Below are 57,671 nucleotides of genomic sequence, written 5' to 3'. Positions count from 1 at the left end.
GCAACGTTGGACACGTGAATTGGCATGGTCTTATCGACGATACCACCAGTTACGCCAGTCATCGGGTTTGGCTTAGTCGCTTTTTTAGCGATGTTAATGCCGTCAACCACGATATGTTCAGCATCGATACGCTGCTGTACCACACCACGTTTGCCCTTGTCTTTCCCGGTCAGAACGATGACTTCGTCGTTTTTACGAATCTTATCCATTACGACTCCTTACAGGACTTCCGGTGCCAGGGACACGATTTTCATGAACTTCTCAGTGCGCAGTTCGCGCGTGACAGGTCCAAAAATACGGGTACCGATCGGTTCCAGCTTGGCGTTCAACAGAACGGCGGCATTGCCGTCGAACTTCACCAGGGAACCGTCTTGGCGGCGAACACCTTTAGCGGTGCGCACAACCACGGCGTTATAAATTTCACCTTTTTTGACACGGCCACGTGGCGCAGCAACCTTAACGGTTACCTTGATCACATCGCCAATGCCAGCATAACGGCGCTTGGAGCCGCCCAATACCTTGATGCACATTACTTCTTTGGCACCGGTATTGTCAGCCACTTCGAGCCGGCTTTCAGTTTGAATCATAGTATTCTCTTTCCCAACTTAAGCCGAAGAATCCACACAATGTAGACCCACGGTCAGTCTTGGTCCCGCCAGAGCCGCCCTGCTGGGCTTCACTGTTTGGGTGCATGACCTTCATACATCAACTGACCGCGAATGCTACTGTCTGTGGCCAGACACTTTGCGGCGTTACATGAACGAAGCCCGCAAGTATTACATACAATTTGCGGGCCTGCAAGTACTAATTAAAAGCCACCGCCGAAACGGTGGTTTTTATTTAAACGGTTGGTGCGGCTTGAACCACACGTGTCACCGTCCATGCCTTCGTTTTGGAGATCGGGCGACCTTCCTGGATCTCGACCGTGTCACCGGCCTTGACTTGGTTGGTCTCGTCATGCGCGTGATACTTGTTCGAACGCATGATGATCTTGCCATACAAAGGATGTTTTACGTGGCGCTCGATCAGAACGGTAACGGTCTTGTCCATCTTGTCCGAAACCACTTTACCGATCAGCGTGCGCTTGAGCGACTGTTTCACTGGTTCGTTCATTTGGCTTCCTTCAGATTCATTACCGTCTTCACACGCGCGATATCGCGGCGTACCTTCTTGAGCTGCGAAGTGTTGCTCAGCTGTTGCGTAGCGATTTGCATACGCAGGCCGAACTGTGCCTTCAACAGGTCATTCAGCTCTTTTTGCAGAGCCGGCTGGTCCTTGCCGCGGAGTTCAGATGCTTTCATATACAACTCCAATTATTGGCCGACTTGACGTACGACAAACGTCGTAGCCAGTGGCAGTTTAGCGGCGGCAAGACGGAAAGCTTCCCGTGCCAGCGCTTCATCAACGCCATCCATTTCGTACAGTACTTTGCCTGGCTGAATTTCAGCGACGTAGTACTCTGGATTACCTTTACCGTTACCCATACGGACTTCAGCCGGTTTGTTCGAAATCGGTTTGTCCGGGAAAATACGGATCCAGATACGGCCACCGCGCTTGATGTGACGCGTCATTGCACGACGCGCCGCTTCAATTTGACGCGCAGTGATACGACCGCGCGCAACTGCCTTCAGACCGAATTCGCCAAACGACACGGCGGTGCCGCGGCTGTGCGAAATACCGGTGTTACGGCCTTTCTGCTCTTTACGATACTTTCTGCGTGCTGGTTGCAGCATGATTATTCTCCTGCTTTCTCAGCTGGTGCTGCTGCGGCGGCCGGTTTAGCGGCGGTACGCACACGTGCACCTGGTGCTGTGGATGGTTTCGCACCGGCACCGGCTGGACGTGGACGGCCAGCTGGCTTGCCATCGTCACGGCGTGGGCCGCGGCTTTTCTTCTCGTCAGCTGGGGTATCGATGACTGGTGCATCGCCGTTAGGCGCGCGGTCACCTTTGTATACCCACACCTTGACACCGATGATGCCGTAGGTGGTCGACGCTTCGCTGGTACCGTAGTCGATATCGGCGCGCAGGGTATGCAGAGGCACGCGGCCTTCGCGGTACCACTCTTTACGCGCGATTTCGATACCGTTCAGACGGCCGGACGACATGATCTTGATACCGAGAGCACCCAGGCGCATTGCATTTTGCATTGCACGCTTCATGGCGCGGCGGAACATGATCCGTTTTTCCAGCTGCTGAGCGATCGAATCGGCGATCAGTTGCGAGTCGATTTCTGGCTTGCGAATTTCTTCGATGTTCACGTGAACAGGTACGCCCATGATCTTGGTCAAAGCGGACTTCAGTACTTCGATGTCTTCGCCTTTTTTACCAATGACCACGCCTGGGCGCGAGCTGTAGATCGTGAAGCGCGCGTTCTTGGCTGGGCGCTCGATAACGATGCGGCCAACGGAAGCGTTCTTCAGTTTCTTTTTCAGGTAAGCACGTGCTTTCAAGTCTTCGTTCAGCATGGCAGCGAAATTACCGTTGCCTGCATACCAGCGCGAAGCCCAGTTACGGGTGACCGCCAGACGGAAACCGGTTGGATGAATTTTCTGACCCATCGTGGCTCCTTAGTTACCGACAGTCACGTAAACGTGACAGGATTGTTTCGAAATACGGTCGCCACGGCCTTTTGCACGCGCGGTGAAGCGCTTCAAGACCGGACCTTTTTCGACGTAGATCGTTTTCACGAACAATTCGTCGATGTCGGCGCCATCATTGTGCTCGGCATTCGCAATAGCGGATTCCAGAACGCGCTTGATGATCGCAGCACCTTTTTTCGGGCTGAATTGCAAGATGTTGAGTGCAGCGTCAACTTTCTTGCCACGGATCAGGTCAGCAACCAGGCGGCCCTTTTGGTCCGACAGGCGCACACCTTTGAGGATAGCTTTAGTTTCCATTATTTCTTAGCCTTTTTGTCAGCTGCATGGCCCTTGAACGTACGGGTCAGTGCGAATTCGCCGAGCTTGTGACCAACCATGTTTTCGGAAACATAAACCGGCACGTGCAGCTTGCCGTTATGTACCGCGATCGTCAGGCCGATGAAGTCAGGCATGATTGTCGAACGACGCGACCAGGTTTTGATTGGCTTTTTGTCTTTGGCAGCTTGCGCAGCTTCAACTTTTTTCACCAGGTGGGCGTCACAGAACGGCCCTTTTTTCAATGAACGTGTCATGTGCTACCCCTTATTTCTTGCCGCGGCGCGAGACGATCATGGAAGTAGTACGCTTGTTGCTGCGTGTCTTCTTACCTTTAGTCTGTTGGCCCCAAGGCGAAACTGGATGACGACCAGCTGCTGTTTTACCTTCACCACCACCGTGCGGGTGATCGACCGGGTTCATGACCACACCGCGAACGGTAGGACGAACACCGCGCCAGCGCATCGCACCAGCTTTACCGATTTTACGCAGGCTGTGCTCGGCATTGCCGACTTCACCAACCGTTGCACGGCACTCGATGTGCACGCGACGTACTTCACCCGAGCGCAGACGCACTTGAGCGTAGGTACCTTCACGTGCCATCAGCACAACGCCAGCGCCGGCGGTACGTGCCATTTGAGCACCTTTACCTGGCAGCATTTCGACGCAATGCATCACGGTACCGACTGGGATGTTACGGATTGGCAAGCAGTTACCCGATTTGATCGGTGCTTCCGAACCGTTCATCACGCTGTCGCCAACGGCCATGCCCTTGGTTGCGATGATGTAGTGACGCTCGCCGTCGGCGTAGCACAGCAGAGCGATATTCGCGGTGCGGTTTGGATCGTATTCGATACGTTCCACTTTCGCTGGAATACCATCTTTGGTGCGCTTGAAGTCGATCAGGCGATAGTGTTGCTTATGACCACCACCGATATGACGGGTGGTGATATGACCGTTGTTGTTACGACCAGCGGTCTTGGATTTCTTTTCAACCAGGGCAGCGAATGGACGACCTTTGTACAGGTCGGCATTCACCACCTTTACCATGCCGCGACGGCCTGGCGAGGTTGGTTTCATCTTAACGAGTGCCATTATGCAGCCTCCTCGGAGAAGTTGATTTCCTGGCCAGGCTTCAGGCACACGAAAGCACGCTTGGTATGGTTACGACGACCGTTGAACTTGCCGGTGCGCTTTTGCTTACCTTCGCGGTTTGCAGTTTGCACGGACAGAACTTCAACCTTGAACAGCAGTTCGACCGCTGCCTTGATTTCAGGCTTGGTTGCATCCGGCAGTACGCGGAATACAATTTGCTCGTTCTTTTCCGCGACCATGGTGGCCTTTTCGGAAATCACGGGCGCCAACAGCACCTTCATCAAGCGTTCTTCGCTATGTTTCAAAATCGCGCTCATGCCAGCATCTCCTCAATCTTGGCCAATGCAGCTTTGGTGACCAGGATCTTCTTGTAGAACACCAGGGACATCGGGTCTGCGTGACGTGGCTCAACGACGAGTACGTTAGGCAGGTTGCGCGATGCCAGTTCCAGGTTTTCGTTCAGAACGTCGGTGATGATCAGAACCGAATCAAAGCCCAGGCCGTTCAATTTTTGCGACAGCAGCTTGGTTTTTGGCGCGTCGATCGTCAGATCGTCGATGACGATCAGGCGCTCTTCGCGAGCCAGCTGCGACAGGATCGAGCAGATACCTGCGCGATACATTTTTTTGTTCACTTTGTGGGTGAAGTTTTCGTCAGGCGAGTTCGGGAAAATCCGACCACCGCCGCGCCACAGTGGCGACGACGACATACCAGCACGAGCGCGGCCGGTACCTTTTTGGCGCCATGGCTTTTTCGTCGTGTGGTGAACTTCTTCACGGTCTTTTTGCTTGCGGTTACCACTACGTGCATTCGCTTGATAAGCGATGACGACTTGGTGGATCAGCGCTTCGTTGTAGTCACGGCCGAAAATCGTATCGGCTGCAGCAACGTTCGAGGCGGCTTGACCTTGCGCATTCAGAAGCTTGAGTTCCATCGTTTAAGCTCCCTTCTTGGCTTTGGTTTTGATGGCTGGCGAGACAACTACCTGGCCATTTTTCGCACCTGGAATCGCGCCTTTGACCAGCAACAGCTGACGGTCGGCATCGATACGGGCGATCACGAGGTTCTGGATCGTACGGTTAACGTCACCCAGATGACCGGTCATGCGCTTACCAGGGAAAACGCGACCTGGATCTTGTGCCATACCGATGGAACCTGGAACGTTATGCGAACGCGAGTTACCGTGCGTTTGACGGCCGGAAGCGAAGTGGTAACGTTTGATAACGCCTGCATAGCCTTTACCGATGGTAACGCCTTGCACGTCGATCTTTTGACCGACTTCGAACAGGGAAGCAGCGACAACATCGCCAGCTTTCAGTTCGGCGGCTTTAGCAGCGTCAACGCGGAACTCTTTCAACAGAGTACCGGCTTCAACACCAGCTTTAGCATGATGACCAGCAACAGCTTTGGTCACGCGGGAAGCGCGACGTTGACCGAATGCGACCTGAACAGCGGAATAGCCATCTGTTTCAGGGGTTTTGATTTGCGCAACACGGTTGTTCGATACGTCCAGCACGGTGACAGGAATCGAATCCCCTTCGTCCGTGAAAATGCGCATCATACCAACCTTGCGACCGAGAAGGCCTAGGCTCATTTTTTCTCCATTCCCACCTGCGATTGGGCGGGGCTTGTTTAACTACAAAGTAACGTAGGACTCAAAAAGACGAATCCATACCGAAGCCGGCTAGTATATAGCACAAAAACCCTTGACGCAACAAGTTAACACGAGGTATGTCAAAGTGTTGCGCAGCACCACAGCGACAGTTGCTGGCGGTGCTGCAAAGGTCGACTAATTTAGCATGAATCGCCTATTCATGCGGCTCTGCAGCGGGCACCACTACGCCCTTGCCCACTTGATACCAGTCAACTTTGCGCGTGGCAACCATGATGGCCGCCAGCACGAGGAACAACAGGATGCTGCCCATCACCAACGCATTGCTTTCCGAGCTTAGCAGTCCATACAGGGCGCCATACAGCATGGTCAGCGCCACGCCGAAGCCAATGCCACGCCACACGTTGCGCAGTACGTGCGCCAGGTAAAAGCTGGTCAGCACAATACAGGCAACGCTGGCGGCCAGGTAGGCGAACAGAAAAGCGATATGCTCGGCCAATCCCACCAGCAGCAGAAAGAAGATCACCAGCGACAGCCCTACCAGCAAATACTGCACCGGGTGGATCGGCAGGTTCTTCAAAATTTCAAAGATGAAGAAAGCGGCAAAGGTCAACGCCACGAACAACAAGCCATATTTGGTGGCCCGATCCGATTGCGAATACACATTCACCGGCTCGATGAAACCCACGCTGAAACGGTCCACCTGGCCCAGCGGCGCGCTGTCGGGCACCTTGAACTCACCCTCGATCGTGCTCAACTGCGTTTGCGCATTGGTGGCCAGCGACGAGATACTCCACTCGACCTGAAAGCCCTCTGCGTTGATTTGGCGGTGTTTCGGTGACGGCAGGAAGCGCCCGCCAAATTGTGGATGGGGCCAGTTCGACTTGATGCTGACCTGGCTGTTTTTTGCCACTGGCACGAAATGCTGGCGTTCGATGCCATCAAGGCCCAGATCAAAACTGAAGCGCACCTGCTGCTGCGCCGCCAGCGGCATCGCGCCCAGAGGCGCATGCAGGCCGCTGCGGAAGGCGAACAGGTCCGTTCCCTGGTCGAATTCAATCTTCTGCCCGCCCCAGTCGATTTTCGGGATATTGCGGATACCGCGCACGTCCTCGATCGACAGCGCGACAAAAGGCTCGCCCAGAGTGACGCGCGAATCCGGCGACTTGCGCGGCAGTTGGCTGCTGGCCGGCACCGTGAAGTCCCCCTTGAACGCGTGCTGGCCACTGTACACCAGCACCTGGTGGATGCCGCGGTAGCGGCGGTCTGTCTCGATGCTGCCATTGATCTGCAGTTCGTTTGGATACACGAGCAGGCGGCGCTGCACCGTGCGGCGCAGCAACTCCGTGCGTACTGGTAATTTCACCTCCTGCGTCTTGTCGTCGTTCTTGGCGATTTCCACGCGCTCGTCGTACTGCTCGGTGTAGGGAATCACCAGGATGGGGCCGATGATGGTTTGTTCGCGCACGGAATCGGCGGCAATGCTGTTGACGGCTTCCTGACGGAATTCCATCCGCTCCTTGATCGTTTCCTGGATCATCAGCAACGGCAGGCCGATCAGCAACATCAGGCCGAAGACGATCAACGCCTTGACGAATAAAGTTTTTTGCATGGCGCATCCTTGAAGTAAGGCGGCCAGTGTAAAAAAACCATGTGCGCTGACGATGCGCTCCGTGTGAAGTCAGCAAATAATTGTGTCAGGCCAGCGGCAGGCGCAGGCGGGCACAGGCGCCGCCATCCGGGTGGTTGACGACCTCGACCGTGCCGCCATGCAGGGAGGCCACCTCGCGCACGAAGGGCAGGCCCAGGCCTGTGCTCTTGCCAGCCGCGGGACGGGGCAACGAATAGAAACGTTCGAAGACGCGCTCCTGCGCATACGCGGGAATGCCTTCGCCACGGTCGCGCACGCGGATCTCCACCTGCGCACCATGCCGTAGCGCCTGCAGGTCAATGCAGCTGCCCGTTGGCGCGAAGCCGGCAGCGTTATCGAGCAGGTTGCCCAGCGCCTGGCGCAGCAGCAAGGCGTCGCCGGCCACGTACACCTCCTCCACCCGCATCTGCAGATGCAGGCCGCGCGCGGCCAAAGCAGCGGCCGCATCCTGCGCTGCTTGCGCCAGCAGGGGCGCCAGCGCGATGCGCTCGGGCGCGTCCAGGCGCTGCTGCTTTTCCACGCGCACGAGGGCCAGCAGTTTGTCGATCAGCTGCCGCTGGCGCGCGTTCTGCTCGAGAATGCTGGCGAGGAATTGCCGTCGCTCGGCCGGCGCCATGTCTTCCTGCAGCAGCTCGGCCGAGGCCTGGATGGCGGCGATCGGGCTTTTCAATTCATGCGCCAGCGTATGCATCAGCTGCTCCACGTACTCCTTGCCTTCCAGGCGCGTGCGCATCGCTTCCAGCGCACGCCCCAAGGTGCCAAATTCGTTCCGGCCCAAGGCTGGCAGCACCGCCTTGTGCCCCGCCTCCACGTCGCCGATATAGTGCATCAGCTTGCCCAGCGCATGGTGCAGCCACCAGGCGAAGGCCAGACCGATCAGCAGGGACAACAGCAACAACACGGCGCCACGCTGCAGGATCTTGCGCTGGCTGCGCTCGACAAAGGCCTGCACACTGGCGTTCGGCTTGGCCACCGTCAGCACGCCAATGACCTCATTGCCGTCGCGAATAGGCGCGGCCACGTGCATCACCGTCGACATCTCGTCTGCAGGGCGGCTGCGCGTGCTGCGCGCACCATACTTTCCCTGCAAGGTGAGGTAGACATCGTTCCAGCGCGAATAATCACGGCCCACGTCGCGGCCGCTGGAATCGAACAGCACCACACCGCGCCGGTCCGTGATATAGATGCGGTAGTCGAGAGTGCGTTTGCGCACGCCATTGATGTTGACGTCCACGCCATGGCGCGCGTAATCCTGCATGCGCTCGGCCACGGGCGACTGTGCCAGCGTGCCCGCCTTCACGTCAGGCGCCACCAGGCTGGCCAGCAGCTGCGAAGTATCGACCAGCGTATCTTCCAGGGTCGAGCGCACGCCCGGCTTGACCTGCTCCATGAAAACATTCAGCAGAAACCAAGCGGCCAGGCCGACGATCAGGAAGTAGCCAAGCAGGATGCGCAGGCCGATTTTCATGCGCGGGCCAGGCTGTAGCCGAGGCCACGGTGGGTCTGGATGGGGTCGAGCCGCGCATCGATGGCGCGCAACTTGGCACGCAACGATTTGACGTGCGCATCGACCGTGCGCTCGAGCGTATCGGGCGCCCCGCTCCACACGCGCTGCATCAGCTGCGCGCGCGACAGCACATGACCCGGATGCTCGATCAAGGTCTTCAGCAACAGGTACTCATAGCGGGTCAAGTCCAGCGCATGGCCTTGAAACAGTACTTTCGCTTCCAGCGCACGCAGTTCGAAGCGCACCGGCGCAGTCGCGGCGGCAGGCGGAGCTATGGCCATGACAGCCTCGCGCGAAATCGACATACTGCCGGCACGGCGCAGGATGACACGGATGCGCGCGACCAGTTCGCGCGGCGAAAACGGCTTGGTGACGTAATCGTCCGCACCAATTTCCAGACCGACGATGCGGTCAATCTCGTCACTGCGGGCAGTCAGGAAGATCACCGGCACATCGGAAAACTGGCGCAGGCGGCGGCACACTTCCAGTCCGCTCATGTCGGGCAAGCCCACGTCGAGCACCACGAGCGCGGGCATTTCGGCGGCCTCGCGGAGAGGTGCGCGCAGTGCGGCCAGCGTCTGCTCACCGAGCATCAGGTGGCGCGGCGTGAAGCCGTCCGTGCGCAGAGCATAGGCGATGCTGTCGGCAATCGCCTGTTCATCTTCCACGATCAGGATAGTCTTGGACATGGCGGCGGCACCCGTTGATGGAGAGACCCGGAGTATCCCTGAAGCGGGCAAGCGGCGTCAATCGCGCGCGCAAAGGGGCTCCGGCAAAGGCGATCCAAGGGCGGTGCCGCGCCGGCTATGGCTGGGCGACGTGGATGCTGGCCTTGATGTGTTTGAGGCGGGCCACGATAGTGAACGTCATTACCACCAGCAGCGACCACGAGCTCCATTTGCTGACATGCACCACCGACCAGGCGCCAAGCTGGTTCGGATAGCGCCACACGCCCCAGAAAGTACTGATATTTTCAGCCAGCCAGATAAAGAAGCCGACCAGCACGAAACCGAGCAGCAATGGCATGCTCCGGTCGCGGTCGAGCGGACGGAATACCACGGTGGTACGCGCGTACAAACCCAGCGCGCAGGCGGCCAGATACCAGCGAAAATCGCCGATATAGTGATGAGTGAAGAAGTTGGCGTAAATTAGCAGCGCGATCAGCACCGCCATCCAGTATGGCGGATGGTGGCGAATCCGCATATCGAGCAGGCGCCAGGTCTGGATGATGTAGCTGCCGACGGCCGCGTACATGAAGCCCGAAAACAGGGGGACACCGAACACCTTGCTGTAGGCGAAGTCGGGATAGCTCCACGACTGGATCGCCCCCGATACCTTGAACACCTCCAGTGCAAAACCGACCACATGAAACAAGCAGATGGCTTTCAACTCATCCCACGATTCCAGTCCGCGCCAGACCATCGTCCCCTGGATCGCCAGCGCCGCCAGCAGCAGCACGTCATAGCGCGGCAGGCCGAACAGGCCCGCGCGCGGCACCAGGAACACGGCAGCAAAAAACAGCCCCACGAACAGGCAGGACCTCGCCTCCTTGATGCCGAAATACAGGAATTCGGTCAGGAAGCGCGGCCAGCCGCGCAAGCGCTGACCTGGAGTCGCATTTAACAGGTGGGTATCGAGGGCATTAAGCATGCGACAACTTTATCGTCCAGCCTCAGCACTGTAAAGCGATATCCCCCTATGCATCGATGGCAGGGCAAAAAAAAACCAGGCACGAGGCCTGGTTTTTGACACGCCCGGCATCGGCACCGGGCGGTGGGGTATCAGCTGACGACGATCAGAGGAAGGTGTAGCTGGCCGTTACGCCGATACGGCGCATCTGGAACGATTCAGCGTAGCCTCTGCGCCACTGCACCGGTGCAGCCTTGTCGAACAGATTGTCAATGAACAGGCTCAGACGCGTGTTCTTGATGCCGCCGTACGACAGGTTGTAGTCGACCGTGGTGTTGCTGCCTACGCGCGAGCAAACACCCATGTTCTCAGCCGAAACCTTGTTGGTAACGCAGTAGGTTGGCGAAGTCTGGTTGTCGTTGCTAAAGCCGCTGGCGTAGTTCAGGGTCATGCCGTGGTCGAACGAGCCGGCCTTCAGGCTGGCGCGCAGCTTGGTCTTCAGACGCGAACCCAGGTCATAGTTACCGGCCAGGTTGGTGTCATAGGCATTGTCGGTCACGCTGAATTCCTGGTATTTCCACAGGTAGCTACCTTCCAGTTTCAAACGAACCTGGCCGATACCGGTGTTGAAACGGCCACCCGCGTCGAAGTCGAAGCCCGAAGCACGGGTCTTGCCACTGTTGACGTATGGGTTGTACAGCAAGCCGATCGCGCCAACGCCGCCGAAGTTGGTGGTATTGCCCGGTGCGTATTTTTTCACCAGTGCCAGGAATTGCGCATCGGAAGCCGAGTTATCGACACGCACCAGCTGTCCGGCTGGCAGGCCAGCTTCGCCGCGCAGGATGTCGGCCACCGAACGGGTACCGATTTCGTCCTTGCGTTCGATATGGTAGTAGTCCAGTGCCACGGTCCAGTTCTTGACCGGTTCGAAAACGAAACCAGCGGTGATCGAACGCGAGGTTTCCGGTTTCAGGTCCTTGTTCGCCGACACGAAGCTAGGCACGCCGCCTTTGCAATCACTGTTCTGGAAGGTGTTGCCCTGAGCCTTGTCAACGCTGGTGGCTGCCGGATTGTTCTGCACCAGATTGTTCAGAGCACTGGCAGTTGCGCAGCGGCGCGGGTCGCTGACATCGGTAGCAAACGAACTGCGGCCCAGGCCGTTACCGGTTTCGACGATGTTAGGCGCGCGGAAGCCGCCAGCGGCCGTAGCGCGCAACAACAGGGTGTCGGTGGCGTTGACGCGCAAGCCCAGCTTTGGCGAGAAGTGCACGTCGCTGTTGGTGGACTTGTCGGCACGTACCGCTGCGCTCAGTTCCACACGCTTGACTACCGGAATGGTCGCTTCGGCGAACAGGGCGTAGTGATCCATGGTGTCTTTGACTTGCAGGCCGGCGATGCCGACCAAGTCACCACGCAGCACGTTGTCCGAACTGGCCATTTCATACTTTTCGCGGCGGATGTCGGTACCGAATGCCACGTTCAAAGGACCGGCAGGCAGTTGCGCCACTTCACCGGACACGGTCGCGTCGACGAAAGTGATTTTCGATTCACCCTTGGTGGTACGCACCGGGAACATCGACTCCAGCAGCGCGGCATCGTTTTGCTGGCCGAACTTGTAGGTGCCGTTGACGATGGCATTGGTGTAGCCGGCCGCGCTCACGGCACGGGTGGCCTTGGTTGCCTTCGAGTTCATGTAGCCGACTGCGGATTTCCAGTCGAAATTGCCGATGTCGCCATTCAGACTCAGCATGACACGCGTCTGATCGGACTCGGTGCGGTTGAAGTTGAAGCCATTACCGGTGTCCATCATGCGGGCACGGTATTCCACCGGCGTCGCATACGGATTCATTGCATGGCCAACCGGCAATTTTGGATAGAAGTATGGACCGACCATCTTGCCGTTGATCGCATCGTACCAAGTGCTCGACGAGGTGGTGGCGCTACCGTTGCTGACGTTGAACGGGGTGACGATGTAGTCGTTGCTGGCACCGGCATTGGTGATCTCGAAGTTGGCGTCGATATCCTTGCCGATGCGGAAATGCGTGTTGCTGGCCAGCGCATAGCGCTTGGCATTGGTGGTCAGGCCACTATACGGCAGGATATCCATCTTGCACAGCTTATCCTTGGCATCGATCTTGTCAGCCGGGCAGCCGGGCGCGGCGACGATGTTCGTGCTGTTCAGGAAGTAGTTACCGGTTGGCGAGAATGCGCTCAGGGCATCCCAGGTCGAACGGCCCGGGGTCTGGCGGTGCCAATCCGGATAGTGACCGCGCAGGTCGTCGACGGTGTAGCCGTCGTTCTTGTACGCTTCATACGTCAGGTAGGTGTTGAAACCGTCCTTGTCGATATCGCCATAACCGACGATACCGGAAACGTTGCGGCTGCGCTGGTCTTTGAAGCCTTCGGTTTCCTTGTAGTTGCCGGTGATCTTGGCGCCTTCGAAGTTCTTCAGCAAGATGATGTTGATCACGCCAGCGATGGCGTCGGAACCATAGATTGCCGAGGCGCCGTCTTTCAGGATCTCGATGCGCTCGATGGCGGCAGCCGGGATCGCGTCCAGGTTGGTGAAGTTTTGCTGCGCGCCGTCGGCCAGGCCGTATTGTGCAATGCGGCGGCCGTTGACCAGCACCAGGGTCGCGACCTTGCCCAGGCCACGCATGCCCACGCCCGAAGAACCCGTGGCAAAGCTGCCCGAGCTGTTGTTCGACGAGTCGATCGAGGTGCTGATGGCAGCGGAGGAATTCAGGATGCCCAGCGCCGTGGTCTGGCCGGTGCGCTCGATGTCGTCGCGGGTCAGAACCTGCAGCGAACCGGCTGTTTCAGCTTCGGTACGCTTGATGCTACTGCCGGTGACTTCAACGCGTTGCAGTTTTTCTACGGGTTCGGCAGCTTGTTGTGCCGTGGCATATTGAGAGAAAGCCAGTGTCAATGCAATTGCAAGGGTACTTTTCTTCAGACGTGGTGAGTGGTTAATTGCCGTACTTTTCAAGACTACTCCTCAGATATTGTTTTCATTTTATAAATCGATACGTTCTATTGACCGCTTTTGTAAAACGATCACACATTCTCACGTATTTTACAAATCTCTCACATTTATCCCGCGTGAGAAAGAGAAAAATTAACAATTGTTGTTTTATGCCCACTTTATATCCCGGCCTGTTGTTTTCTGGAATCAATTTGACACACATCCAGAGGAATTGACGAGCTTGCCGGGCGTAAAACAGAATAGAAAATGAGGCTGAAGAGAGCAAAAAGACAAGGTAGTAACGGCAAAACACTTGCACCAATAACAATGGGGCTGGATGTGTTCGCGGTTGCAAACAAATCCAGCCCCATCATCCGGCGGCGGGATACCCGCCTGCCTGGAGCAACTATCAAAACTTGCTGCTGCAGTTTTGACAATTGCCCTTAAAAACTCTTATTGCAGTTTAATTTCGACATCAACACCAGCTGGCAGGTCCAGCTTCATCAGCGCGTCAACGGTTTTGTCCGTTGGGTCAACGATGTCCATCAGGCGTTGGTGCGTACGGATCTCGAACTGATCGCGCGAAGTTTTGTTGACGTGCGGGGAACGCAGCACATCGAAACGCTGAATACGGGTAGGCAGTGGTACTGGGCCTTTGACGACAGCGCCGGTGCGCTTCGCGGTTTCAACGATTTCCAGAGCGGACTGGTCGATCAGTTTGTAATCGAAAGCCTTCAGGCGGATACGGATTTTTTGGTTTGGTGTCGACATGGTATTTCCTTAAAAGAACGAACCGCGCGGTCTGCACGGCAATGAGGTAACACGGGAATTTCTGACGCAACAACCGTCAGGGTCGACATGATAGCACCAAAATGCTTGCCAACCCCGGCAGTTGAATAAAAAGAAGGGCGCCGGGCGACGACGCGTCTTCTTTTATGCAGGCTTAAGAATTAAGCCAGGATTTTTGCAACAACACCAGCGCCGACGGTACGACCGCCTTCACGGATAGCGAAGCGCAGACCTTCTTCCATCGCGATCGGGTTGATCAGCTTGACGGTGATCGACACGTTATCGCCTGGCATGACCATTTCTTTGTCTGCTGGCAACTCGATCGAACCAGTCACGTCCGTCGTGCGGAAGTAGAACTGTGGACGATAGTTGTTGAAGAATGGCGTATGACGGCCGCCTTCGTCTTTCGACAGAACATAGATCTCGCCGGTGAAGTGGGCGTGCGGCTTGATCGAACCTGGCTTGGCCAGAACTTGACCACGTTGCACGTCTTCACGCTTGGTGCCGCGCAGCAGCAGACCAACGTTGTCGCCTGCTTGACCTTGGTCCAGCAGCTTGCGGAACATTTCCACGCCGGTGCAAGTCGTCTTGACGGTATCGGTGATGCCGACGATTTCGATCTCTTCGCCGACTTTGATGATGCCGCGCTCGATACGACCGGTTACCACGGTACCGCGACCCGAGATCGAGAACACGTCTTCCACTGGCATCAGGAATGCACCGTCAACAGCGCGCTCTGGCGTTGGAATGTACGCATCCAGGGCATCGGCCAGACGCAGAACTGCTTCCACGCCCATTTCGCCTTCGGCGCCTTCCAGAGCCATACGTGCCGAACCCTTGATGATTGGCAGGTCGTCGCCTGGGAAGTCGTATTTCGACAACAGCTCGCGCACTTCCATTTCAACCAGTTCCAGCAGTTCTGCATCGTCAACCAGGTCGCACTTGTTCAGGAACACGATGATGTATGGAACGCCAACTTGGCGGGCCAGCAGGATGTGTTCGCGGGTCTGTGGCATTGGGCCGTCAGCTGCGGAGCACACCAGGATCGCGCCGTCCATCTGCGCGGCACCGGTAATCATGTTCTTGATGTAGTCGGCGTGGCCTGGGCAGTCAACGTGAGCGTAGTGACGGGTAGCCGTTTCGTACTCAACGTGGGCGGTGTTAATCGTGATACCGCGCGCTTTTTCTTCTGGAGCTGCATCGATCTGGTCGTATGCTTTAGCTTCGCCGCCGAATTTCTTCGACAGAACCGTTGCGATTGCAGCGGTCAGCGTGGTTTTACCGTGGTCGACGTGGCCGATGGTGCCGACGTTGACGTGCGGCTTGGTCCGTTCGAATTTACCTTTTGCCATTTTATTCTTCCTTAGAACAATGATTTAAATGTAGGGACCGGCATTCTCGTGAAAGCCGGCCCGGAACTTCTATTACTTAGCTTTCGAGCTTACGATGGCTTCAGTCACATGCTTCGGAGCTTCCGAATAGTGCTTGAATTCCATCGTGTAAGTCGCACGGCCTTGCGTCGAGGAACGCAACGACGTGGCGTAACCGAACATTTCCGACAGAGGCACTTCGGCCTTGATGATCTTGCCGCCACCACCAGCAATTTCATCCATACCTTGCACCATGCCGCGACGCGACGACAGGTCGCCCATCACGGTACCGGCGTAGTCTTCCGGCGTTTCCACTTCCACGGCCATCATCGGCTCCAGGATGACTGGCGATGCTTTGCGGCAGCCGTCTTTGAATGCCATCGAAGCGGCCATGCGGAATGCATTTTCGTTCGAGTCAACATCATGGTACGAACCGAAGAACAGCGTGACTTTAACGTCAACAACTGGGTAGCCAGCCATCACGCCCGAAGGCAACGTGTCGCGCACACCTTTTTCAACTGCAGGGATGTATTCGCGAGGAACGGTACCGCCCTTGATCGCGTCAACGAATTCGAAGCCCTTGCCTGGTTCTTGCGGTTCGATCTTCAGAACCACGTGACCGTATTGACCACGACCACCCGATTGCTTGACGAATTTGCCTTCCGACTCTTCGCACACTTTACGGATCGTTTCGCGGTAAGCCACTTGTGGCTTGCCGACGGTGGCTTCAACGTTGAATTCGCGCTTCATGCGGTCAACGATGATGTCCAGATGCAACTCGCCCATACCGGCGATGATGGTCTGGCCCGATTCTTCATCGGTGCGCACGCGGAACGATGGATCTTCTGCTGCCAGACGGTTCAACGCCAGGCCCATTTTTTCCTGGTCGGCCTTGGTTTTTGGCTCGACTGCCTGCGAAATCACCGGCTCAGGGAAGACCATGCGCTCCAGCACAACACTTGCCTTTTCGTCGCAAAGCGTATCGCCAGTGGTGGTGTCTTTCAGACCCACGACGGCGGCGATGTCGCCAGCGCGCATTTCCTTGATCTCTTCGCGTTCGTTCGCTTGCATCTGCACGATACGGCCGATACGCTCTTTCTTCTGCTTCACGGAGTTCAACACCGAGTCGCCCGAATTCAAGGTGCCCGAGTAGCAACGGATGAAGCACAGCTGACCCACGAACGGATCGGTTGCGATCTTGAATGCCAGCGCCGAGAATTTCTCGTTGTCGTCAGCTTTACGCTCAACTGGCTGCTCATCTTCGTCCAGACCAGGTACTGGCGGAATGTCGATAGGCGATGGCAGGTACTCGATCACGGCGTCCAACATTGCCTGTACGCCCTTGTTTTTAAAGGCGGTACCGCACAGCATTGGAACGATTTCGCTGGCGATGGTACGTTGACGCAAGGCAGCCTTGATCTCGGCTTCCGACAGGTCGCCTTCTTCCAAGTACTTGTTCATCAGGTCTTCGGACGCTTCAGCAGCGGCCTCAACCATGTTCTCGCGCCACTTGGCAGCATCAGCGGCCAGGTGTGCAGGGATGTCTTCGTATTCAAACTTCATGCCTTGCGAAGCGTCGTCCCAGATAACCGCTTTCATCTTGACCAGATCGATAACACCGGTGAAGACGTCTTCAGCACCGATAGGCATCTGAATAGGTACTGGGTTGGCTTTCAGACGCGAACGCATCTGATCGTAGACCTTGAAGAAGTTGGCGCCGGTACGGTCCATCTTGTTCACGAAGGCCAGACGTGGCACTTTGTACTTGTTAGCCTGACGCCATACCGTTTCCGATTGTGGCTGCACGCCGCCGACTGCACAGTAAACCATGCAGGCGCCATCCAACACGCGCATCGAACGTTCCACTTCAATGGTGAAGTCAACGTGGCCTGGGGTGTCGATGATGTTGATGTGGTGCGCTGGGAAGTTGTTTGCCATGCCTTTCCAGAAGCACGTAACAGCAGCCGAGGTAATCGTGATGCCGCGCTCTTGCTCCTGCGCCATCCAGTCGGTGGTGGCAGCACCGTCATGCACTTCGCCCAGCTTGTGGTTCACGCCTGTGTAGAACAGGACGCGCTCGGTCGTGGTCGTCTTACCTGCATCGATGTGAGCGGAGATACCGATATTGCGGTAGCGCTCAATGGGGGTCTTGCGGGCCATAATTAATCCTAAATGAATGGACAAAACCGAGCAGCATTTTTTTGCAAAAATGAGCCCGGCCTCGAACAACAGATGCTTGACAGCCGCCTTGCGGTAGCTGGCTTTATATTAGAAGCGGAAATGCGAGAACGCTTTGTTCGCTTCAGCCATACGATGGACTTCGTCGCGTTTTTTCATCGCGCCGCCGCGGCTTTCAGCCGCTTCCATCAGCTCACCGCCGAGGCGTTGTGGCATCGATTTTTCGCTGCGCTTGTTAGCAGCTTCACGCAACCAACGCATGGACAGGGCCATACGACGGACTGGGCGAACTTCGACCGGCACCTGGTAGTTTGCACCACCGACGCGACGGGATTTCACCTCAACCAGCGGCTTGGCGTTGTTGATTGCGGTAGCAAAAACTTCGAGCGGATCTTTGCCCGATTTTGCTGCGATGTGCTCGAAAGCACCGTAGATGATGTTTTCTGCAACCGATTTCTTACCGGACAGCATCAGCACGTTTACAAATTTAGCGACATCAGTGTTGCCGAATTTTGGATCTGGCAAAATTTCGCGCTTGGGTACTTCACGACGACGTGGCATATCAATTCCTTTCAATCTTCAGTTGAGCGCGCGTTCTTCGCACACTCGCGGACGACCATCATAGTCTTCCACTTACTCGACCAGATGCGGTCGACTACATTCACTTAGCTAGTTGCCACTGAGCGAAACTTGGGTTTGCTACATACAACTTATTACTTCTTGCCAGCTTTAGCGCGCTTGGTACCGTACTTCGAACGCGATTGCTTACGGTCTTTAACGCCTTGGGTATCCAGGGCACCGCGAACCATGTGGTAACGCACACCCGGCAAATCCTTAACGCGACCGCCGCGCAACAGCACAACACTATGCTCTTGCAGGTTATGGCCTTCACCGCCAATGTACGAAATGACTTCGAAACCATTGGTCAGGCGAACTTTAGCGACTTTACGCAGAGCCGAGTTAGGCTTCTTTGGAGTCGTGGTGTAAACACGTGTGCAGACGCCACGTTTTTGCGGGCTGTTTTCCAGCGCCGGCGATTTGCTCTTGACGCGTACCGAAACACGCGGCTGGCGAATCAACTGATTGATGGTTGGCATCGTTATAAATCCAACAAAAAAATACGATTAATAACCCGGACAAGATGTCCGGCGACTAAAACCTCGTCCCGTTCTATCTGCTGCGCACCGCAGGCGCCCGCAGCCACTCGGTAAGGAGCGGCCATGGAATGCCAAGTAACACGTAAACGATGTGCAGAATAAAATCGAGAACTCGCTAGTTTAGACCTTGTGTTACAGGGGGTCAATCAGTTTACGGCTTTTTGCTATAAAAAAAGGCAAAAAACGGGGCCATTTGTGGCCTTTTGACTAATTTTGGATGATGACAACCAGACCGGAGCCGGCCAATATCATTAAATATTTGATATTTTTCCCTGCCTGTAAGCATTGCGCGAGGCCGTACTTGTATGACCGCAAAATGACAAAAGGATTGATAATAGCGGACATTTTTCGCTGCCCTCCCTTATGCGCCCCTTGCTTCGCCCCGCCACTGTGTTCCTGCTGCTGACCTATGCCCTGCTGACGGCCGTGCCCTTTGTCCCCGCACTGCTGGGGCGCCCGCTCGAACATCCCTGGCAGATGCTCACCTTCGAATTGCTGGCGTGGCTTGCCGTGTGGAGCATTTTCAAACGCCCCGCATATTTTCACTGGCTGCTGGCGCCCGCCTTCCTGGCCCTGCCGACGGAAATCTACCTGTTCATCTTTTATGGCCAGGGCATTTCCACGCATCACCTGGGCATCATCTTTGAGACCAGCCCCAAGGAAGCAATGGAGTTTCTGGGACAAAAAGTATGGCTGATGGGCGCCGTCATGCTGGGCGTGATCGCCTGGTGCCTGCTCAGCTGGTTTGCCGCCACGCGTACGCGCGCACTCGACTGGCGCGGCAAAACGCGTCCGGCTGCCTTCGCACTACTGTTCCTCTTGGGTGCCTTCTGGCTGTATGGCCACGAATTCGGTTTCAACGCCAGGCCCCCGCATGGCGCAGTCGCATTGGCCAAGGCCGCCAAATCATCGGCCGGCAGCAGCAAACCGGGCGCGTCCGGCTTTGGCGACGCCAGCTCGGCGGACGACGAAGCGGAAGAGGACGACGACGAGAGCAGCAAGCCCGAAAATGCCAGCATCGCCGGCGCCGACGAGACGGGCCTGGGATGGCCCAGCCTGCCCCACTGGGCCCGCCTCCCCTACGCCTTCGATACCATCAGCAATTCCTGGCCCTTCGGCCTGGCCGCGCGCGGCTTCGACTTCTACAAGGAACGCAAATACCTGGCCGAACTGGGACAGAAAAGCAGCCGCTTCCGTTTCGGCGCCCACCAGCAAAATCCCGATCCCCATCCGGAAGTGGTGGTCATGGTGATCGGCGAATCGTCGCGCTACGACCGCTGGAGCCTGAACGGCTATGAGCGCGACACCAATCCCCTGCTGAAACAGGAAAGCAACCTGGTGCCGCTGGCCGACGTCATCACGGCCGTTTCCGCCACGCGCCTGTCGGTGCCCGTCATCATCTCGCGCAAGCCGGCCACGCAAAGCCTCAAGGATGGCTTCTCGGAAAAGTCCTTCCTCACCGCCTACAAGGAGGCGGGTTTCAAGACCTACTGGCTGTCGAACCAGATTTCCTTCGGCCAGTTCGACACGCCCGTTTCCGTCTTTGCCAAGGAAGCGGACGTGGTGCAATTCCTGAACCTGGGCGGCTTTACCAACAACTCGAACTTCGACCAGGTCCTCTTCGACCCGTTCAAGAATGCGCTGGCCGACCCGGCGCCGAAAAAGCTCATCGTGCTGCACACCTTGGGCAGCCACTGGAACTACAGCCAGCGCTATCCGAAATCATTCGACAAGTGGCAGCCATCGCTGTTTGGCGTCGACAAGCCCGTCTACACGGACACGGCCATCAAGCCGCAGCTGAACAACAGCTACGACAGCTCGATCCTGTACACGGACTGGTTCCTGTCGAACGTGATCGGCATATTAAAAGACGATGGCCAGCGCATGGCCCTGCGCAGTTCGCTCGTCTACGTGGCCGACCATGGCCAGACCCTGTATGACGGCACCTGCCGCCTGGCCTTCCATGGCCACAACACGCAGTTCGAATTCCACGTGCCCGCCTTCGTCTGGTATTCGCCGCAATTCCAGCAGCACTACCCGGACAAGGTGACGCAGCTGCAGCGCCATCAGAAGGCGCGCCTGTCGACGGAAAACATGTTCCATACCCTGCTCGACCTGGGCGACATCCGCTTCGCCGGCGAACAGCCCGAGTGGAGCATCGCCAGCCCCCGCTTCAAGCAGCACAAGCGCTACGTCGACAGCTACGGCTGGACCAACTACGACAACGCCATCATCCGCGGCGACTGCCGCGAAGTGATCGACAAGAGCACGCCGGAAAAGCAGGAAAAATAGTCAATCGCCCGCCAGCACGCCCGCGCACTCGGCAGGCTGCGCCATGTGCGTGCTGAGCCAGTCGAAGACCTGGCCCGCCTTCGCCTCGATGGCGCGGCCGAAGCCCCGCTGCGCCAGCAGGGCAATACCATTGGTGACCTGCAGCACGCCGGGCGCCAGCAACAGCACGCCGTCGTCATCGCGCTGCACGCACCACGGCGCCAGGCAGTCCTCCAGCAACGGCCCCAGCACCAGGTTGTGCGACGAGACGATCACCAGATGGCGTGCCGCCAGCGTATGCAGCACGGCGGCGGCCGCCGCCACCGACTCGAGGTGGTTGGTGCCGCGAAAAATCTCGTCGATCAGGAACAAGGCCGGCGCGCCCTCCTCTGCCAGCGCCAGCAGTTCGCGCGCGCGCCGCAGTTCGGCGATATATAAACTTTCGCCACCATCAAGCGTATCTTCATTCTGCATGCTCGAATACAGGGGCATCGACGGTACGCGGGCCGCCTGTGCATAGCAAAAGCCGAATGCGCGCGCACTGATCAGGTTAAGTCCCACGCCGCGCAGCAAGGTGCTCTTGCCAATCGCATTCTGCCCCGAGATAAAGGCGCCACGGCCATCGAGCCGCAACGATAGCGGCACGGCGCCATCGAGCAGAGGATGCACCATGGCGTCGAGCGACAATTGCCGCGCACCGGCGTCCTGCGCCCAGCAGAACTGCACGCGGCCGCGCAGATGGCGCGCCAGGGCCAGGTCGGCCTCCAAGTCGGCCAGCAGCAGGAAGCTCTGGCGCAGGAAGGCGCGCTCGCGCCGCACCACGCGCAGGCTGTGAAAATAGCGGCGGATATTGCCCAGCATGAGCCAGTCGTCATATTCGCTCAGCAGGGGAATCATCTTGATCCAGCGCACTGGCGTGATCTGGCGGTTAAGCGCACCTGCCGCGCGGCCGCCTTCGCGCAGGTCCGCCGTGAACGGCGACGCCAGCGCAGCCAGGCGGCCATGCACCAGCAGTATCTGCTGCAAGGTGAAGACGCTGCGCTCCCAGGGCTTGCAGCGGTCATGAAAGCGCATCTGCAAGGCCATCAGCAAGAGCCAGACAGGCACCACTACGGCCCATGCCAGCGGCGCGACCAGCCATGCGGCCAACAGCGACAGCAGCAGCACCAGGGTAGGCAGCAGCAGCCAGCGGCTCCACCAAGGCGGCACTGGCTGCGGTGCGCCGCACAGCAGCGTCGCCACTTCCATTTCCGCCGTGCGCAGGGGCCGCATGGCTTGCTCGAGCATCGCCTGCTGTTCCGGCGCCGCCAGCAGCGCCGCGATGCGCGCGCGTGAAGCGACATCTGCCGTGCCGCTCGCCAGACGCTGATGCAGGCGCTGCTGGCCAACGATGCTGGTCTGCGCGGCAAGCTGCGCATGGTAGTCATCGAGCAGCATCTCGTTCCAGGTCTGGCCATCGAGTTGCAGCAGTCCGCCCTCGACCTGCTGCAGCATGGCGATGTCGCTGCGGGCAAACGGATAATCGAATTCCGCCGGCTCGGGCAGGCTGGCGAACTGGCGCAGCCAGCGTTTCAAACTGGCCAACGAGGAAGGTTTGGGGGGCGAGGCAGGCATCGTGCTCCAGAAAGGTGACCAGCATGGCGCCGCGCGCCATCACTGCGAGCAGCAGATCAGGACGATTGCCAGATTATCAAGACCCCTGCGCAACCTTCCTGTCCGCAGGGCGCGCGCGGACACCCACTGGACGGCGCGGACACGGCGGACAGCCGGACACTTTACATTTTTCCTTTACAAATCAGCGCCTTGGGTCTGGCACAGAATCTGCTAGCAAAAGAGTATTGTCCACGAAACGTCCACCATGATCCGCGATACTTCCTCTCAAGACGCCATACTGTCCGCCCCGCCGGGCCAGCGCCACAAGAAACGCGCCCTGCTGCTGGCGGGCGCCGTCATCGTCATCGGCGGTGCCGTCGCCGTGTTTGCCGGCTGGCGCAACAGCGAACATTCCGTCAATGCCAGCCGCCTGCGCATCGCCGACGTCACGCGCGGTACATTGATCCGCGATGCCGCCGTGAATGGCCGCGTAGTGGCCGCCATCAGCCCCACCCTGTATTCGACCACAGTAGCCACCGTGACCTTGAAGGCCAAAGCGGGCGACACGGTCAAAAAAGGCGATATCCTGGCCGTGCTGGAATCGCCCGACCTGTCCGATGCGCTGAAACGCGAACAGTCGAGCGTGCAGCAGCTGGAAGCGGAAGTGGCGCGCCAGCAAATTTTGGCCAAGAAGCAGAAACTGCTGGCCCGGCGCGAAGCCGACACGGCGGAAATCGAGCGCCTGTCCGCGCAGCGCACGCTGGAACGCTACGAAAGCGTGGCACAGGTGGGCATCATCGCCAAGATCGATTACCAGAAAGCCAAGGATGCGCTCAACTCGGCCGAGATCCGCAGCAAGCACGCCTCGCAGGCAGCGGGACTGGAAGGCGAAGACGTGACTCTGGCCCTGAAGACCAGGGTCAATGAGCTGGAACGCCAGCGCCTCGTCCGCGACAATGCCCAGCGCCGTGTCGACGAATTGACCGTGCGCGCGCCCGTGAATGGCTTCATCGGCACCCTGTCGGTGGCCAACCGCAGCGTGGTGCAAGCCAATACGGCGCTGATGACCCTGGTCGACCTGTCGCAGCTGGAAGTGGAGCTGGAAGTGCCGGAAACCTATGTGGCGGACATCGGCCTGGGCATGAGCGCGGAGATCGAAACGGGTGCCATCAAGGCTAGCGGCAAGCTCTCGGCGCTGTCGCCCGAAGTGGTAAAGAACCAGGTGCTGGCACGCGTGCGCTTCAATGGCGAACAGCCTGCCGGCCTGCGCCAGAACCAGCGCGTCACGGCGCGCCTGCTGATCGACGAAAAACCGAACGTGCTGATGCTGGCGCGCGGCCCTTTCGTCGAAGCCGAAGGCGGCCGCTTCGCCTACATCGTGCGCGACGGCGTAGCCATCCGCACCCCGATCAGGATGGGCGCGACCAGTGTCTCGGCCGTGGAAATCGTCGATGGCCTGAAGCTGGGCGACAAGGTCGTCGTCGCCGGCACGGAAGCGTTTGAGAACGCGGCCCGCATCTCCATCAATCAATAAACCGCATCCCATCCAGAAAGAGGCACGCCATGCTGCGCATGCAAAACCTGAACAAAGTCTACCGCACCCACATGATCGAAACGCACGCGCTGCGCGGCTTCGAGATCCACGTCAAGCAGGGTGAATTCGTCACCGTCACGGGGCCGTCCGGCTCCGGCAAGACGAGCTTCCTGAACATCGCCGGCCTGCTCGAGGAATTCACCGACGGCGAATACATCCTCGACGGCGTCAACGTGAAAGGCATGAACGACAATGCCCGTTCGCGCCTGCGCAATGAAAAGCTGGGCTTCATCTTCCAGGGTTTCAACCTGATCCCGGACCTGTCGCTGTTCGACAATGTCGACGTGCCGCTGCGCTACCGGGGCTACAACAGCGCGGAGCGGCGCGAACGCATCGAGGATGCCTTGGCCAAGGTGGGGCTGGCTTCGCGCATGAAGCACTATCCGGCCGAACTGTCAGGCGGCCAGCAGCAGCGCGTGGCGATTGCGCGCGCCCTGGCCGGTTCGCCAAAACTGCTGCTGGCCGATGAACCGACGGGTAACCTGGACACGCAAATGGCGCGCGGCGTGATGGAGCTGCTGGAAGAGATCAATGCGCAAGGCACCACCATCCTGATGGTCACGCACGATCCGGAACTGGCGCTGCGCAGCCAGCGCAATGTGCACATCATCGATGGCCAGGTGTCGGACCTGGTGCACAAGGGGCCGTCGCTGGCCGGCGGCCAATCGAAGGCGGGCGGTCACGCCGCCTGCGCCTGAGGAGCCGCCATGCTGCAATACTACTTCCGGCTGGGCCTGCGCAGCCTGCGTCGCAATCCGGCGCTGACAGCGCTGATGGTGCTGACCCTGGCCATCGGCGTGGCCGCCAGCATTTCCACCCTGACCATCCTGCACGTCATGTCGGGCAATCCCTTGCCACACAAGAACGGACGCATGTTCGTGCCGCTGGTCGACAATGGCTCGCTCACCGGCTACACGCCGGGCAACAAGTCGGGCGACAACCAGCTCAGCTACCGCGACGCCGTCAATTTCCAGAACAGCAAAATTGGCGAGCGCCGCAGCGTCATGTATGGCGTGGGCGGCGCCATCGAGCCCGAACGCAAGGATATCGGCGCCTTCAGCTCGCAGGGCCTGGCCGCCTACCGCGACTTCTTTGCCATGTTCGAAACACCCTTCCTGTACGGCCAGCCCTGGAGCGCGGCAGATGATGCCGCCGGCGCCGACGTCATCGTCCTGTCGCGCAAGCTGGCGGAAAAACTGTACGGCGACAGCAACCCGGTGGGCCAGCGCATGACCTTCATGGGCTTCCAATACCAGATCACGGGCGTGCTCGACAAATGGGAACCCGTGCCGCGCATCCACCGCATCATCGGCAGCGGCGCCTTTGGCAGCGAAGACAGTTACTTCATCCCGTTCAGCAGCGCGATCCGCCACCAGACCAGCCACAACGGCAGCATGAATTGCAGCGGCAACCGCGAACCGGGCTTTCAGGGCACGCTCGACTCGGAATGCACGTGGATGCAGTTCTGGTTCGAGATGGCCAGCGATGGCCAGCGCGCCGAGCTGCAGAACTACCTGGACAGCTATGCGCAGGAGCAGCGCAAGCTGGGACGCCTGGTGCGTGGCGCCCCCAACAGGCTGTTCACCATCGACGAGTGGATGGCGCACCTGCGCGTGGTCGGCAACGACAACAAGCTGTCGGCCTGGCTGGCCTTCGGCTTCCTGGCCCTGTGCCTGGTCAACACCATCGGTCTGCTGCTGGCGAAGTTTTCCGTGCGCGCCGCCGAAGTGGGCATCCGCCGCGCGCTGGGCGCCTCGCGCAGCGACATCTTCCGCCAGTTCCTCATCGAGACCACCGTCATCGGCCTGGCTGGAGGCGTACTGGGACTGCTGCTCTCCTTTGGCGCGCTGGCCCTGATCGGCATGCAGTCCAAGCAGCTGACCGTCGCCGCGCACATGGACTGGGTGATGCTGGCCATGACCTTCATCATTTCGGTGGCTGCAGCGATCCTCGCCGGCCTGCTGCCGACCTGGCGTGCCTGCCAGGTGACGCCGGCCATCCAGCTCAAATCCCAATGACCGCCACCTCCGCATACGAATAGGACACCATGGAAATCCGACCCATCCTGTCTGCGCTGCTGCGCAGCAAAACCGGCGCCATCCTGGTTGCCGTGCAGGTAGCGCTGAGCCTGGCCATCCTGGCCAACGCCCTGCATATCGTCAACGTGCGCCAGGAAGTGGCGGCGCGCCCCAGCGGCGTAGCAGCCGAAAGCGACGTCTTCCATCTGCTGGCGCGCAACCTGCGTCCGCTGGGCCACAATGAGGAACTGGCCCTGCAAAAACGCCTGGCCGCCGCCGTGCGCGCCGTGCCCGGTGTCGTCTCCGTGGCGCAGGTGAGCCAGGTACCGCTGTCGCGCAACGGTAGCAACAGCGGCTTCGCCGCCAGCCGCAAGCAGGAAAACAGCTCGGCCATTGCCGCCGTGTACATCACGCCTGACTCCCTGATCAAGACCTGGGGCCTGCAACTGCTCGAAGGACGCGATTTTACGCCCGCCGAAATCACCGAAATCGACCAGAACGTGACGGAGGTGTTCCCGCCGCAAGTCATCGTCACGCGGGCCATGGCTGAAAAATTCAATCCGGGCGGCGGCAGCGCGCTGGGCATGCCGTTGTTCCTCGGCACAGGCGAAGGCGCACAGCAATTGCAGGTCGTCGGCGTCGTCGAGCGGCTGCAGTCCCAGGGCGCGGAACTGGGCGAGCACGGCGAATACTCGGTGATCTTCCCCGTGCGCCTGACCGGTGACGGCGACACCCTGCTGACCATCCGCGCCGAACCAGGACAGCGCGACCGCCTGATGAAGGAAGCAGAGCAAGCCATCCGCGCGGCCACGCCGGACAAGCTGATCGTGCGCATCCGCAGCCTCAATGAAGACCGCGAAACGCGCTACCGTGCCGACCGCGCGCTGTCGTGGATGCTGATCACGGTATCGGCCCTGCTGCTGCTGGTTACGGCCAGCGGCATCGTCGGCATCGCCAGCCTGTGGGTCACGCAACGGCGCAAGCAGATCGGCGTGCGCCGTGCGCTGGGCGCGCGGCGCAGCGATATCCTCCGCTACTTCCTGACGGAAAATTTCATGATCACTTCCGTCGGCGTGGCTGCTGGCGTGGTACTGGCCCTGGCGCTGAACCACCTGCTGGTTAGCCAGCTGGAAATGACCCGCCTGCCCCTGCCCTACCTGCTGGGCGGCGCGCTGGTCTTCTGGCTGCTGGGACTGGCCGCCGTGTATGGCCCGGCCTGGCGCGCTGCCAGCATTTCCCCGGCCACGGCCACGCGCAGCACGTGACATATTGTCGCTGCCAGGGCGGGCATGACGATGTTATGCTGCGCACATGCCTACCGTACTGATTATTGACGACAATGCCGCCGTGGCCATCGCGCTCGACGTGCTGTTCTCTCTGCACGAGATCGACGCGCTGCGCGCCGCCTCGCCCGAGGAAGGCCTGGCGCTGCTGGCGCGGCATCCTGTCGACCTGGTGATCCAGGACATGAACTTCACGGCCGATACCACCTCGGGTGAGGAAGGCGGCGCGCTGTTCCACGCCATCCGCGCACGCCATCCCGACCTGCCCGTGATCCTGCTGACAGCGTGGACGCAGCTCGATGCGGCCGTCGACCTGATCAAGTCGGGCGCGGCCGACTACCTGGCCAAGCCATGGGACGACCGGCGCCTGATCGCCAGCGTGCAAAACCTGCTGGAACTGGGACAGGCAAACCGCGCGCTGCGCTCGCGCGTTCTGCAGGAACAGCGCCAGCGCCACGAGCTGGAAAACGGCTTCGACTTGCGCGGCATGGTATGGCAAGACCCGGCCACGGAGCGCGTGGTGCACCTGGCCTGCCAGGTGGCGCGCGCCGACGTCCCCGTGCTCATCTCGGGTCCGAACGGCAGCGGCAAGGAACGCATCGCCGCCATCGTGCAGGCCAATTCACAGGTGGCCAGCGGCCCCTTCGTGGTGCTCAATTGCGGCGCCGTGCCGGTCGACCTGATCGAGGCCGAGCTGTTCGGCGCCGAGGCGGGTGCCTACACAGGCTCCACGCGCGCGCGCGATGGCAAGTTCGATGCGGCCGACGGCGGCACCCTGTTTCTCGACGAGATAGGCAACTTGCCGCTGGCGGGACAAATGAAACTGCTGCGCGTGCTGGAAACAGGGCGCTTCGAACGCCTCGGCTCGAACCGCGAGCGCCAGGTGAAGGTACGCGTCATCAGCGCCAGCAATGCCGACCTGCCGGCCATGATACGCGCCGGCACCTTCCGCGAAGACCTGTTCTACCGCCTGAACGTGATTGAGCTGCGCCTACCGCCGCTGGCGCGGCGCCCGGCCGACATCCTGGTGCTGGCGCGGCATTTCCTCGGCACGGACAAGACGCTGGACGCGCAGGCGCAGGCGACGCTGCTGGCTCATGGCTGGCCAGGCAATGTCCGCGAGCTGAAAAACGTCATGCAGCGTGCCAGTCTGCTTACTCCCGGCCCAGAGATCCATGCCGAGGAACTGGGCCTGCCACCGGCAACGGCGCCACGCACGCCGCTCGATGCGGCCGCCACGGAACCGGACCGCGACAGCGTGGTGGCCGCGCTGTCGCGCGCGCAAGGCGTGGTGGCGCAGGCGGCGCAAGAGCTGGGTCTGTCGCGCCAGGCGCTGTACCGGCGCATGGAGCGCCTGGGCATCGCGCGCACCTGATGGCATCCGCCCAGCACTCGCCACTGCGCCCGAGAGGCCTGCGTCTTTCATTGCTGACGCGCTGGACGGCGCTGATCGTCACCCTGCTGGTGCTGGGTATGGGCATCGCCCTGCTGCTTGCGCATTTTCTACCAGGCCAGCCGTGGCTGGTGCTGGGCCTGTCCCTGCTGTGCATCGTGCCGATTGCCGTCATCACCATCCGCGCCCAACTGCAGGCGATGCTGTCGCTATTTCGCGCCTTGAGCGGCACGGTCGCCAGCTACCAGGATGGCGACTTCGCCTTCAGCCTGCGTTGGCCGCAGAACGATGAACTGGCCGATCTGGTGACCGCACATAATGCGCTGGGCGACGTGCTGCGCAAGCAGCGCCTTGACCTGGTACAGCGCGAACTGCTGCTCGACACCATGGTGCAGAACACGCCTGTGGCCATGCTGCTGGTGACCGAGGGCAGCGCCATCGTCTACGCCAACCTGGCCGCCCGCCATTTGCTCAACGAGGGCCGCCGGCTGGAAGGTCAGCACCTGGCCGACATCGTACGGAAAGCCGCCCCCGCGCTGGCCGAAGCCCTGGCGCGCGCCCACGACGGCCTGTTCACCAGCGGCGACGGGGAACAGGAGGAGGTGTACCACCTGGCCAGGCGCAGCTTCAGCCTGAACGGCCGCAAGCACGAGCTGCTGCTGTTGCGCCAACTGACCCTGGAGCTGCGCCGCCAGGAAGTGCAGACATGGAAAAAGGTTATCCGCGTCATCAGCCATGAACTGAACAACTCCCTCGCGCCACTGGCCTCGCTGGCCCATTCCGGCGCCGAGCTGGTGCGCCGCGGCCAGACCGAACGCCTGCCGCAAATCCTTGCCACCATCGAGGAGCGCACGCGCCACCTGGAAACCTTCATACTCGGCTACGCCCGCTTTGCCAAGCTGCCCGCCCCCCGTCTGGCCACGTGCGAGTGGCAACCGTTCCTCGACAGCCTGGCTTCGCAAGCGGCCTTCACGCTGGACGGCCCGCCGCCCGCGCAGGCGGCCGTGTTCGATGCGGCGCAAATGCAGCAGGCGCTGCTGAACCTGCTCAAGAATGCGATGGAATCGGGCTCAAAGGAAGAACAGATCGGCCTGCATTTCAGCCAGGCGCAAGGGCAGTTACGCATTGAGGTACGCGATCGCGGGCCAGGCATGAGCGGTATTGTGCTGGAAAACGCGCTGGTGCCGTTTTACTCCACAAAGCGTAGCGGCACGGGACTTGGCCTGGCGCTGGCGCGCGAAATCGTCGAAGCGCATGGCGGACGCATTACCCTGGCCAACCGCGAAGGCGGCGGGCTGACGGTCACCCTGATACTTCCATTACCAAGCGGAAATTAGTTTCCATCTTGACCATTTTTAGATCACAAATCGCCAACTATTTCTGAGTGCAATATTAACAATAACAATTTGAAATATTACAATTCCCTTGATCTCATGCCCGTGTGTTAGAAATAAGCTATTTAAGTTTGCATAGTGATATAGAAATAGCTCATTGACAACGAAATGTCTTGGCGATAATTTACCAACGCGGTACGGTTTTTTTGAAATATTAATCGTCTTTTCGCGGGGATCAACATGAAATTAAAATCACTCATCGCAGCGGCAGTACTGAGCGCAGCTTCCATCGGCAGCGCCAGCGCCGCCGCCTATACCGTCAATCTCGTCAATACCACGGGAAATCTTTGGACCAGCGGCTTCAACGCCGTGCCCAGCCCCCTCGGCGACTTCACCGATACCTTCACGTTCACTCCCAATGCGACCTTCGGTTCCACTGCGCAAGCCTTTCTCGCCAACCTTTCCGTCACGGGCTCGGATGGCTCCTCCATCAGCTTCACCAGCGCCAACCTGAATGGCATCAACCTGACGGGCTTTGGCAGCCCCACGCCCTTTGGCTATGCCCAAGGTCAAATCCTGGCGCCGACGAGCATCCTGTTCAATGGCCCGCTGGTCCTGACCGTGATCGGCAATACCAAGGGCGGCAGCTATGGCGGCACCTTCAACCTGAACCTGGCACCCGTTCCTGAACCAGAAACCTATGGCATGCTGCTGGCCGGCCTGGGCATACTCGGCTTCCTGGCGCGGCGCCGCAAGCAATCTTGAACGCTCCTACCCAAAGACGCTACGGCGTCTTTTTCTTTGGTGGCTGCTAAACTGGCGGCATGATGACCGACTTTACCTCTACCAGCCACACCGCTTTCAGCGACCCCGGCCATCCGCCGGCCACCACCACCGAACACCGCGGCATCCGCTACTTGCACCTGGGCACCAAGTGGGTGCAGGGCGCCATGCGCCTGGACAAGCCCGACGCCATCGAACTCGAATACGTGCAGATGATGATGATGTGGATGCTATTCAAGACGCAGCCCAAACGCATCGTGCAACTGGGCCTGGGCAGCGGTGCGCTGACCAAATTCAGCTACCGCCGCTTCCCCGATGCCACGGTCACGGCCATCGAACTCAATCCGAACGTGATCGCCATCTGCGGCGCCCAGTTTGCGCTGCCGACCAATGATGATCGCCTGGACGTGCGCGAAATGAATGCGCTCGACTTCGTGCTCAACCCGGTCAACCACGGCACGGTCGACGCGCTGCAAGTGGACCTGTACGACGAAGACGCGCGCGGCCCCGTACTCGATACACCCGAGTTCTACCAGGCCTGTTACGACTGCCTGACGGACGATGGCATCATGTGCACGAATGTCTTCGGCGACTTCCCCAACTACGACAAGAACCTGCAGGCGATGGAACTGGTCTTCGACGCCGTCGTCTGGGTGCCGGAAATGGAAGACGAGAACATCGTCGTGCTGGCATTCAAAAAATCGCCGTCGCTCGATTTCAGCGACTTGTACGAGCGGGCCGCCGCCATCAAAAAACAGTTCAACCTGCCCGCCAAGAACTGGGTCAACGGCTTGAAGCAGTGGATGCAGGACCAGCAGTAAGGCAGTAGCGCGGCATCACGCCGGCAGCAGCGCGCCCACGCGGCGCGCCAGGCCATCCATGTTCTCGGCTGGCACCTGCGCGTAGCCGAGCAGGAAGCCGTTCCAGCCCGGCCCCTCACCGGTGCCATGCGCGGATAGCGCCAGCGCCACGATGCCGTCCTGCGCTGCGCGGCGACTCAGCGCCATGTCATCCCATGCGCTATCGTGAAAACGCAGCGCCAGGTGCATGCCGGCCGTGCCGCCATGGATGGCCGCGCCCGCACACGCATGACGCTGCAAGGCCTCGCCCAGAGCGTCGCGGCGCTGGCGATACAGCCTGCGCATGCGACGCACGTGGCGCGCAAACAGGCCGCTGCGCAGGAACTCGGCCAGCGCCAGCTGTTCTGCCACGCGCCCCCGTGTGGCGCCCTGCGCCTGCATCTGCGCGAAGGCCCTGGCCAGCGCGGCCGGCACAACGATAAAGGCGATGCGCAAAGCGGGAAACATGGTCTTGCTGAAGGTGCCCAGGTACACTACCGGTGCGTCGGCTACCAGTCCCTGCATGGCGGCCAGGGGCGGCCCGCCATGGCGAAACTCGCTGTCGTAATCGTCTTCGATGATCAGGGCACCTGCCGCGCGCGCATGTTCGAGCAGCGCCATGCGGCGCGCGGGACTGAGCACGCTGCCGGTCGGATACTGGTGCGATGGCGTCGTGTAAATCAGACGCGGCGGCGTATCGCGCCAGTCCTCGTCCGTCGGCGCGATGCCATCCATGTCGACGGCGATACCTGTCACCTGCAAGCCGGCGCCACGGCCCGCCGCCAGCGCGCCACCATAGCCGGGGTGCTCGATCCACAAGGTATCACCCTGATCGGCAAAGGCGCGCAGGCACACATCGAGGCTGCTCTGCGTGCCGTCCGTGATGAACACCTGACTTGCATCGCAGACGACGCCGCGCGCGGCCCGCAAATGCTCGGCAATAGCCATGCGCAGCTGCGGCTCCCCAGCCGGATCTCCGTAGTTGAGCTGGCGCGGCGTCAGCGCACGCCACGCGCGGTCCAGCATGCGCCGCCACTGCGCCAGCGGAAACTCGTCCAGCGCCGGCACGCCAGGCGCAAATGCCCCCATCGCGTCGGCGGGAAACACCACCGTCGCATTCCTGTCCTGCCCCGCCACGCCGCGCAAATGTTGTGCGCGGCGCGACAAGCCATCCTGGCCACCGCTCACTGGCGATGCCACGGGCAGGCCGGCGCTGCCGGCGACGACGGTGCCGCGCCGGTCCGGCAAGACAAACCCTTCGCTGGCCAGCTGTTCGTAGGCATACAGCACCGTATTGCGCGCCAGGCCAAGTTCCGCCGCCAGCACGCGCGTGGCGGCCAGGCGCGTGCCGGGCGCCAGTTGGCCGCTGCGAATCGCGGTACGCAGGCATTCATGCAGCAGGCGCTGGCGCGACCAGCCCCGTTCGCGGTGCGTACACTCGAACGCGTTCAGCAGCAAAGCAAAATCCATGCGTCCCCTCCAACTGTGGCTCTAAATAATTCATCAAGTCTGGATCTTTTTTCAGGGCCAGATGCCGATTATAGTGCGGCCTGCTTCCTCAACCAACCGGACTTCCACCATGACCACCACTGCCCTCCCTCCCAGCCCCCGTACCCGCGTGCGCCGCGTCGCCGAGCTGGCCAGCTACGAGCAAGCCACCCTGTACGCCATCGTCGACGCTGCCTTCCTGTGCCATATCGCTTTCCGCGATGACAAGGGCAGCCATTGCATCCCTACGGCTTGCTGGCGCATCGACGGCTACCTGTACATCCATGGCTCGAACGGCAGCCGCATGCTCAAGCAACTCGTCAATGACACCGATGTCTGCGTGACAGTCACCCATCTCGACGGGCTGGTGCTGGCTCGCTCGGCCTTCAATCACACGATGAACTACCGTTCGGCGATGGTGTACGGGCAGTTTGAAAAAGTGAGCGATATCGGCCAGCAGCATGCGGCCATGGACGCGCTGATGGAGAAGCTGGCGCCGGGACGCCTGGCGCAGGTGCGCGGCGGCAGCCCGAAAGAATACGCGGCGACCACCGTGCTGCGCATCGCACTCGATGAAAGCGCCGTCAAGCAGCGCAAGGGAGGCCCGCTCGATGACGCTGGCGACATGGCGCATGTCGTCTGGACGGGCGAACTGCCATTTACACACGGCCGTGGCGCTGCCATCGCCGATGCGCAAAACACCAGCGACATGCCCGCGTACGCCGCCGCATGGCCCACGAAATCCGCTTGACCGGCCAGCGTGCTTGGCCGATGATCGGCATTGATGGCGATCGCCACCAATTCACCAACCGATCCAATCGTGCATGGAGCATATGATGAAGCGAGTATTCCTGAACACTGCCTTGACGGCTATGCTGGCCTGTGGCGGCAGCGGCGCGGCAATGTCCGCCGATACGGGCGACGCTGCCCTGAAGGCAGCCATTGCCGGCAGCGCGCGCACGCCGGCCAACGTCACGCGCGACAGCGCCCGCCACCCTTATGAGACCCTGACGTTTTTCGGTATCAAACCCAACATGACGGTGGTGGAACTGGCGCCCGGCGGCGGCTGGTACACGGAGATCCTGGCGCCTTATCTGCTCGAAAATGGCAAGCTGATCGCGGCCGGCAACGACCCGCAATCCGCCAGCGAAGGCGCACGCCGTGGCGCGGCGCGTTTCCAGCAAAAACTTGACGCCAATCCCGGCGCCTTCGGGAAGGTGGAAATCGGCGCCTTCGCGCCGCCCACCACCTACCGCATCGCGCCGAAAGGCACGGCCGACATGGTGCTTACCTTCCGTAATATCCACAACTGGATACCGATCGGCGAAGCAGGCATGCAGACCCTGTTCAAGGAAATATATGACAGCCTGAAACCGGGCGGAGTCTTCGGCGTCGTCGAGCATCGCCTGCCGGCGAACAAGGCGCAGGACGCCACGGCCAGCACCGGCTACATACACGAAGCGTATGTGATCAAGCTGGCCAAAGGCGCAGGCTTCAAATTGGCGGCGAAATCCGACATCAACGCCAATCCGAAAGACACAGCGAACCATCAGGGCGGCGTCTGGGCCCTGCCGCCCACCTACGCCAACAAGGATGTGGATCGGGCCAAATACACGGCCATCGGCGAGAGCGACCGCATGACCCTGAAGTTCGTCAAGCCATAGTATGAAAAAGGCCACCTCACGGTGGCCTTCTGATCCCTGCCTTACTTCTTGTCTTCTTTCAGCTTCACCGGCGCCAGGCTCAGATCCTGGAAGTCGTAGCTGAAATCCGTCTCGGCCGACACGGGCGCCATTTTTACCCTGTCGATACTGCCATCGGGATTGAGCGAGAACGTCACGTAGGCGTCCGCGTTGAAATTGCGCTCCTTCCAGCGCACGATGAAGGTATCGTGCTGCCAATGCTCCAGCTCACCCGTCAGGTCCGGCGTGCGCGTAAAACTGAGGATATGTTTTTTCCCCTCCGGCTTGATCACGACCTTGCCGTACCACGCGTCTTCATACTCGCCGTCGTACGCCGCCAGCGGCAGCGAAGGCTGCGATTTCGCCGCGCGCGCGCTCGACGCCTTGCCCTGCTTCTTCACTTCTTCCGCATGCTGGTCCTGCTCCACCTTGGCCACCAGCGCCAGCCAGTCCGACGGCGCCGCCTGCAGGTAATGGTCGAGGATACGCCACTGCAGCGCCGTCATCGACCCGCCGTTTTCCGCATTGGTGAGGATAGCCACGCCCAATTTCGCTTCCGGCACCATCAGCACACGAGAATAAAAGCCCTGCAGAGCGCCACCGTGCATGGCGACCTTCATACCCTTGTAGTCGCGCAGCTGGAAGCCCAGGCCATATGCACTGAAGTTCGGCTTTGTCGCGGCCAATGCCGGCTTCGGTTCGGGAATCTTGATCGGCGTTTGCGCCGTCCACAGTTCGCGTGCCTGCTTCTCGCTGATCAGGCGCGCCGGCTTGCCATCCTTGTCCGTCACGCCAGGGATCTTGCCCTCGTCGAGCAGCACCATCATCCACTTGGCGATGTCTTCCGCATTCGTGTTGATGCCGACGGCGCCCACGGCGTTCGGCACGGGCATCGACTTGACGGCGGCGATCTTGCCGTCGATCTTGCTGTGCGCACTGGCGACGTCGGGCTTGCCCGCATTCTCGGCCAGGCTAGTGGTGGTGCCCGTCATGCCCAACGGCGCCAGGATGCGCTCATGCATGGCCTCGCCCCAGCTTTTCCCCGCCTTGTCGGCGATGATCTTGCCGGCCACGATATACAGCAGGTTATCGTAGGCGTAGCTGTTGCGAAAACTTGTGGCAGGACGAATATAACGCAGCTTCTCGATGATCTCGTCGGTGGTAAACGTGGTGGTCGGCCACCACAGCAAGTCCCCCGCGCCCAAGCCCAGGCCACTGCGGTGCGTCAGCAGGTCGCGGATGGTCATGGCACCCGTCACGTAGGAATCGTGCATCTGGAAGCCGGGCAGGTGCTTCGTAACTGGATCGTCCCAGGCCAGCTTGCCCTCGTCGACCAGCATGGCCAGCGCGGCGGCCGTGAAGCCTTTCGAGTTCGATGCCACTTCAAACAAGGTCTGCGCATCGACAGCGGCCGGTTCCCCCAGCTTGCGCACGCCAAAGCCCCTGGCGGTGACGACCTTGCCATCCTTGACGATGGCAATCGCCATGCCGGGCACGTCGAACACTTTCAGGGCGGTGGCGACGTCGCGCTCAAGATCGAAGGCAGGCGCAGGTACCGGCGCTGTGGCAACGACGGGGGCGGCGTCAAATGCCAGCGCCGGCACGGCGATGCTGGAAAACGCCAGCACGATGGCGGCGGCGAGACGGTTCATGGTTTGCATGGTCAGGATATCCAGAGAAGGTTCAATGCGCTTGCGCGGCCATCAATTTATCGACGCTTTCCTGCGTCACCGGGTGGTAGCGTTCGCGCGCCTGCGCATACACGTCCTTGGCCCAGGCATGGCCTTGCGGCGTCTTCATCAAGGCGCTGTACAGCGGCACGACGAACTTCTGGCGGCCCACGCTCAGCAGGAATGCCTGCAAGGGCTGGCGCACGTCGTAGCCGGCGTTCACGGAGGCCAGGTAGAAGCGGTAGGCCACTTCATTGTTGCCGCTCTTGCCCACGCCGTAGACCTGGTCCAGCTCACGCAATTGCGCCGCGCTGGCCTTGTTGTTGATGTCGTTCAGGAAGTGCATCGATTCGATGGCGATCCACTTGTCCATGCCCAGGTCCTTGGTGGCCAGTTCGCCTTTCAGCCAGGCGTCGCGGTGCTGGTCCAGCAGCGCCAGGCGCGGCGAGACGACGCGCTGCGCGCTGGCCGGCACGCCCGTGCCATACAGCCATTCGTCGAGTTCGGCTTCCGGCATGACGTCCGGATGCTGCGCCAGCAGGTTCTTGCGCAGGTAGGCGACGAACTGCTCCGTCGTCACGCTCTGGAACGCATGCTGGTCGAACCAGCCGCGCAGGAAGGGGTCGAACACGGCACGGCCCGCGCGGCGCTCCATGGTGGCCAGGAACCAGGCGCCTTTCGGGTAGATGATGCCGTCGTCCGTGTACGTTTGCGCCGGGTTGGCGTCCGCGTCGCGCGTGATCAGCGCCGTTTTCGCCGCCGGCAATTCGCGGATCGAGGCGGCCAGTTCTTCCTGGTCGACCTGCACGCCCATCTGCGCCACGTCGCTGCCGTACAGCTGCTCGACGATGCGCGTCGTGACGTAGGTGGTGAAGCCTTCGTTGAGCCACATGTGCTTCCACGAGGCGTTGGTGACCAGGTTGCCCGACCACGAGTGGGCCAGTTCATGCGCGATCAGATCGACCAGGCTGCGGTCGCCCGCGATCATGGTCGGCGTGAGGAAGGTCAGGCGCGGGTTTTCCATGCCGCCGTAGGGGAACGATGGCGGCAGCACGATCATGTCATAGCGCCCCCAGCCATACGGGCCATACAGCGCTTCGGCTGCCTGGATCATCTTTTCCGTGTCGGCCAGTTCGTATTCGGCCGCCTTGATGCGCGGCGGCTCGGCATACACGGCGGAACGGGGACCGAGCTTGCGCACTTCCAGTTCGCCGATGGCAATGGCCAGCAAGTACGAGGGAATCGGCTGTGGCATCCTGAACTTCCAGCCGCCCTTGCCGGTCGCCTTTTCGTCGTTTTCGGCGCTCATCACAACGCGCATGCCCGCTGGCGCATCGATGCGCGCGCTATACGTAAAACGCACGGCCGGCGTATCCTGCGACGGCACCCACGAGCGGGCGTTGATGCTTTGCGACTGGCTGAACATGAAAGGCAGCTTGCCCGACATGGTCTGCTGCGGCGTAAGCCACTGCAGCGCGATGGCGTTCGGGGCCGTGTGATAGTAGACCCGTACTTTTTCAGGCTGGCCCTTGGTGGTGATGCGCAATGCCTGCCCCTTTTCCGGGTCGGCCTTGTCCAGTTCATAAGGCGCCATCTGCCATGCGCCGCGCTTGTCCTGTACCTGCACTTTCGCGATCGACAGATCACGCGTATCGAGCACCAGGGTGCGCGCTTGCGGATCGATCCAGTTCAAGGACAGCTCGGCATAGCCGGAGAGGGTCTTTTGCTTGAAGTCCGCCTTCAGGTCCAGCTGCAGGTCGCGCGTGCGCACCTGGTCGTAACGCGCGTAGCTGAGGGGGTCGGCGTGCGCGGCCAGAGTTACCTGGCAAAGTAGCGCACAGCCCAGCGCGCGCAGGAAGGTCAAAGTTTGCATGGTCGTCTTTTGAATGATTTGCGAAAGCCCCGGTCCGTGTGCGACGGGGCGTCGCGCAGAATAGCACTTCCAGCGCGGGCCGGCAGAAAAAAAGCGCCGGAGTGGCCGGCGCTTTTTCCCTATTTTTCTTCTGCCTTGGCCTGCGGCTTGGCCTCGGGCGCCTTCAGCGGCGTATTAAAATCTTTCATCAGGTTGTTCTTGTCGCGCTCCTGCTTGAACAGTTCCAGGCGCGACGGCGTGATTTTCCGCGGCCAGGCATTGTTGCTGGTGTCGATGTCGGCAGTCTCCCAGTACGGGTCCTGCACCAGGCCGACCATCGGCTCATCGGTGATGAGCACCTTGCTGATTTTTTTCGGTGAGTAACGCCACACTTCGGCAGGCACGCGCTCGATGATTTTCTTGCCGCTTTTCAGTTCGATTTCCAGGATCAGCGGCATCACCAGGCCGCCGATATTCGAAAAGTCGACCAGGTACAGATGCTTGCCGCGGGCACGCTGCTCCAGCATCGCCCGCTCCCACGGCTCCAGCCCATCCAGCTCTTCCACATAACCGTTGCGGTCCTTGTTGGTAACCGTGAAATCGTCGTGCTGGTTGTAGAAATCCTTCAGCGCGGGGTCCAGGTCGACCTTCTTCGGCAGCGCCTTGTTGCGCTGGTCCGAGATCGAGATGGGCTGGGTTGCCTTTTGCGCCTTCTTCCACGCCTTTTCAATCTCGGGATCCTTCGTGCTCACACCATATTCACTGATGCCGTCAATGCTGATGTCGACCGCGTCGGTGGTATAAAACCAGCCGCGCCAGAACCAGTCCAGGTCCGTGCCGGAAGCGTCTTCCATGGTGCGGAAAAAGTCGGCCGGCGTCGGGCGCTTGAATTTCCAGCGCAAGGCGTACTGCTTGAAGGCGAAGTCGAACAGTTCGCGTCCGAGGATGGTCTCGCGCAGGATGTTGAGCGCCGTGGCCGGCTTGTCGTAGGCATTCGGCGACAACAGCAGCACCGACTCCGGATTGGTCATGATGGGGACTTGATTCTGGCTGCGCATGTAGTCGACGATCTTGCGCGGCTCGCCATTCCAGGACGGGAAATGCTCTTCCCACGCCTGCTCGGCCAGGTACTGCAGGAAGGAGTTGAGTCCCTCATCCATCCACGCCCACTGGCGCTCGTCCGAGTTGACGACCATGGGAAAATAATTATGCCCCACCTCGTGGATGATCACGCCGATCAGGTCATATTTGGTGGCTTTCGAATACGTCAGCGCACCCGTCTTTTTATCCTTCACGGGACGCCCGCCATTGAACGAAATCATCGGATACTCCATGCCTGCCACGGCGCCGTTGACGGAAATCGCGACCGGATACGGATAGTCGAAACTGTACTTGTTGTACTGCTCGATGGCGTGCGCCACGGCCCGCGTGCTGTACTGCTGCCACAGCGGGTTGCCCTCGTTCGGATAATACGACATGGCCAGCACGCGCTTGCCACCGCTGTCGAGCCCCTGCGCATCCCAGATGAACTTGCGGCTCGAGGCCCACGCCACGTCGCGCACGTTGGCCGCCTTGAAGTGCCAGGTTTTCATCCCCGCCGGCTTGCCATTTTCCGCCGCCAGCGCCTCTTCCGGCGTGATCACCAGCACTGGTGCGGCACTGCTCCTGGCTTTCGCAAGGCGCTCGCGCTGCGCCGCGCTCAGGACGGCAGAAGGATTCTGCAGCTCACCCGTGGCGGCTACCACGTGGTCAGCCGGCACCGTCAGGTACAGTTCGTAGTCGCCAAACTCCAGGGCGAATTCGCCCGTGCCCAGGTACTGCTTGTTCTGCCAGCCGACCGCATCGTAGTAGGCGGCCATGCGGGGGAACCACTGCGCAATCTGGAATATCGTGTTCTTGTCGTCTGAAAAATACTCATAGCCGGAGCGTTCGACCAGCACCTTCTGGTCATTGATTTTATAGGACCAGTCAATATGAAAACTGATGCTCTGGCCCGGCGCCAGCGCCACCGGCAAATCGATGCGCAGCATGGTCTGGTTGATCACGTAATGCAGCGGCTTGCCGCCAGCCGACCTGACGCTGGCGAGATTGAAGCCGCCGTCAAAGGTGCGGCCTTCCTGGATGGCGCGCCAGTCCTCGAATTTCAGTGCCTCATCCTCGCTGCCACTGAGCCAGGCCTGGCGCGACGGCGCGCTCAATACGCGGCGCTGGTCCGCATCCTTGCGGATGCCATTCTGGTCCAGTTGCAGCCACAGATACGCCAGGCTGTCGGGCGAATGATTGTGATACGTGATCTGTTCGCTGGCCGTGATTTCGCGACGTTCTTCATCGAGCGTGGCGCGGATCACGTAATCGGCGCGCTGCTGCCAGTAAGCGTGGCCCGGCGCACCAGACGCCGTGCGGTAGGCCGTCGGCGTGGGCAGCAGCTCATCGAGCTGACGGAACTTGTCGTCGAACGGCACACCGGCGCACAAGCCGGGCAAGGAGGCAAACAGCAGACAACACAAGGCAAGCAAGCGGACGAAGACCGGCATGGCGCGTTCCATCTGGGAGTCGTGGACAGAACTGCATTCTAAGTCGAGTCTGTTTGCAGGCTGATTATTGTTGTCGGCACCCCACACACCAGTCCAGGCAACTGGCCGGCGCCACTGGCGCGAAAACAGGCATTGGCGTATGATGCGCCTCGAACATTGGGGAGTAGTCGTCCTGCGGTCCTGCCGCAGGAACCTGTATCAACATAATTGGCCAGCAGGCCATGGTGCAGGTGGTTGCAGAACTTGACGAGACCATTGATCCAGGGCGGTCGCATGGGCCGGAGTCGCCCGTGGATCATTGGTTAATTCGTCCGGCCCGCGTACCTCTTGCAATCTCATGGAAGCATTCCTCATCTCCACCGGCATCGTCGGTCTCGCTGAAATCGGCGACAAAACCCAACTCCTGGCCTTTTTGCTGGCCGCCAAATTCCGCAAGCCTTTGCCCATCGTGCTGGCGATTTTCGTCGCCACCGTCGCCAACCACGCGTTTGCCGCCGCTGTCGGCGCCTGGATCACCAGCATGCTGGGCCCGGACGTGCTGCGCTGGGTGCTGGGCGTGTCCTTCCTGGCGATGGCGGCCTGGACCCTGATTCCCGACAAGCTCGACGAAGACGAGACGAAGCTGGCCAAGTATGGCGTCTTCCTGACCACCCTGATCGCCTTCTTCATGGCGGAAATGGGAGACAAGACGCAGGTGGCGACCGTGGCGCTGGCGGCGCGCTACCACGATATTGTTTCCGTCGTGCTGGGCACCACCTTTGGCATGATGCTGGCCAACGTGCCGGCAGTGTACCTGGGCGACAAGATCGCGAACCGCGTGTCGCTGCGTCTGGTGCACGGTATCGCGGCACTGGTCTTTGCCGTGCTGGGCGTGGCTACCCTGCTCGGCGCTGGCGCGCGCCTGGGTTTCTGAGCGGCGCCAAACAATTCCTCATTTACAATGTTCATGCTCATTATTACAATATCGCCGACATGAACACAGGCACGCTGGGCCGGCACGGTCAGCGTGTTTTTTTGAGGAATCTATGCAGTTAAATGGAAAAGTGGCGGCCCTGTGCCTGGCCGCTTGCGCCAGCCAGCTCTCCGCAGCACCATCCACCCATCGCCAGGCGCTGCCCGGTGCGGACCACGCCGCCTCCGAAGTGCGTACGCGCGACCTGCTGCTGTTCGGTGCCGGCCTGATTCTACTGGCCGGCCGACGCCGGCCCGGCCATGAAAGGTGGCAAGATCCATTACAGGATTACACGAGCAACACGACCACGTACTCGCGGCCTTCGTCGCGCAGGACAATGCTGCCGTCAGCCACTGCCACCCCATCGAGCGACAGTCCGGCAACCCGTCCCTGCGCCCTCTCTACAGTGATCGCATAGTTGCTGGCGCCGAAACGGTAGTGCAGCCTGAAGCGGTCCCATTCGGCCGGCATGCAAGGCGCCAGACGCAGTACGTTCGCCTCGCGCTTCAGTCCCAGCAAGGATTCCACGATCAAGCGGTACAGCCAACCTGACGATCCCGTGTACCAGCTCCAGCCGCCACGTCCCACATGCGGTGCGACGGCGTACACGTCGGCCGTCACCACGTAGGGCTCGACCTTGTAGCGCGCCACCGCCTGCGCATCCACGCCGTGGCGCACGGGATTGATCATGCGCAGCAGCTCCCACGCCTTTTCACCGTCGCCCATACGGGCAAACGCCATCGCCGTCCAGATGGCAGCGTGCGTGTACTGGCCGCCGTTCTCGCGCACACCCGGCACATAGCCGCGGATGTAGCCGGGATTGAGGTCGGCCTTGTCGAACGGCGGATCGAGCAGCTGGATCACCCCCGCATCGCGCCGTACCAGGCGCGCATCGACCTGCCGCATGGCACCTGCGACACGTTCCTTGTTGGCCGCGCCGGACAGCACACCCCAGCTCTGCGAAATCGAATCGATCTGGCATTCTTCGTTCGTGTGCGAACCGAGCGGCGTGCCGTCGTCGAAATAGGCGCGCCGGTACCACTCGCCATCCCACGCATGCTCCTCGACATTGGCAGCCAATTTGGCGGCTTCATCGCGGCAAAACCGGGCAAAGGCCGCGTCGCCGCGCAGCTCTGCCACTTCGGCAAAGCGCTGCAATACCTCATACAGGAAGAAGGCCAGCCACACGCTCTCGCCCTTGCCGTGTTCGCCCACCTTGTCCATGCCGTCGTTCCAGTCGCAGGAACCGATCAGCGGCAAGCCGTGCACGCCCAGGCGCAGGCCGTGGCGAATGGCGCGCACGCAGTGCTCATACAAGTCGGCCGATTCGCCGGAACGCACGGGCAGGTCGTAATATGAATCCTCCTCGGGCTTGACGGCACGTCCTTCGATGAACGGCGCCACTTCCGACAGGACATTGACGTCGCCCGTGGCGATCACGTAGCGGCAGGCGGCCAGCGGCAGCCACAGGTAATCATCGGAGCAGTGCGTGCGCACGCCCCGGTCCGAGGGTGGATGCCACCAGTGCTGCACGTCGCCTTCGACAAACTGATGCGCCGCGCACAGCAGCAAATGCCCGCGCAGCAGCTGCGGCGCCGTGTGGATCATGGCCATCGCGTCCTGCAGCTGGTCGCGGAAACCGTAGGCGCCGCCGGACTGGTAATAGCCGCTGCGCGCCCACAAACGGCAGGCGATGGTCTGGTACATCAGCCAGCCATTGGCGATCACATCGATTGACGGATCGGGCGTCTCTATGCGCACCGCGCCCAATGTCGTTTCCCAATGCGCGCGCACCGCGTCGAGCGCACTGCGCGCCGCGTCCTTGCCCGCATGGCGCTGCACCATGGTACTGGCGTCGGCATTGCGGCGCCCGCCCACGCCGAGGAGGAAGACGATTTCACGCTCCTGTCCCGGTTGCAGCTCGAACGGCACCTGAATCGCCGCGCACGGGTCGAGGCCCGTACCCGCCTTGCCGGACAGGCGCACGCGGCGCAGGGCCGCAGGCTGCGCCAGGCTGCCGTTGCGGCCGATGAATTCATTGCGGTCGCAGGTGATGGAACGGATGCTGGCATCGGTATTGAAAAAGCCGACGCGACCGGAAAACTCCGTGTTGTAGTTATTGCGCGCAAACAGGGCGCCGCTGATCGTATCGACTTCGGTGGCCACGTGCATGCCGGACTTGGCGCGCAGGTCGGCCAGCACCCATTCCACGTAACCGGTGACGGACAGACGGCGCGGCACCCCGCTGTCGTTGCGCACCTTGATCACCGAGTATTTGACGGCTGCGTCCAACGCCACGTAGGTGCACAACTCGGTGGCGATGCCGCCCTCGCTGTGCTCAAAAATGCTGTAGCCGAAACCGTGGCGCGTCACGTAGTCGCCGCTGCCGCGCGCTGGCAAGGACGAAGGCGACCAGAACTGGCCGCTCTGCTCGTCCCGCACATAAAACGCTTCGCCGGACAGGTCGGACACGGGGTCGTTCTGCCATGGCGTGAGGCGGAATTCATGCGCATTCTCGCTCCAGGTATACGCCTGGCCGGCTTCCGACACCACGGTGCCGAATTGCGCATTGGCCAGCACGTTCGACCAGGGTGCCGGCGTCTGCTTGCCTTCTCCCGTGGTAATCACGTATTCGCGCCCATCGGGCGTGAAACCGCCGAGGCCATTTTCCAGGCTCAGCTCACGCTGTGGCGCCCGGTGCGGCACGCCGCCATGCTCTCGCGCCGGGTCCTGCAGCAGCGGCGGCATGCGCAGCACGGGGTTGGGCGGACGCTTGACCTGCTCGGCCAGCGTACCGCGCAAGTCGCTGATGATGGCGCGCGCCACCGACTGCAGCAGGATGCGGTCTTCATTGGCAATCTGCTCGGCCAGGCGCACGAAGATGCCGCCCGGGCGGTCAATCGCCTGCGCGTCGATGCCCGAGGCAATCAGTCCCATGATCTGGTCGTGCAGCAGCTGGCGGTAGCCCGACTGCTCCTCGTACCAGATCACCAGGTCGACTATCAGTCCTTTCAGACGCCAGTAGGCATGCGCCTGCACCATCTGGCGCGCCAGTTCGATATTGGCCACGTCGCGTATCTGCAGCAGCACGATGGGCAGGTCGCCCGAAATGGCGTACGCCCACAAGCCGGACTGGCCGCGCTGGTTCTTGATTAAAATGCCGGCCTCGGCGCGCAGGGCCGCATTCGGATAGATCACCGCATTGGCCAGGCGCGCATAAAGCTGTGCATCCGCCTCGCTGGCATTGAGCTGGCGCAGCACCACCTGGCTATGCGTCCAGGCCAGCTCGAACACACGGTCGGCCAGGTGACGATCCTGGTACTTGTCGATCAGGTGCAGGGCTGCCTCGCGCTGCTCCACCATGCCGGTGACGCTGTCGACCGTCACGGCCTGGTCGGGTTCGAGCGTGACGACGTAGCGGATGGCGACGATGGGGTCGAGCACGGAACCTTGGCCGCCGCTGAGCGGACCGTTATCCTGCAGCGCCTGCGGCAGCTGCGCCGTGTTGCCACGGCCGATGAAGCGCGCGCGGTCCGTCTCGAACGACACGGCATACTGGTCGATATCGTGCACCGTCATCACATGCAGCAGCCAAGGCATCTGCTCATCTTTCGAGCGGGGCCGGCGCGTGCATAAAATCGCATTTTCATGCGCGAGGATTTCCGTCTGCACGAACAGCTTGCTGAACGCCGGATGGGCCGCATCGGCCGCCGCCGGCGCCATCACCACTTCGGCAAAACTGGTGATCTCGATGCGCCGTTGGCGGTTCGAATTATTGCTGATGCGCGTGCGCCGGATTTCGATGTCGTCCTCGGGCGAGACGACGATTTCCGTGTACAAATCGAGGCCGTGATCGGCGCGGCGGAACTCGGCACGCCCTTCCGAAAAGATCACTTCGTATTTCTTCGGCTCGACCAGGGTCGGCTGGTACATGGTGGACCAGACTTCGCCGTCATCGAGATCGCGCAGGTAGCAGAAATTACCCCAGTTGTCGCGCGTGCTATCCTCGCGCCAGCGCGTCACAGACAGGTCTTTCCAGCGGCTGTAGCTGCCGCCCGCATTGCTCACCATGACATGATAGCGGCCGTTCGACAGCAACTGCGTTTCCGGCACGGCGCTGTTGGCCTGGGTAAGGATGCGCATCGGCATGGCCAACTCGGGCGCGCCGCTGCGCAGCACCGCCAGTTCGGCCGTGTTCGAGTAAAACGCTCCCGCTTGCGGCGTGCGTTCCTGCAGCACCAGCAAGGCTGATTGCAACAGCGGATCGGACTCGAAACGGCGCTGCATGGGACGGTCGTGCAGCAGGTAGCTGAGGGCGAGGAAACCCATGCCCTGATGGTGCACCATGAAAGACCGGATGACGGCGCTGCCCTGCCCGCGCGGCAGGCGCGCCGTAGTGAAATCGATGGCTTCAAAAAAGCCGTAACGCCCCATGTAACCGGCCGCCTGCATGCGCTGCAGGTTCTGGCACGACGCTTCCGGCTGCACCATCAGCCCCATCATGCTGGCGTAAGGCGCCACCACCAGGTCGTCGGCCAGGCCACGTTTCAGGCCCAGCCCCGGCACGCCGAAGGCGCGGTACTGGTAATTCAGGCTGGCGTCGACGGTGTTGTAGCCGGATTCCGAAATCCCCCACGGCACGTCGCGCTGGCGGCCATAATCGATCTGCGCCTCGATAACGGAGTGGTAAGTCTGGTCGAGCAAGGTGTTCGGGTAGTTCGGCATCACCAGGAGCGGCATCAGGTACTCGAACATCGAGCCGCTCCACGACAGCAGCACGGGCTGGCCGGCCACCATGCACAGCTGGCGACCCAGGGCGAACCAGTGTTCCTGCGGCAACTGGCCCTGGGCGATGGCAATGAAGCTGGCCAGGCGCACTTCGGAGGCCAGCAAATCATAGTAGCTGGGGTCCAGGCGTCGTTCGCTGACGTTGTAGCCGATGGCCAGCAATTTTGTGGACGGGTTGTACAGGAAGCCGTATTCGATTTGCGCGAAATTGTGCGCCTGACCTGCCGCGTGAGCGATGTCGCGCATATGACGTCCCGCCTGTTCGCGGCCTTGCGCCAGCACGGCAGCCAGTTCGGGCGACACGCCTGCCGGCGCTTCCAGGTTCGCCAGTTCGCGCAGGGTCGGCACGCGTATCAAGTCCGCATCGACTTCCGGGTGCGCGGCCCAAGGCGCCAATTGCAGCAATTGCGCCAGCGCCGCACGGCACTGGCGTGCCAGCGCGCCGCTCCACATGGACAGTTCCTCATTCTCGCTATGCAGGGTCAGCGACAACAATGCGTCGGCTGCACCATTCACGGTACTCAGGTAGGCATGCCACTCCGGTAGGCTGGCGGGAGCCGCAGGCGCCTGCAGCAGCGTCATGCTGTCACGCATGGCCTTGCCCTCACCTTCAGCGGCAACAAACTCCTGCAGTACCTGCGCCGTCGTACGGATGCCCTGCACAATCTGCGGTCCCATGATGGGCGCGTCGTACAGTTCCACCAGACCCGGCTGCAAGGTGAGCAAGTGGCCGGCCAGATTGCCGCTGTCGACCGTCGAGATGTACATCGGCTGCAGCGCCTTGAGCGTTTGCGTGTCGTACCAGTTGTAGAAATGGCCCTGGAAGCGCTCCAATTCGCCCATGCTGTGCAAGGTAGCGCGGCTGCGCTCGATCAGCTGGCCCAGGGTCACATAGCCGAAATCGTAGGCCGTCAGGTTGGCCAGCAGTGCCAGTCCGATATTCGTTGGCGAGGTGCGGTGCGCCAGCACCAGGTTCGGGTGTTCCTGCATGTTATCGGGTGGCAGCCAGTGGTCATCCGGTCCGACGAAGGTATCGAAATAGGCCCAGGTCTTGCGCGCCACGCCATGCAAAAACCGTCCCTGCTCGGCCGACAGGCGCGCCACGGCGCGCTCAATGGGGCGGCTGATCCACCAGGCGATGGCGGGTGCGGCCAGCCAGAGCAGCAGCACCACGGCCGCTGCCGGCAAGGCAGCGGGGCGCCAGGCCAGCAAGGCGGCAAAGGCGGCCAGCGCCAGCGCGGGCGAGCACCACATGGCGCGCCAGCTGTCGGCCTGCGAGCCGGAAGAACTGTGCAGGTTCGAGGCGCGCCAGTCGAGCAAATGCTTGTGCGAGACACCCAGGCGCCACAAGGTGCGCGCGATGGCGTCCAGGCTGATCCAGGCCTCATACGGCAGGAAGACGAGGGTCAGCATGGCATGCGAGAACTGCACGCCGCAGCGCCGCTCGAACGCCGCCAGGTGCTGGCGCCACAGGGTGTCACGCGGCTTGCGCAACAGATCGTATAGTGCCGAAAAGACGGGCGGCAGGAAGATAATGGCCAGCACCGCCGCGCTCCAGAAGGCCACGTGCGGCAAAAAACCCCACACCAGCAGCAGGGACAGGGTGGTGGCTGGCGCCACGATGCTGCGGCGCAGGTTGTCGAACAGCTTCCAGCGTGACAGCATCGACAGGGGATTGCGTTCGCGCTTGCCGGCGCGGCCCGGCACGCGGCCCAGCAGCCAGCCGATCAGCTGCCAGTCACCGCGTATCCAGCGCTGGCGGCGGCTCACGTCGGCGTCGTAGCGGGCCGGATATTCCTCATACAGCTGCGAGTCGCTGAGCAGGCCGGCGCGCAGGTAACAACCTTCCAGCAGGTCGTGGCTGAGGATTTTATTGTCGGGCAGGCGCTGGCCCAGCACGCGCTCGAACATGTCGAGGTCATAGATTCCCTTGCCGATGAAGGAGCCTTCATAAAACACGTCCTGGTACAGGTCCGAGACGGTGCGCGTGTATGGGTCAATGCCCGGTTCGCCGCCGCACAGCAGTTCATAGCGCGAGGCGTTCGCGCTGGGCAGCGCCACAGCCACGCGTGGCTGCAGGATGCCGTAGCCGGCCACCACGCGCGTGCCGGCTGCGTCCAGCACGGGCCGGTTCAGCGGATGCATCATGGTGGCGATGAATTCGCGCGCCGCGTCGCGCGGCAGCTGCGTATCGGTGTCGAGCGTAATCACGTATTTGATCGTGCGCAAACCGCGCAACTCGCCTTCCACCAGAGAGAACTTGTCGCGCGCGCCGCCGCGCAGGAATGCGTGCAGGTCGGACAATTTGCCGCGCTTGCGCTCCTGCCCCATCCACGCATTTTGCTGCGAATTCCACAGGCGCGGACGGTGCAAGAGCAAGAACGGCCCCACATGGCCCAGCTCTTCCGAATCGGCCGGGTCGCCGTTGTCCTTGAACTCGGCGCCCTCCACGCGGTATTTCTCGTTCAAGCCGCGGATGGTCTCCTGCGCCTGACGCAGCAGGGCCTCGTCTCCCGGCATCGTTTGCGCCTGCGCGTCGACGAAGTCCGTCAACAGGCAGAAACGCAGGTTCGGATCGCGGTTGGCCAGGTAGCGCACTTCCAGCGCCTCGCACAGGGCGGCCACGTTTTCCGGGCTATAGATCAGGGTCGGCACCACCACGATGCCGCGTCCATCCGACGGGATGCCGGCCCGGTAGTCCATGCGCGGCAGCGGATGCGGCAACGTCATCAGGGTCGCCAGCCAGTTCACCACGGCCACGGCCAGCTGGCTGCTGCCCAGCAGCGCCAGCACGCCCAGCGCGGCCAGCGGCCAGCCCTGCACGCCATGGCGCACGGCCCGCTCGAGCAGCAAGGCGCTCGTTGCCAGGGTCAGGAACGAGATGGCGCCCAGGTAGACAGCCAGCGGCGCGGCGCGTGCCGTATGCTGCAGCGCCTCGATGAATGGCAACCTGGCGCCGGCCTGCTTTTCCAGCACCAGCACGCCGCGCCCGACCAGGTAAAAGCCGATGTGGCCACGGCGCGCGTCATTGCCGTTGCCGTGCGTGTGCGCCAGCTGCACCACCATCTCGGCCACTTCCACTTCGCTGCGCGCGCTGCGCTTGGCGATGCGCTCGATGGCGTGGCGATAGCTGTCGCGCGTGGCAAAATCCATCAGGCCATAGGTGCCGGCAGGGTCCAGGCGCAGGGTCTGTTCGACCACGCTCATGGTTTCGACGAATTCCTGCCAATCCATGGTGCCGAGAAAACGCAGGCTGCCGATGCTGTTGGCGATCGATACCTGGTCAGCCGCCTGCTGTCCGATCTCCGATTGAATCTGCTGCTCGATGGTGAGGCCCGATTCGGCCAGCTTGTGCGTCAGCCACGACAACGCCAGGGTGAGCGAGGGACTTTGTCCCTGCAGCCGGCGCGACAATTCCGCCACGAAGGCGCTGGTGATCGGCGGATTCGAGCGCGCCATGTCGGCCACCAGCAGGATCAGGCCGCTGGGGTTGCGCTCGGCGACGTCCGTCATCTGGTCGGCCCAGGTATTGGCCAGGTCGCGCTGCATGCGGTCGTCGGCCACGCGCGCGGCCACACGGCGCAGATTTTCGATCAGGGCCAGGCGCAGCATGATGGGCACGGCCCACAGTTCGCCCAGGGTCAGGGTGGCAACGTCCTGGTAGGCCTCGACGAAGTGGCACAGGTTTTCCAGGTCGACGCGGCCGTCGCCATGCGAGATGATTTCCAGCGCGATTTTATACACGCGCGGGCAACCCGCATCCGTACCCGAGGTCAGGCGCGGCAATTCCTTGCTGTAGTTCTTCGGCAAGTGGCGCCGCGTGGTGCGGATCTGTTCTTCGATCAGGTAGAAATTGTCGAGCAGCCATTCCGAAGCGGGCGTGACCTGGCGCCCGCTCTTCACGGTAGCCGTCAGCTCATTGACGGTGGCCGTGATCAGGGCCGCATTGTCGGCCAGGCGCGCCAGCAGGCGATCACGCCCGTGATGCCGCCCCACCGCATGGCCGGCGGCCACGTTCTTGCCGTGCGCGGCCATCTGCATGGCGCTGAACAATTCCGAACGCAAGGGCAAGGCATCGTCGCGCGCGGCGTCAAACGTGTCCTGGGCAAGGGAATGGTCCCGGAAGATTTCTTTGAATTTGGAAATCTGTTCCTTGATCTGTTCCGCGACTACTGCTGTGTACTCTTTCAACTTGGGCCTCGCTAGGTGCACGCGTGCAGCCAGCGGCCACCGTCACGCCGGCCCAGTCGGAAGGAACAAGATCGGACACTGGCGAAGACGGAAAGCGAAGCGCCGGAGCGTTGCGACGAATCTCAGGGTATAGGGAGATTTTCTGAACTTCATCGTAGGGGCGCCTCGCGGGCAAGACCGTGCGCTAGCGTACATAGCTGGCGCTTTGGCAGCGTGTCGGCCAAGAAATTAGCGGATTGAACAGCATAAAAATGCCACGAGGAAATAAATCAATTTCCCCGCACCAATGATGATACGGGGCAAGATTTCGAACATGAAACTTTACCTCGGCTCAGGCCGCAATGGCCAGCGGGTGGCGCGTCGCTTCCGCCATCGCCATGCCGCCGCTGAGCTGCCACGCCGCGCCATGGCCCAGGCGGCGCAGGCAGGCGGCGGCGCGTGCGCTGCGGTTGCCGCTGCGGCAGAAAAACACCAGCGGACGCTGCGGCTGCTGCAGCCACGCGGCCACCTGCCCCGCCAGGCGGCTCAGCGGTACGCTGCGCACCTCGCATCCCTCGAATACCGTGCCGGCGCAGGCCGCATGTTCATATGCCTCGCGCACGTCGACGAGGATGGCGTCCGGATGCTGGCGCAGAAAGGCCGGCAAGCTGGCAGCGTCCAGTTGCAGTTCGGCGGCGGGAGCGACGCCATCGCGCACGGCGCGCACGGTGCTGCAGACGCTGTTGTCATCGCTGGATGTGCACAGCACGGTGTCCGGCGTCACGACGCCGGCCTCCAGCAGGGCCGCGATGGCGTGCGACGCCAGTGCGCCGACAAAGGCGAAGCGCTGCCCCAGCATATACACATGCGTTTCGCCGCACTCGATGCGGCGCAGCCGCTGCTGGCCCAGCGGCAGTTCGCCGTCGATATCGACGCGGCCCACTTGTTCGATATCAAGTTCCTGCAGCAGCGCCAGACGCGCAGCGCCATGGTCGCCTGGGGCCGTCGTGTGCACGATGGCGCGCAAGGCCAGATGCTGGCAGCGGATGAAGGCGGCCAGGCGCGGCACGAGCGCGGCGGCGGGATCGATGACGACGCAACTGGCGCTGGCCGCATCGCTGAGCAGCCAGGTGTTCTTGCCGTCGACGCTCAACTGGATCACGCCGTCATGCGGCGATGGCGCCAGCGCCGATGGCAGCAAGCAGCTGCTGCGCAGCGCCTCGCCGCAGCGCTCGATGCGCGCGCAGGCGGCGGCGATGGTGGCCGCATCGATCAGGGGGCCGAACGACAGGCGGATGGCCGAGCTGGCGCGCCATTGCGGCACGTGCATCGCTTCCAGCACATAACTGGGCAGGGCCTTGGCGGCGGAGCAGGCGCTGCCCGAGCTGACGCGCACGCGCGCCGCGTCGAACAGGTCCAGCAGCTCTTTCGAGGACAGGCCAGGGACGGAAAAATTGAGCGTGGTCGGCAGCGACAAGTCAAACGGCATGTTGAAGACGATGCCGGGAAAGGCCTGTTCCAGGCTGGCCGTCAGGCGCTCGCGGAACGCGGCCAGCTCGGCGTGGCTGCGGAAGGTCTGGCCGTCTTCCAGCGCGGCCAGGACGGCGCCCAGGGCGGCAATGCCTGCCATGTTTTCCGTGCCCGAGCGCAAGCCCGCTTCCTGGCCCCCCCCCATCATCAGCGGCGTGAACGGCGCGCCGGCGCGCACGTACAGCATGCCGATGCCCTTGGGCGCATACAGTTTATGACCGGAAAACGGCGCATAGTCGATGCGCGTGGCGGCCAGGTTCAATTTCAGCTTGCCCAGCGCCTGCACGCAATCGACCATCCAGTAGGCGTCGGCGCCGCGTTCCTGCAGCAACTGGGCGATCGCCGACAGGTCGCTGATGACACCCGTTTCATTATTCGCCGCCATCGTGCACAGCATGGCTGCCTCGCCGATCAGCGCATCGAGCGCCTGCAAGTCGTGGCGCCCCTGCGCATCGACGGGCAGCTTGCGCATTTCCAGGTTCAGGCCCAGCAAGCGGTTCCAGTGCGCCAGGCTTTCCGGAACGGCCTTGTGCTCGGTTGCACCGTACAGCAGCAGGCTACCGATGCGCTGGCCCGCATCGCGCCGTTCGCGCAGCGCGCACAGGGCCGACAGCACGGACGTCTGGATGCCCTCGGTGGCGCCGCTGTTGAACATCAGGCGCCCGTCGCCCACGCCCAGCAGGCGGCTGGCGCGCTGACGCACGCCATCCATCATGGCCTTGGCCTGCAAGCCTGTCGCGTGGGTGCTGCTGGGATTGCCGTAACCGTGTTCCATGGCTTGCCGGGCGGCAGCAACGGCGGCGGGCAGTACGCAGGTGGTGGCGTTGCTGTCGAGGTAGATTTCTTTCATGATGGCAGTCTGTCAAGGCAAAGGTAAAAGGGGCGTCGCGGTTACGGCTCGTGCATGACCATAGTCTAGCGGCAGGCCACCGTGAAGATATGCCAAAACACACTGCAAATGCGGTAATATGTAGCATATTCATGCTATAAAGTAGTAAATTACAAAATGAACTCACCTGGCACTCCGCTCGACAAATTCGACTGCGCCATCCTGGCCGCGTTGCAGCAGGACGGCACCTTGTCGATCGCCGCCCTCAGCGAGAAAATCGGCCTGTCGAGCACGCCCTGCTGGAAGCGCGTCAAGCGGCTGGAGGAAGACGGTTACATCGAGAGCCGCGTGGCCATCGTCAACCGGCAAAAAGTGGGCTTGCCCGTGACCGTCTTCGTCAGCGTGCGCACGGGCCAGCACGATGAAAAATGGCTGCGCCGCTTTGCCGCCGCCGTGATCGTCCTGCCAGAAGTACAGGAGTTTCACCGCATGAGCGGTGACATCGACTATCTGCTGAAAGTCGTCACCACCGATATCAAGGGTTATGACACCTTCTATAAAAAGCTCATCAAGGCGGTGCAACTGACTGGCGTCTCTTCCGCTTTTTCCATGGAACAAATCAAGTGCAGCACGGAATTGCCACTGGAGTTGATCGCCCACGGCTTGCCTGCTTGAACGTTTTTTTATCCTGTGCGAGGGCACATGAAAAACACGCATGTTAGCACCATGAAATCGTTGCCATATGGCAACAGTCATGCATAAAATACGGCATTCTCTCCGAATAGCCTCCCTATCCGTCGCTATACTGCCCACTTGCCTGTGCACGTCCGGCAACCTCTGCCAGTCGCGCGGGCCTACGCCCAGGGTCTTCCATGCATTTCCTCCGCCGCCTCTCCATCCAGAAAAAATTGATGTTCAGCATGGGTTTGTGCCTGTTGCTGTTCATGGCGATCTCGTCCTTCCTCAGCGTGCGCATGAGCAGCGCCTATGTGCGCGAACGCGTCGTCGGACAGGAACTGCCGGCCCAGGTGGGCGAGATCCGCAATGATGTATTGCGCCAGATCAATCAGCCGCTGTCGGTGGTGCAAACCATGGCCAACGACGTCTTTCTGCAGGACTGGGAAGACGCGGGCCTGGCCGACGGTGGCTTGCCCATCTTCCAGCGTTACGCCAGATTGCTCAAGGAAAAGAACAAGGCCGCCGTCGTCAGCTGGAGTTCGCAAGCGGCGTCCCGCTACATGACCGACGCGGGACTGATCCGCACGCTGGACAAGCAACAAGCAGCCGATCACTGGTTCTTCAGCATGCTCGACGAAAACAAACTGCACACGGTGAATCTGGACCGCGATCCGGCTTCGGGCAGCTTCATGCTGTTCCTGAACGCGCGGGGCCAGACGGCTGGCGGCAAGGCCGTCATTGCCGGCATGGGCCTGAGCGTCGATGCCATGGCCGAAACCATCCGCAGCTACAAGGTCGGTCAGACCGGCTTCGTCTACCTGGTGCGCGCCAACGGCAGCCTGCTGATCCACCGTGACCCGGCCCTGGCCGACGGCAAGCATCAATTGAAGGACTTGCCAGGTTTTGACGAAGCGTTGAGCAAGACTTTGCTGACCGGCAACAAATACACGTATGCCAGTTATGCGGCGCCCAGCGGCAAGCAACTCGTGGCGGCCTCTTTCATACCGGAATTGAACCTGTACGTGGTGGCCGAAGTGCCGGAAGCGGAAGTGCTGGGCAACGTCATGCGCTCGGCGCTGATCGCCGCATTGATCGCCGGCCTGGTCGGCGGCGGCATCGCCCTGCTCATCATCTACGTCATCAGCCGCGCCATTGCCGCCCCCGTGGCGCGGGCGGCCGACATGCTGGGCGACATCGCCAGCGGCAATGGCGACTTGAGCCGCCGCATGGCCGTCGAATCGGACGATGAAGTGGGAGCGCTGGCCTCGGCCTTCAATCGATTCATCGCGTCGCTCAACGTAACGATACGCGAAGTTCGCGACAGTACCGAGGCTATTGCCAGCGCATCGAGCCAGATCGCGTCGGGCAACCTGGACCTGTCGGCCCGCACGGAAGCCCAGGCGTCGAGCCTGGAAGAGACGGCGGCAGCCATGGAAGAGCTGACATCGACCGTGAAACAGAACGCGGACAACGCCCGCCAGGCAAACCAATTGGTGGTGTCGGCCTCTAGTCATGCCGTCAAGGGGGGCGACGTGGTCGGACAAGTGGTACGGACGATGAGCGAGATCACGGAAAGTTCGCGCAAGATCGCGGACATTATCGGCGTGATCGACGGCATTGCGTTTCAAACCAATATCCTGGCCCTGAACGCGGCAGTCGAGGCGGCGCGTGCCGGCGAGCAGGGCCGCGGCTTTGCCGTGGTGGCGACCGAGGTGCGCAACCTGGCGCAACGGTCGAGCCAGGCAGCCAGGGAAATCAAGGATTTGATCGTCGACTCGGGCAGCAGGGTGGAAGCGGGCAGCAGGCTGGTCGATTCGGCGGGCGCCACCATGCAGGACATCGTCGTCTCCGTGCAGAGGGTGGCCGACCTGATGGGAGAAATCGCCTCGGCCAGCCAGGAGCAAAGCCAGGGCATCGCACAAGTCAATGCCACGGTCACGCAGATGGATGATGCAACCCAGCAAAATGCAGCGCTGGTGGAAGAAGCGGCGGCAGCAGCCCAATCCTTGCAGGATCAGGCCGGCAAACTGGCGCAGGTGGTCAGCGTGTTCACACTGGACGAGTCGGGCCATACGGCCGTATCGCGCCCGGTGCCTGCGGCCACAGCCAAGCCCTCGCGGCCCGTGTCCAGGCTCGCTGCACAACCTGCGGCGCCGGCCAGGCCCGCCCCGACCGCCAGCCGCAAGGCAGCAGCGGAGGACGAGTGGGAACAGTTTTAGGCCATTAAATGGCAGGCGACTTGATGCTGGCCGCCTGCTTGAAAAAATCATAAATGCCGCTCTCGCTCATGCGGCGTGCGTTCGCCAGCTCGCCGCCCTTGGTGGCGTACAGCACCTGGTTGTTCTCGCTCGATACCAGTACGGCGGCGGGGATGCCTTTCTTGAGCGGATTTCCATAGGTTTGCGCCACGTCAAGGTTATGATCGAAGTTGCCCACGTCGACCTTGACGACCTTGAATTCCGTTTGCATCAACTGCGCGTTCTTGCCTTCCTTCAAGGCTTTGTCAAGCACGCGGCAATCCTCGCACCAGTTGGCGCCAAAGATCAGCAATACGGGCACGCGGGCCGCCTTGGCCTCGGCAAGCGCGCGGGCCACATCGGCCTTGGCATCGGCCGCCGCGTTGTACGGCAGATGCGGCGTGGCGACAGGGTTGGCTGGTGTGGCGGCGGCGGCAATAGCGGTACCGGCAAGCAGCAGGCTGACAAGAAGAAGGGAAAAGCGCATGCGGGGCTCCTGAGAGAAATCGTGAAGCTAGCTGAACAGTTGCCAGCGGGCGTGATTGTCTAGAATATGCCTGCTTGTAGGAAATATCCACCATTTAATTGCACTGTGCTTATGCGGAAAACGTATAAGCGCGTATCAGCGCCACCGAGGAGTCGCCGCTTGAGCACGCCAGATATATTACCCCCAACGCTGTCCGGCGCCGCGCGCATGTTGCGCGACGCCTATCCCGGCGGCATGCCAGATATGGCATATTTCGCCGTGCTGGCCCTGCTGTACGAACACTTTTCCGACCGCAATCTGGCCGAGCTGATGGCCACCGTCACGGGCAAAGATGCGGCGGTGGTCCTCAATGACATCTATGCCTGCGCCAGCAGCGAGCCGGCGCCGTCGACCATCGCAGCCGTCAGGACGCTGCTGGCGCGGCACGGCTTGCAGGCCGTCTGCGCGGAGGGCGAGTAGTGCCCGCCGGCAGTGAATTGGAACGCATGGGATAATGCCAGGCTCACACTGAGCAACGCGGCCCGAACGCGCCCTCCTCCATGACGACTTCTTTCCTGGCACGCTGGCTGCCGCAACCGAACAACGGCAGCCGCCGCGAACAATTGCGCGCCTGCGCGGGCGCCATCTGCGGCTTGCTGCTGACGGGACTCATCTGCCATTTCCTGCTGGCCCCCGACAGCGCCAGCGTGTACCTGATCGCGCCCATGGGCGCCTCCGCCGTGCTGCTGTTCTGCCTGCCGGCCAGCCCGCTGGCACAGCCGTGGTCGGTAGTGGGCGGCAACGTCGTCTCCGGCCT

Annotated in this window: 46 protein-coding genes and 1 riboswitch (2 of these 47 running past the window's edge); of the genes, 16 read left to right on the top strand and 30 right to left on the bottom strand. The window is 61.2% G+C overall.

Features of this window, described 5'->3' with window-relative positions:
• The 22 genes from rplX to rpsL form a co-directional block, all read right to left on the bottom strand.
• On the bottom strand, positions 1-209 hold the 5' portion of the coding sequence (gene rplX / locus BXA07_RS02295; protein ID WP_034753204.1) for a 50S ribosomal protein L24. It extends 106 nt beyond the left edge of the window; only the first 209 of its 315 coding nucleotides appear in the window; it begins with the start codon at positions 207-209; its stop codon lies beyond the left edge, outside the window.
• A 9-nt stretch (positions 210-218) separates the two neighbouring features.
• Complete coding sequence (gene rplN / locus BXA07_RS02290) at positions 219-587, bottom strand: 50S ribosomal protein L14 (protein WP_008444317.1); 369 nt, start codon at positions 585-587, stop codon at positions 219-221.
• A 253-nt stretch (positions 588-840) separates the two neighbouring features.
• Positions 841-1,113 (bottom strand): 30S ribosomal protein S17, encoded by a 273-nt coding sequence (gene rpsQ / locus BXA07_RS02285; RefSeq protein ID WP_010394415.1) that lies wholly within the window; start codon positions 1,111-1,113, stop codon positions 841-843.
• Positions 1,110-1,301, bottom strand: a complete 192-nt coding sequence (rpmC, locus tag BXA07_RS02280; RefSeq protein WP_010394412.1) for a 50S ribosomal protein L29 — start codon at positions 1,299-1,301, stop codon at positions 1,110-1,112. The genes rpsQ and rpmC overlap by 4 nt, the downstream gene beginning before the upstream one ends.
• 12 nt (positions 1,302-1,313) lie before the next feature.
• Positions 1,314-1,733: a 50S ribosomal protein L16 gene (gene rplP / locus BXA07_RS02275; RefSeq protein WP_038497037.1), complete on the bottom strand. Its 420-nt coding sequence runs from the start codon at positions 1,731-1,733 to the stop codon at positions 1,314-1,316.
• 2 nt (positions 1,734-1,735) lie between these two features.
• Positions 1,736-2,560, bottom strand: coding sequence for a 30S ribosomal protein S3 (gene rpsC / locus BXA07_RS02270; RefSeq protein ID WP_034753199.1), 825 nt, complete (start codon positions 2,558-2,560; stop codon positions 1,736-1,738).
• Between the two features lie 9 nt (positions 2,561-2,569).
• Positions 2,570-2,902, bottom strand: coding sequence for a 50S ribosomal protein L22 (rplV, locus tag BXA07_RS02265; RefSeq protein ID WP_170840583.1), 333 nt, complete (start codon positions 2,900-2,902; stop codon positions 2,570-2,572).
• Entirely contained in the window at positions 2,899-3,174 is a 276-nt protein-coding gene (gene rpsS, locus BXA07_RS02260; protein WP_008444295.1) for a 30S ribosomal protein S19, read from the bottom strand. The genes rplV and rpsS overlap by 4 nt, the downstream gene beginning before the upstream one ends.
• Positions 3,175-3,184: 10 nt before the next feature.
• Entirely contained in the window at positions 3,185-4,012 is an 828-nt protein-coding gene (rplB, locus tag BXA07_RS02255) for a 50S ribosomal protein L2 (protein ID WP_034753198.1), read from the bottom strand.
• Positions 4,012-4,329 (bottom strand): 50S ribosomal protein L23, encoded by a 318-nt coding sequence (gene rplW, locus BXA07_RS02250; RefSeq protein ID WP_010394398.1) that lies wholly within the window; start codon positions 4,327-4,329, stop codon positions 4,012-4,014. The genes rplB and rplW overlap by 1 nt, the downstream gene beginning before the upstream one ends.
• Positions 4,326-4,946 (bottom strand): 50S ribosomal protein L4, encoded by a 621-nt coding sequence (rplD, locus tag BXA07_RS02245; protein WP_034753197.1) that lies wholly within the window; start codon positions 4,944-4,946, stop codon positions 4,326-4,328. Before rplD ends, rplW begins: the two co-directional genes overlap by 4 nt.
• Positions 4,947-4,949: 3 nt before the next feature.
• Positions 4,950-5,606, bottom strand: a complete 657-nt coding sequence (gene rplC, locus BXA07_RS02240) for a 50S ribosomal protein L3 (protein ID WP_076565200.1) — start codon at positions 5,604-5,606, stop codon at positions 4,950-4,952.
• 214 nt (positions 5,607-5,820) lie between these two features.
• Positions 5,821-7,236 carry a cell envelope integrity protein CreD gene (gene creD / locus BXA07_RS02235; RefSeq protein WP_076565198.1) on the bottom strand — a complete coding sequence of 472 codons (1,416 nt, stop codon included), beginning with the start codon at positions 7,234-7,236 and terminating at the stop codon, positions 5,821-5,823.
• Positions 7,237-7,321: 85 nt separating this feature from the next.
• Entirely contained in the window at positions 7,322-8,743 is a 1,422-nt protein-coding gene (gene creC / locus BXA07_RS02230; RefSeq protein WP_076565196.1) for a two-component system sensor histidine kinase CreC, read from the bottom strand.
• A complete protein-coding gene (gene creB, locus BXA07_RS02225; protein WP_076565194.1) occupies positions 8,740-9,471 on the bottom strand; it encodes a two-component system response regulator CreB in 732 nt (243 codons plus the stop codon). Before creB ends, creC begins: the two co-directional genes overlap by 4 nt.
• A gap of 115 nt (positions 9,472-9,586) precedes the next feature.
• On the bottom strand, positions 9,587-10,432 hold the full coding sequence (locus BXA07_RS02220; RefSeq protein WP_076565192.1) for a DUF817 domain-containing protein: 846 nt from the start codon (positions 10,430-10,432) through the stop codon (positions 9,587-9,589).
• Positions 10,433-10,577: 145 nt separating this feature from the next.
• Positions 10,578-13,340 (bottom strand): TonB-dependent receptor plug domain-containing protein, encoded by a 2,763-nt coding sequence (locus BXA07_RS02215; RefSeq protein ID WP_244556148.1) that lies wholly within the window; start codon positions 13,338-13,340, stop codon positions 10,578-10,580.
• Positions 13,341-13,829: 489 nt separating this feature from the next.
• Entirely contained in the window at positions 13,830-14,147 is a 318-nt protein-coding gene (rpsJ, locus tag BXA07_RS02210) for a 30S ribosomal protein S10 (RefSeq protein WP_038497056.1), read from the bottom strand.
• 179 nt (positions 14,148-14,326) lie between these two features.
• Positions 14,327-15,517, bottom strand: coding sequence for an elongation factor Tu (tuf, locus tag BXA07_RS02205; RefSeq protein ID WP_076565134.1), 1,191 nt, complete (start codon positions 15,515-15,517; stop codon positions 14,327-14,329).
• Between the two features lie 72 nt (positions 15,518-15,589).
• Complete coding sequence (gene fusA, locus BXA07_RS02200) at positions 15,590-17,695, bottom strand: elongation factor G (RefSeq protein ID WP_076565190.1); 2,106 nt, start codon at positions 17,693-17,695, stop codon at positions 15,590-15,592.
• 108 nt (positions 17,696-17,803) lie between these two features.
• The gene (rpsG, locus tag BXA07_RS02195) at positions 17,804-18,274 is read right to left on the bottom strand and encodes a 30S ribosomal protein S7 (protein ID WP_010394377.1); all 471 of its coding nucleotides are present in this window, start codon (positions 18,272-18,274) and stop codon (positions 17,804-17,806) included.
• A gap of 152 nt (positions 18,275-18,426) precedes the next feature.
• Positions 18,427-18,810 (bottom strand): 30S ribosomal protein S12, encoded by a 384-nt coding sequence (rpsL, locus tag BXA07_RS02190; RefSeq protein ID WP_076565188.1) that lies wholly within the window; start codon positions 18,808-18,810, stop codon positions 18,427-18,429.
• A 423-nt stretch (positions 18,811-19,233) separates the two neighbouring features.
• Between rpsL and BXA07_RS02185 the strand changes: the two genes are divergently transcribed.
• Positions 19,234-21,162, top strand: a complete 1,929-nt coding sequence (locus BXA07_RS02185) for a phosphoethanolamine transferase (protein ID WP_076565186.1) — start codon at positions 19,234-19,236, stop codon at positions 21,160-21,162.
• On the opposite strand, the gene BXA07_RS02180 is transcribed toward BXA07_RS02185, so the two are convergent.
• Positions 21,163-22,755 carry a MutS-related protein gene (locus tag BXA07_RS02180; protein ID WP_076565184.1) on the bottom strand — a complete coding sequence of 531 codons (1,593 nt, stop codon included), beginning with the start codon at positions 22,753-22,755 and terminating at the stop codon, positions 21,163-21,165.
• A 244-nt stretch (positions 22,756-22,999) separates the two neighbouring features.
• Here BXA07_RS02180 and BXA07_RS02175 point away from each other — a divergent pair, with 244 nt between their 5' ends.
• From BXA07_RS02175 to BXA07_RS02140, 8 genes are all read left to right on the top strand, one after another.
• Complete coding sequence (locus tag BXA07_RS02175; protein WP_076565182.1) at positions 23,000-24,268, top strand: efflux RND transporter periplasmic adaptor subunit; 1,269 nt, start codon at positions 23,000-23,002, stop codon at positions 24,266-24,268.
• Positions 24,269-24,297: 29 nt separating this feature from the next.
• Entirely contained in the window at positions 24,298-25,026 is a 729-nt protein-coding gene (locus BXA07_RS02170; RefSeq protein ID WP_076565180.1) for an ABC transporter ATP-binding protein, read from the top strand.
• A gap of 9 nt (positions 25,027-25,035) precedes the next feature.
• Positions 25,036-26,346: an ABC transporter permease gene (locus BXA07_RS02165; RefSeq protein ID WP_076565178.1), complete on the top strand. Its 1,311-nt coding sequence runs from the start codon at positions 25,036-25,038 to the stop codon at positions 26,344-26,346.
• Between the two features lie 29 nt (positions 26,347-26,375).
• Positions 26,376-27,611 carry an ABC transporter permease gene (locus tag BXA07_RS02160; RefSeq protein ID WP_076565176.1) on the top strand — a complete coding sequence of 412 codons (1,236 nt, stop codon included), beginning with the start codon at positions 26,376-26,378 and terminating at the stop codon, positions 27,609-27,611.
• A gap of 46 nt (positions 27,612-27,657) precedes the next feature.
• Entirely contained in the window at positions 27,658-29,004 is a 1,347-nt protein-coding gene (locus BXA07_RS02155; protein ID WP_076565174.1) for a sigma-54-dependent transcriptional regulator, read from the top strand.
• A complete protein-coding gene (locus BXA07_RS02150) occupies positions 29,004-30,359 on the top strand; it encodes a sensor histidine kinase (protein ID WP_083707996.1) in 1,356 nt (451 codons plus the stop codon). The genes BXA07_RS02155 and BXA07_RS02150 overlap by 1 nt, the downstream gene beginning before the upstream one ends.
• 237 nt (positions 30,360-30,596) lie before the next feature.
• On the top strand, positions 30,597-31,121 hold the full coding sequence (locus BXA07_RS02145) for an FxDxF family PEP-CTERM protein (protein ID WP_076565172.1): 525 nt from the start codon (positions 30,597-30,599) through the stop codon (positions 31,119-31,121).
• A 59-nt stretch (positions 31,122-31,180) separates the two neighbouring features.
• On the top strand, positions 31,181-31,960 hold the full coding sequence (locus BXA07_RS02140; RefSeq protein ID WP_076565170.1) for a spermine/spermidine synthase domain-containing protein: 780 nt from the start codon (positions 31,181-31,183) through the stop codon (positions 31,958-31,960).
• A gap of 15 nt (positions 31,961-31,975) precedes the next feature.
• Here BXA07_RS02140 and BXA07_RS02135 read toward each other — a convergent pair whose 3' ends face one another.
• Positions 31,976-33,448, bottom strand: a complete 1,473-nt coding sequence (locus BXA07_RS02135; RefSeq protein ID WP_076565168.1) for a MocR-like pyridoxine biosynthesis transcription factor PdxR — start codon at positions 33,446-33,448, stop codon at positions 31,976-31,978.
• Positions 33,449-33,557: 109 nt separating this feature from the next.
• Between BXA07_RS02135 and BXA07_RS02130 the strand changes: the two genes are divergently transcribed.
• Together BXA07_RS02130 and BXA07_RS02125 are read left to right on the top strand one after the other, a co-directional pair.
• Complete coding sequence (locus tag BXA07_RS02130; RefSeq protein WP_076565166.1) at positions 33,558-34,217, top strand: pyridoxamine 5'-phosphate oxidase family protein; 660 nt, start codon at positions 33,558-33,560, stop codon at positions 34,215-34,217.
• 82 nt (positions 34,218-34,299) lie between these two features.
• Positions 34,300-35,130 (top strand): class I SAM-dependent methyltransferase, encoded by an 831-nt coding sequence (locus tag BXA07_RS02125; protein ID WP_083708017.1) that lies wholly within the window; start codon positions 34,300-34,302, stop codon positions 35,128-35,130.
• A gap of 41 nt (positions 35,131-35,171) precedes the next feature.
• Here the strand turns inward: BXA07_RS02125 and BXA07_RS02120 are convergent, their stop codons facing one another.
• From BXA07_RS02120 to BXA07_RS02110, 3 genes are all read right to left on the bottom strand, one after another.
• Positions 35,172-36,809, bottom strand: a complete 1,638-nt coding sequence (locus BXA07_RS02120) for a serine hydrolase (RefSeq protein WP_076565164.1) — start codon at positions 36,807-36,809, stop codon at positions 35,172-35,174.
• A 22-nt stretch (positions 36,810-36,831) separates the two neighbouring features.
• The gene (locus tag BXA07_RS02115; protein WP_076565162.1) at positions 36,832-38,691 is read right to left on the bottom strand and encodes a M1 family metallopeptidase; all 1,860 of its coding nucleotides are present in this window, start codon (positions 38,689-38,691) and stop codon (positions 36,832-36,834) included.
• Between the two features lie 119 nt (positions 38,692-38,810).
• Positions 38,811-41,204: a M1 family metallopeptidase gene (locus BXA07_RS02110; RefSeq protein WP_076565664.1), complete on the bottom strand. Its 2,394-nt coding sequence runs from the start codon at positions 41,202-41,204 to the stop codon at positions 38,811-38,813.
• A gap of 146 nt (positions 41,205-41,350) precedes the next feature.
• A riboswitch (yybP-ykoY riboswitch) is annotated at positions 41,351-41,532 on the top strand.
• A gap of 9 nt (positions 41,533-41,541) precedes the next feature.
• Between BXA07_RS02110 and BXA07_RS02105 the strand changes: the two genes are divergently transcribed.
• On the top strand, positions 41,542-42,117 hold the full coding sequence (locus tag BXA07_RS02105; RefSeq protein WP_076565160.1) for a TMEM165/GDT1 family protein: 576 nt from the start codon (positions 41,542-41,544) through the stop codon (positions 42,115-42,117).
• 327 nt (positions 42,118-42,444) lie between these two features.
• Here the strand turns inward: BXA07_RS02105 and BXA07_RS02100 are convergent, their stop codons facing one another.
• Positions 42,445-50,979: a glycoside hydrolase family 94 protein gene (locus BXA07_RS02100; RefSeq protein WP_244556162.1), complete on the bottom strand. Its 8,535-nt coding sequence runs from the start codon at positions 50,977-50,979 to the stop codon at positions 42,445-42,447.
• 487 nt (positions 50,980-51,466) lie between these two features.
• Positions 51,467-53,494, bottom strand: coding sequence for an aminotransferase class V-fold PLP-dependent enzyme (locus BXA07_RS02095; RefSeq protein WP_076565158.1), 2,028 nt, complete (start codon positions 53,492-53,494; stop codon positions 51,467-51,469).
• A 156-nt stretch (positions 53,495-53,650) separates the two neighbouring features.
• Between BXA07_RS02095 and BXA07_RS02090 the strand changes: the two genes are divergently transcribed.
• Together BXA07_RS02090 and BXA07_RS02085 are read left to right on the top strand one after the other, a co-directional pair.
• Entirely contained in the window at positions 53,651-54,148 is a 498-nt protein-coding gene (locus tag BXA07_RS02090; protein WP_076565156.1) for an Lrp/AsnC family transcriptional regulator, read from the top strand.
• 197 nt (positions 54,149-54,345) lie between these two features.
• Entirely contained in the window at positions 54,346-56,370 is a 2,025-nt protein-coding gene (locus tag BXA07_RS02085) for a methyl-accepting chemotaxis protein (protein WP_083707995.1), read from the top strand.
• Positions 56,371-56,374: 4 nt separating this feature from the next.
• On the opposite strand, the gene BXA07_RS02080 is transcribed toward BXA07_RS02085, so the two are convergent.
• A complete protein-coding gene (locus BXA07_RS02080; protein ID WP_170909593.1) occupies positions 56,375-56,875 on the bottom strand; it encodes a thioredoxin family protein in 501 nt (166 codons plus the stop codon).
• Positions 56,876-57,034: 159 nt separating this feature from the next.
• Here BXA07_RS02080 and BXA07_RS29720 point away from each other — a divergent pair, with 159 nt between their 5' ends.
• Positions 57,035-57,334: a DUF3349 domain-containing protein gene (locus BXA07_RS29720; RefSeq protein WP_170909592.1), complete on the top strand. Its 300-nt coding sequence runs from the start codon at positions 57,035-57,037 to the stop codon at positions 57,332-57,334.
• A gap of 80 nt (positions 57,335-57,414) precedes the next feature.
• A protein-coding gene (locus tag BXA07_RS02070) for an HPP family protein (protein ID WP_076565150.1) crosses the window boundary here: on the top strand, positions 57,415-57,671 show its 5' end (the start). The gene runs 910 nt beyond the window's last position; only the first 257 of its 1,167 coding nucleotides appear in the window; its start codon is at positions 57,415-57,417; its stop codon lies beyond the right edge, outside the window.

Source organism: Janthinobacterium sp. TND4EL3 (assembly GCF_900156175.1).
Taxonomy (GTDB): domain Bacteria; phylum Pseudomonadota; class Gammaproteobacteria; order Burkholderiales; family Burkholderiaceae_D; genus Janthinobacterium.
The sequence above is the reverse complement of the archived record's forward strand: the minus strand, read 5'-3'. Positions and strand labels throughout refer to the sequence as shown.

Coding starts and splice junctions, on each gene's coding strand:
- rplN (WP_008444317.1), bottom strand. CDS start 587: ATGATTCAAACTGAAAGCCGGCTCGAAGTGGCTGACAATACCGGTGCC.
- rpsQ (WP_010394415.1), bottom strand. CDS start 1,113: ATGAACGAACCAGTGAAACAGTCGCTCAAGCGCACGCTGATCGGTAAA.
- rpmC (WP_010394412.1), bottom strand. CDS start 1,301: ATGAAAGCATCTGAACTCCGCGGCAAGGACCAGCCGGCTCTGCAAAAA.
- rplP (WP_038497037.1), bottom strand. CDS start 1,733: ATGCTGCAACCAGCACGCAGAAAGTATCGTAAAGAGCAGAAAGGCCGT.
- rpsC (WP_034753199.1), bottom strand. CDS start 2,560: ATGGGTCAGAAAATTCATCCAACCGGTTTCCGTCTGGCGGTCACCCGT.
- rpsS (WP_008444295.1), bottom strand. CDS start 3,174: ATGACACGTTCATTGAAAAAAGGGCCGTTCTGTGACGCCCACCTGGTG.
- rplB (WP_034753198.1), bottom strand. CDS start 4,012: ATGGCACTCGTTAAGATGAAACCAACCTCGCCAGGCCGTCGCGGCATG.
- rplW (WP_010394398.1), bottom strand. CDS start 4,329: ATGAGCGCGATTTTGAAACATAGCGAAGAACGCTTGATGAAGGTGCTG.
- rplD (WP_034753197.1), bottom strand. CDS start 4,946: ATGGAACTCAAGCTTCTGAATGCGCAAGGTCAAGCCGCCTCGAACGTT.
- rplC (WP_076565200.1), bottom strand. CDS start 5,606: ATGAGCCTAGGCCTTCTCGGTCGCAAGGTTGGTATGATGCGCATTTTC.
- creD (WP_076565198.1), bottom strand. CDS start 7,236: ATGCAAAAAACTTTATTCGTCAAGGCGTTGATCGTCTTCGGCCTGATG.
- creC (WP_076565196.1), bottom strand. CDS start 8,743: ATGAAAATCGGCCTGCGCATCCTGCTTGGCTACTTCCTGATCGTCGGC.
- creB (WP_076565194.1), bottom strand. CDS start 9,471: ATGTCCAAGACTATCCTGATCGTGGAAGATGAACAGGCGATTGCCGAC.
- BXA07_RS02220 (WP_076565192.1), bottom strand. CDS start 10,432: ATGCTTAATGCCCTCGATACCCACCTGTTAAATGCGACTCCAGGTCAG.
- rpsJ (WP_038497056.1), bottom strand. CDS start 14,147: ATGTCGACACCAAACCAAAAAATCCGTATCCGCCTGAAGGCTTTCGAT.
- tuf (WP_076565134.1), bottom strand. CDS start 15,517: ATGGCAAAAGGTAAATTCGAACGGACCAAGCCGCACGTCAACGTCGGC.
- fusA (WP_076565190.1), bottom strand. CDS start 17,695: ATGGCCCGCAAGACCCCCATTGAGCGCTACCGCAATATCGGTATCTCC.
- rpsG (WP_010394377.1), bottom strand. CDS start 18,274: ATGCCACGTCGTCGTGAAGTACCCAAGCGCGAAATTTTGCCAGATCCA.
- rpsL (WP_076565188.1), bottom strand. CDS start 18,810: ATGCCAACCATCAATCAGTTGATTCGCCAGCCGCGTGTTTCGGTACGC.
- BXA07_RS02185 (WP_076565186.1), top strand. CDS start 19,234: ATGCGCCCCTTGCTTCGCCCCGCCACTGTGTTCCTGCTGCTGACCTAT.
- BXA07_RS02180 (WP_076565184.1), bottom strand. CDS start 22,755: ATGCCTGCCTCGCCCCCCAAACCTTCCTCGTTGGCCAGTTTGAAACGC.
- BXA07_RS02175 (WP_076565182.1), top strand. CDS start 23,000: ATGATCCGCGATACTTCCTCTCAAGACGCCATACTGTCCGCCCCGCCG.
- BXA07_RS02170 (WP_076565180.1), top strand. CDS start 24,298: ATGCTGCGCATGCAAAACCTGAACAAAGTCTACCGCACCCACATGATC.
- BXA07_RS02165 (WP_076565178.1), top strand. CDS start 25,036: ATGCTGCAATACTACTTCCGGCTGGGCCTGCGCAGCCTGCGTCGCAAT.
- BXA07_RS02160 (WP_076565176.1), top strand. CDS start 26,376: ATGGAAATCCGACCCATCCTGTCTGCGCTGCTGCGCAGCAAAACCGGC.
- BXA07_RS02155 (WP_076565174.1), top strand. CDS start 27,658: ATGCCTACCGTACTGATTATTGACGACAATGCCGCCGTGGCCATCGCG.
- BXA07_RS02150 (WP_083707996.1), top strand. CDS start 29,004: ATGGCATCCGCCCAGCACTCGCCACTGCGCCCGAGAGGCCTGCGTCTT.
- BXA07_RS02145 (WP_076565172.1), top strand. CDS start 30,597: ATGAAATTAAAATCACTCATCGCAGCGGCAGTACTGAGCGCAGCTTCC.
- BXA07_RS02140 (WP_076565170.1), top strand. CDS start 31,181: ATGATGACCGACTTTACCTCTACCAGCCACACCGCTTTCAGCGACCCC.
- BXA07_RS02135 (WP_076565168.1), bottom strand. CDS start 33,448: ATGGATTTTGCTTTGCTGCTGAACGCGTTCGAGTGTACGCACCGCGAA.
- BXA07_RS02130 (WP_076565166.1), top strand. CDS start 33,558: ATGACCACCACTGCCCTCCCTCCCAGCCCCCGTACCCGCGTGCGCCGC.
- BXA07_RS02125 (WP_083708017.1), top strand. CDS start 34,300: ATGATGAAGCGAGTATTCCTGAACACTGCCTTGACGGCTATGCTGGCC.
- BXA07_RS02120 (WP_076565164.1), bottom strand. CDS start 36,809: ATGCAAACCATGAACCGTCTCGCCGCCGCCATCGTGCTGGCGTTTTCC.
- BXA07_RS02115 (WP_076565162.1), bottom strand. CDS start 38,691: ATGCAAACTTTGACCTTCCTGCGCGCGCTGGGCTGTGCGCTACTTTGC.
- BXA07_RS02110 (WP_076565664.1), bottom strand. CDS start 41,204: ATGCCGGTCTTCGTCCGCTTGCTTGCCTTGTGTTGTCTGCTGTTTGCC.
- BXA07_RS02105 (WP_076565160.1), top strand. CDS start 41,542: ATGGAAGCATTCCTCATCTCCACCGGCATCGTCGGTCTCGCTGAAATC.
- BXA07_RS02100 (WP_244556162.1), bottom strand. CDS start 50,979: ATGGCCGCGCACGGCAAGAACGTGGCCGCCGGCCATGCGGTGGGGCGG.
- BXA07_RS02095 (WP_076565158.1), bottom strand. CDS start 53,494: ATGAAAGAAATCTACCTCGACAGCAACGCCACCACCTGCGTACTGCCC.
- BXA07_RS02090 (WP_076565156.1), top strand. CDS start 53,651: ATGAACTCACCTGGCACTCCGCTCGACAAATTCGACTGCGCCATCCTG.
- BXA07_RS02085 (WP_083707995.1), top strand. CDS start 54,346: ATGCATTTCCTCCGCCGCCTCTCCATCCAGAAAAAATTGATGTTCAGC.
- BXA07_RS02080 (WP_170909593.1), bottom strand. CDS start 56,875: ATGCGCTTTTCCCTTCTTCTTGTCAGCCTGCTGCTTGCCGGTACCGCT.